The 57,671-nt window shown below is 69.9% G+C and carries 42 protein-coding genes and 1 pseudogene (1 of these 43 running past the window's edge); 17 read left to right on the plus strand and 26 right to left on the minus strand.

Features of this window, described 5'->3' with window-relative positions:
• Window positions 1-12 precede the first annotated feature (12 nt).
• Together E1211_RS00880 and E1211_RS00885 are read right to left on the minus strand one after the other, a co-directional pair.
• Window positions 13-1,575, minus strand: a complete 1,563-nt coding sequence (locus E1211_RS00880; protein ID WP_132344334.1) for an MFS transporter — start codon at window positions 1,573-1,575, stop codon at window positions 13-15.
• A 70-nt stretch (window positions 1,576-1,645) separates the two neighbouring features.
• On the minus strand, window positions 1,646-2,830 hold the full coding sequence (locus E1211_RS00885; RefSeq protein ID WP_132344520.1) for an epoxide hydrolase family protein: 1,185 nt from the start codon (window positions 2,828-2,830) through the stop codon (window positions 1,646-1,648).
• Between the two features lie 371 nt (window positions 2,831-3,201).
• Here E1211_RS00885 and E1211_RS00890 point away from each other — a divergent pair, with 371 nt between their 5' ends.
• The 8 genes from E1211_RS00890 to E1211_RS00925 all read left to right on the plus strand — a co-directional run bounded on the left by E1211_RS00890 (window position 3,202) and on the right by E1211_RS00925 (window position 13,070).
• Window positions 3,202-4,407, plus strand: coding sequence for a pyridoxal phosphate-dependent aminotransferase (locus E1211_RS00890; protein WP_132344336.1), 1,206 nt, complete (start codon window positions 3,202-3,204; stop codon window positions 4,405-4,407).
• Window positions 4,408-4,411: 4 nt separating this feature from the next.
• Window positions 4,412-6,004 carry a class I adenylate-forming enzyme family protein gene (locus tag E1211_RS00895; RefSeq protein ID WP_132344338.1) on the plus strand — a complete coding sequence of 531 codons (1,593 nt, stop codon included), beginning with the start codon at window positions 4,412-4,414 and terminating at the stop codon, window positions 6,002-6,004.
• Window positions 6,001-6,804 (plus strand): SDR family NAD(P)-dependent oxidoreductase, encoded by an 804-nt coding sequence (locus tag E1211_RS00900; RefSeq protein ID WP_132344340.1) that lies wholly within the window; start codon window positions 6,001-6,003, stop codon window positions 6,802-6,804. Before E1211_RS00895 ends, E1211_RS00900 begins: the two co-directional genes overlap by 4 nt.
• Window positions 6,801-8,225 (plus strand): aldehyde dehydrogenase, encoded by a 1,425-nt coding sequence (locus E1211_RS00905; RefSeq protein ID WP_165947123.1) that lies wholly within the window; start codon window positions 6,801-6,803, stop codon window positions 8,223-8,225. The genes E1211_RS00900 and E1211_RS00905 overlap by 4 nt, the downstream gene beginning before the upstream one ends.
• Complete coding sequence (locus E1211_RS00910; RefSeq protein ID WP_305792188.1) at window positions 8,222-9,625, plus strand: UbiD family decarboxylase; 1,404 nt, start codon at window positions 8,222-8,224, stop codon at window positions 9,623-9,625. Before E1211_RS00905 ends, E1211_RS00910 begins: the two co-directional genes overlap by 4 nt.
• 52 nt (window positions 9,626-9,677) lie before the next feature.
• Window positions 9,678-10,094 carry an ArsR/SmtB family transcription factor gene (locus E1211_RS00915; RefSeq protein WP_371686103.1) on the plus strand — a complete coding sequence of 139 codons (417 nt, stop codon included), beginning with the start codon at window positions 9,678-9,680 and terminating at the stop codon, window positions 10,092-10,094.
• Window positions 10,095-10,356: 262 nt separating this feature from the next.
• Window positions 10,357-11,688, plus strand: a complete 1,332-nt coding sequence (locus tag E1211_RS00920; RefSeq protein WP_132344348.1) for an NAD(P)/FAD-dependent oxidoreductase — start codon at window positions 10,357-10,359, stop codon at window positions 11,686-11,688.
• 218 nt (window positions 11,689-11,906) lie between these two features.
• Window positions 11,907-13,070 (plus strand): acyltransferase, encoded by a 1,164-nt coding sequence (locus E1211_RS00925; RefSeq protein ID WP_165947125.1) that lies wholly within the window; start codon window positions 11,907-11,909, stop codon window positions 13,068-13,070.
• Window positions 13,071-13,390: 320 nt separating this feature from the next.
• Here the strand turns inward: E1211_RS00925 and E1211_RS00930 are convergent, their stop codons facing one another.
• The 11 genes from E1211_RS00930 to E1211_RS00980 all read right to left on the minus strand — a co-directional run bounded on the left by E1211_RS00930 (window position 13,391) and on the right by E1211_RS00980 (window position 26,327).
• Window positions 13,391-14,455 carry a glucose-1-phosphate thymidylyltransferase gene (locus E1211_RS00930; RefSeq protein ID WP_132344352.1) on the minus strand — a complete coding sequence of 355 codons (1,065 nt, stop codon included), beginning with the start codon at window positions 14,453-14,455 and terminating at the stop codon, window positions 13,391-13,393.
• A 68-nt stretch (window positions 14,456-14,523) separates the two neighbouring features.
• Window positions 14,524-15,531: a quinone oxidoreductase gene (locus E1211_RS00935; protein WP_243709258.1), complete on the minus strand. Its 1,008-nt coding sequence runs from the start codon at window positions 15,529-15,531 to the stop codon at window positions 14,524-14,526.
• A complete protein-coding gene (locus tag E1211_RS00940; RefSeq protein WP_132344354.1) occupies window positions 15,531-15,797 on the minus strand; it encodes a MoaD/ThiS family protein in 267 nt (88 codons plus the stop codon). Before E1211_RS00940 ends, E1211_RS00935 begins: the two co-directional genes overlap by 1 nt.
• Window positions 15,798-15,810: 13 nt before the next feature.
• Window positions 15,811-16,677, minus strand: coding sequence for a formylglycine-generating enzyme family protein (locus tag E1211_RS00945; RefSeq protein ID WP_132344356.1), 867 nt, complete (start codon window positions 16,675-16,677; stop codon window positions 15,811-15,813).
• A gap of 117 nt (window positions 16,678-16,794) precedes the next feature.
• Window positions 16,795-18,057: an aminotransferase class V-fold PLP-dependent enzyme gene (locus E1211_RS00950; protein ID WP_256371293.1), complete on the minus strand. Its 1,263-nt coding sequence runs from the start codon at window positions 18,055-18,057 to the stop codon at window positions 16,795-16,797.
• Between the two features lie 544 nt (window positions 18,058-18,601).
• Window positions 18,602-19,024: an SgcJ/EcaC family oxidoreductase gene (locus E1211_RS00955; RefSeq protein ID WP_132344360.1), complete on the minus strand. Its 423-nt coding sequence runs from the start codon at window positions 19,022-19,024 to the stop codon at window positions 18,602-18,604.
• A 35-nt stretch (window positions 19,025-19,059) separates the two neighbouring features.
• A complete protein-coding gene (locus tag E1211_RS00960; protein WP_132344362.1) occupies window positions 19,060-20,241 on the minus strand; it encodes an acyl-CoA dehydrogenase family protein in 1,182 nt (393 codons plus the stop codon).
• 235 nt (window positions 20,242-20,476) lie between these two features.
• Window positions 20,477-21,262 (minus strand): helix-turn-helix domain-containing protein, encoded by a 786-nt coding sequence (locus E1211_RS00965; RefSeq protein WP_132344524.1) that lies wholly within the window; start codon window positions 21,260-21,262, stop codon window positions 20,477-20,479.
• Window positions 21,263-22,336: 1,074 nt separating this feature from the next.
• Window positions 22,337-23,350, minus strand: coding sequence for an enediyne biosynthesis protein (locus E1211_RS00970; protein ID WP_243709261.1), 1,014 nt, complete (start codon window positions 23,348-23,350; stop codon window positions 22,337-22,339).
• Window positions 23,347-25,266 (minus strand): CRTAC1 family protein, encoded by a 1,920-nt coding sequence (locus E1211_RS00975; protein ID WP_132344364.1) that lies wholly within the window; start codon window positions 25,264-25,266, stop codon window positions 23,347-23,349. The genes E1211_RS00970 and E1211_RS00975 overlap by 4 nt, the downstream gene beginning before the upstream one ends.
• 422 nt (window positions 25,267-25,688) lie before the next feature.
• Window positions 25,689-26,327, minus strand: coding sequence for a MerR family transcriptional regulator (locus E1211_RS00980; protein WP_256371296.1), 639 nt, complete (start codon window positions 26,325-26,327; stop codon window positions 25,689-25,691).
• Window positions 26,328-26,859: 532 nt separating this feature from the next.
• Here E1211_RS00980 and E1211_RS33665 point away from each other — a divergent pair.
• Window positions 26,860-27,126 (plus strand): annotated as a pseudogene (locus E1211_RS33665) (helix-turn-helix domain-containing protein); the annotation flags it as partial.
• A gap of 461 nt (window positions 27,127-27,587) precedes the next feature.
• On the opposite strand, the gene E1211_RS00990 reads toward E1211_RS33665, so the two are convergent.
• From E1211_RS00990 to E1211_RS01015, 6 genes are all read right to left on the minus strand, one after another.
• Window positions 27,588-28,892 carry a cytochrome P450 gene (locus E1211_RS00990; protein ID WP_132344526.1) on the minus strand — a complete coding sequence of 435 codons (1,305 nt, stop codon included), beginning with the start codon at window positions 28,890-28,892 and terminating at the stop codon, window positions 27,588-27,590.
• Window positions 28,893-28,951: 59 nt separating this feature from the next.
• On the minus strand, window positions 28,952-29,503 hold the full coding sequence (locus tag E1211_RS00995) for a flavin reductase family protein (protein WP_132344368.1): 552 nt from the start codon (window positions 29,501-29,503) through the stop codon (window positions 28,952-28,954).
• Window positions 29,500-29,940 carry a thioesterase family protein gene (locus tag E1211_RS01000; RefSeq protein ID WP_132344370.1) on the minus strand — a complete coding sequence of 147 codons (441 nt, stop codon included), beginning with the start codon at window positions 29,938-29,940 and terminating at the stop codon, window positions 29,500-29,502. The genes E1211_RS00995 and E1211_RS01000 overlap by 4 nt, the downstream gene beginning before the upstream one ends.
• Window positions 29,940-35,714 (minus strand): type I polyketide synthase, encoded by a 5,775-nt coding sequence (locus E1211_RS01005; RefSeq protein ID WP_132344373.1) that lies wholly within the window; start codon window positions 35,712-35,714, stop codon window positions 29,940-29,942. Before E1211_RS01005 ends, E1211_RS01000 begins: the two co-directional genes overlap by 1 nt.
• A 42-nt stretch (window positions 35,715-35,756) precedes the next feature.
• Entirely contained in the window at window positions 35,757-36,743 is a 987-nt protein-coding gene (locus tag E1211_RS01010; protein WP_371686104.1) for a DUF1702 family protein, read from the minus strand.
• Window positions 36,744-36,843: 100 nt separating this feature from the next.
• Complete coding sequence (locus E1211_RS01015) at window positions 36,844-37,845, minus strand: DUF1702 family protein (protein ID WP_132344375.1); 1,002 nt, start codon at window positions 37,843-37,845, stop codon at window positions 36,844-36,846.
• A 321-nt stretch (window positions 37,846-38,166) separates the two neighbouring features.
• Between E1211_RS01015 and E1211_RS01020 the strand changes: the two genes are divergently transcribed.
• The 5 genes from E1211_RS01020 to E1211_RS01040 are packed head-to-tail and all read left to right on the plus strand — an operon-like array spanning window position 38,167 to window position 43,650.
• Entirely contained in the window at window positions 38,167-38,997 is an 831-nt protein-coding gene (locus E1211_RS01020; protein ID WP_243709263.1) for a TIGR03084 family metal-binding protein, read from the plus strand.
• Entirely contained in the window at window positions 38,994-39,563 is a 570-nt protein-coding gene (locus tag E1211_RS01025; protein WP_132344530.1) for a DUF5987 family protein, read from the plus strand. Before E1211_RS01020 ends, E1211_RS01025 begins: the two co-directional genes overlap by 4 nt.
• Window positions 39,560-41,194 carry a GMC family oxidoreductase N-terminal domain-containing protein gene (locus tag E1211_RS01030; protein ID WP_132344379.1) on the plus strand — a complete coding sequence of 545 codons (1,635 nt, stop codon included), beginning with the start codon at window positions 39,560-39,562 and terminating at the stop codon, window positions 41,192-41,194. Before E1211_RS01025 ends, E1211_RS01030 begins: the two co-directional genes overlap by 4 nt.
• A 33-nt stretch (window positions 41,195-41,227) precedes the next feature.
• Window positions 41,228-42,331, plus strand: a complete 1,104-nt coding sequence (locus tag E1211_RS01035; protein WP_132344381.1) for a carboxymuconolactone decarboxylase family protein — start codon at window positions 41,228-41,230, stop codon at window positions 42,329-42,331.
• Window positions 42,328-43,650, plus strand: coding sequence for a cation:proton antiporter (locus E1211_RS01040; RefSeq protein WP_132344383.1), 1,323 nt, complete (start codon window positions 42,328-42,330; stop codon window positions 43,648-43,650). Before E1211_RS01035 ends, E1211_RS01040 begins: the two co-directional genes overlap by 4 nt.
• 66 nt (window positions 43,651-43,716) lie before the next feature.
• Here the strand turns inward: E1211_RS01040 and E1211_RS01045 are convergent, their stop codons facing one another.
• Window positions 43,717-44,961, minus strand: coding sequence for a class I SAM-dependent methyltransferase (locus E1211_RS01045; RefSeq protein ID WP_243709264.1), 1,245 nt, complete (start codon window positions 44,959-44,961; stop codon window positions 43,717-43,719).
• 577 nt (window positions 44,962-45,538) lie between these two features.
• Between E1211_RS01045 and E1211_RS01050 the strand changes: the two genes are divergently transcribed.
• The 3 genes from E1211_RS01050 to E1211_RS01060 are packed head-to-tail and all read left to right on the plus strand — an operon-like array spanning window position 45,539 to window position 49,397.
• Window positions 45,539-46,870, plus strand: a complete 1,332-nt coding sequence (locus E1211_RS01050; protein WP_132344387.1) for a nucleotide sugar dehydrogenase — start codon at window positions 45,539-45,541, stop codon at window positions 46,868-46,870.
• Window positions 46,867-47,862, plus strand: a complete 996-nt coding sequence (locus E1211_RS01055; protein WP_132344389.1) for an NAD-dependent epimerase/dehydratase family protein — start codon at window positions 46,867-46,869, stop codon at window positions 47,860-47,862. Before E1211_RS01050 ends, E1211_RS01055 begins: the two co-directional genes overlap by 4 nt.
• Window positions 47,859-49,397: a 4-hydroxyphenylacetate 3-hydroxylase family protein gene (locus tag E1211_RS01060; RefSeq protein ID WP_243709265.1), complete on the plus strand. Its 1,539-nt coding sequence runs from the start codon at window positions 47,859-47,861 to the stop codon at window positions 49,395-49,397. Before E1211_RS01055 ends, E1211_RS01060 begins: the two co-directional genes overlap by 4 nt.
• Window positions 49,398-49,458: 61 nt before the next feature.
• On the opposite strand, the gene ligA is transcribed toward E1211_RS01060, so the two are convergent.
• From ligA to cmdF, 6 genes are all read right to left on the minus strand, one after another.
• The gene (gene ligA, locus E1211_RS01065; protein WP_132344393.1) at window positions 49,459-51,624 is read right to left on the minus strand and encodes an NAD-dependent DNA ligase LigA; all 2,166 of its coding nucleotides are present in this window, start codon (window positions 51,622-51,624) and stop codon (window positions 49,459-49,461) included.
• Between the two features lie 77 nt (window positions 51,625-51,701).
• Window positions 51,702-53,120: a nucleotide disphospho-sugar-binding domain-containing protein gene (locus tag E1211_RS01070; protein ID WP_132344395.1), complete on the minus strand. Its 1,419-nt coding sequence runs from the start codon at window positions 53,118-53,120 to the stop codon at window positions 51,702-51,704.
• A gap of 66 nt (window positions 53,121-53,186) precedes the next feature.
• Window positions 53,187-53,897, minus strand: coding sequence for a bifunctional 2-polyprenyl-6-hydroxyphenol methylase/3-demethylubiquinol 3-O-methyltransferase UbiG (locus tag E1211_RS01075; RefSeq protein ID WP_132344397.1), 711 nt, complete (start codon window positions 53,895-53,897; stop codon window positions 53,187-53,189).
• Between the two features lie 106 nt (window positions 53,898-54,003).
• Window positions 54,004-55,275 carry a condensation domain-containing protein gene (locus E1211_RS01080; protein WP_165947127.1) on the minus strand — a complete coding sequence of 424 codons (1,272 nt, stop codon included), beginning with the start codon at window positions 55,273-55,275 and terminating at the stop codon, window positions 54,004-54,006.
• 134 nt (window positions 55,276-55,409) lie between these two features.
• Window positions 55,410-56,945 (minus strand): tryptophan 7-halogenase, encoded by a 1,536-nt coding sequence (locus E1211_RS01085; protein ID WP_132344401.1) that lies wholly within the window; start codon window positions 56,943-56,945, stop codon window positions 55,410-55,412.
• A gap of 27 nt (window positions 56,946-56,972) precedes the next feature.
• Window positions 56,973-57,671, minus strand: partial view of a tyrosine 2,3-aminomutase gene (cmdF, locus tag E1211_RS01090; protein WP_132344403.1) — the end only. It continues 912 nt past the right edge of the window; the window shows 699 of its 1,611 coding nt (coding positions 913-1,611); its start codon lies off the right edge, out of view — the gene reads right to left on this strand; it ends in the stop codon at window positions 56,973-56,975.

Raw genomic sequence — 57,671 nt, forward strand, 5'->3', positions numbered from 1 at the left:
GCGGAAATGGAGTCAGGGGGCGGGCGGCGCGGCCTCAGGCGGCATGCCGGGGTGGCCCGTACCGGTGGGCGGCACGCCCTTGAGCCGGGTGGCCAGGAGGACCGCGACGGCGAGGAACAACAAGAGGTTGATCACGCTGGCACCGTGCAGGGCCTGGGTGAACGCCTCCCGGGCCGAGTCGAGCAGCGCCGCGGCCGCGGGCTCGGGCAGGGTTTCCGCCACCGCCGCAGCCCCCACGATGCTCTCGCCCGCCGGGATCGCTGCCTCCGGAGGCAGCGCGGCCGGCACATCGACCGCGGCGCCGTAGACCGCCCCGGCGACACTACCGAGGACGGCGACACCGAGCGCGACGCCGAGTTCCCCGCCGGTGGACGACAGCGAGCCGGCGGCGCCCGCCTTCTCCGGCGGCGTCGACGACATCAGCACGGCGTTGGCCAGGGTGGCGCTGGGGCTGCCGCCGACGTACATGACGACCAGGCCGATGATCAGGGTGGCGAGGCCCCCGGAAGCGCTGACCTGGGTGATGACCAGTGCGCCGAACGCCGCGAGGACCATGCCGGCGGCCAGGACGTAGGCGGGGCGCACCGTACGGGCGACGGCCGGTCCGATGTTGCCACCGATGATCATCGCGCCTGCGGGAATGAGCATCCACAGCGCGACTTTCAGCGGGGTCAGACCCTCCACGAGCTGCATGTAGAGGGTGGAGACGAGACCGGCGCCCGCGGTGATGAATCCGAACGCAAGGCCCAGCAGGACGATGGTACTCACCACCGGGTTGCGGAACAGCGCGAGGTCAAGCATCGGGTGGGTGAGGTGCCGCTGGCGGTGGACGAACATCAGGCCGAAACCCAGCCCGACCACCACGGCGCCGACGGCCGTGGGCGCCCAGCCGGCACGCGCGATCTCCTTGAGGCCGTAGACCACGGGCAGGAGCGCAGCGAGCGTGAGCAGCGCGCTGAGCGGGTCGAGCCGGCCCGGGTGGGGGTGGCGTGCCGCGGGCAGCAGCCCCGGCCCGACCAGCAGCAGCAACGCCATGACGGGGACACCCATCAGGAAGATCGAGCCCCACCAGAAGGAGCCGAGCAGCAGGCCGCCGACCACGGGGCCGAGGATCACGCCGAGCATGATGGAGGTGCCCCAGACGCCCATGGCGGCGCCCATCTGCGCCGGATTGGGGAAGAGTTGGCTGATCAGGGCGAGCACGCACGGCATCACCGTCGCCGCCGCGATCCCGAGGAGGGCCCGGGAGACCAGGAGCATCTCGATCGAGTTCGAGTAGGCCGCCAGCAGCGACGCGGCCATGAAACCGGCGGCACCGCCGAGCAGCACGTTGCGGTGACCGATCCGGTCGCCGAGGGTGCCCATGAGAACGAGGGAACCGGCGATCATGAACCCGTAGATGTCGGTCACCCACAGCTGCTGGGTGCTGCTGGCCTCGAGGTCGGTGGCGAGCCTGGGAAGCGCGAGGATCAGGACGCTGATGTCCACCGTGGTGAGCAGGGTCGGCAGACACAGGACGGCGAGTGCCGTCCACTCCCTGCGGCCCGCTCGGGCGCCCATGTCAACTGTCGTCACGTTGGGTCCTTCCATCGATGAATGTCACCTGCACGAAGCGGCCCTTGGCGCGGTTGGACCGCAGCCGGTCTCAGGAAACGCTGCGCAGCGACCGGAAGAAGGTCCGGACGTCGCCCACGAACAGTTCCGGCACCTCCATGGCGGGGAAGTGCCCGCCCCGGTCGAACTCCGTCCAGTGGGTGATCGTCGGGAAGTCCCGGTCGGCGAGCCTGCGGATCGGGACGATGCAGTCCTGCGGAAACACGGCCACGCCGAGCGGAACAGTCAGAGGCTGCTCGCGGTATCCGCTCAGCATCTCCCCGTTGGGATCCTCGGTCGCCGCGCGCTGCTCCTCGGTGACCTCGCGGTACATCTGCGCCGATGAGCTCGCGGTGTTGGTCAGCCAGTAGACCATCACATTGGTCAAAAGCAGATCGCGGTCGATGACCTCGTCGGGCAGCTCCGCGTCCGTCCACTCCTTGAACCGTTCGACGATCCAGGCCAGTTGGCCGGCCGGCGAGTCGTTGAGCGCGTAGGAGACTGTCTGGGGACGGGTCGACAGGAGTTTGCGGTAGCCGGAGCCGTCGGCGTCGAAGCTGGCGAGCCGGCCCAACCGGGCCATGTCCTGCTCGCTGAGGCCCGCCAGCTCGGCGGGATCGCCAGACGGGAAGACGGTCAGCATGTTGCTGTGCACGCCGACGACGCGCTCGGGGTCGAGCCGGCCCACCGCGAGGGAGATCGGCGAGCCGAAGTCCCCGCCCTGGGCGCCGTAACGCTCGTAGCCGAGGCGCCGCATAAGCTCCACCCAGGCAGCCGCGACACGGTTGATGGTCCAGCCGGCGGCCGGCAGTGGACCGGAGAAGCCGAAGCCCGGAATCGACGGAATGACCAGGTGGAATGCCTCCGAGGCGGAGCCGCCGTACGCGACCGGGTTGGTCAGCGGACCTACCACGTTCAGGAACTCCGCCACTGACCCCGGCCAGCCGTGCGTCATGATCAGCGGCAGTGCGTCCGGCTCGGGCGAGCGGACATGGGCGAAGTGCACGTTGGCGCCGTCGATCGTCGTGGTGAACTGCGGCAACCGATTGAGCTGCGACTCCGCCTGTCGCCAGTCGTAGCTGGTCAGCCAGTGGGTTACCAGTTCCTTCAGGTACGCCAGGGGCACGCCGCGCGCCCAGCCGGTCTCGGGCAGGTCCGGCGACCACCGGGTCTGCGCCAGCCGGCGGCGCAGGTCGTCGAGCTCGGTCTGCCGAATATTGATCGCGAATGGCTGCACGGCTTCTCCTCGTGGTTGCCGTTCATCAGGGATTTCGAACGCCCGGTCACGCCTCGAATCACTGCGGGTGACGCTCGAGTCACGCAGAAGGCTTGACGTCGCCCATGACCGTGGCACCGGGCATGCGGCCGCTGCATCTTCCGGATTGCGGCGCGGGTCGGCCACACCTGCGCCTTCGGCCGAGGCGGGGGCCTGCCGCAGAGAAGAGGTACGGCAGGTGCAGGCCCAACCTCCGGCAGCACAATCCGCGACGATGTGCGCACGTACAGAGATGCCTAGCTGCGGCGGTAGTTGGAATCGTGAGCCGCACGCCGCCACCCGTGGACCGAGCGGCGTCCCATCCCTGCCCCACACGAGGAGTGTGATCTCGGGTGACCACGCCCAACACCCCACCGCCGACCGCGCCAAGCCCCCTGTCCAGCAGGACCAGTCACTTCGTCCTGCCGAAGCAGTGGGCGTCCATGCGCCGCGCCGAGCAACTCGAACGGGAGACCGGTACCCGGGTCATCCATCTGGAGAAGGGCGATTTCCAGGGCGAGGAGTTCCGCCCCGCGCCGCACATCGTCGAAGCCTGCGCGAAGGCGGTGCGCGACGGGCATGTGCGTTACGTACCCGGGCCCGGCCTGCCCGAGCTGCGCGACGCCATCGCAGAGGAGGCGACGCGGCGGGGCCGGCCGACCGCACGCGAGGAGGTGCTGGTGACCATGGGCGCCAAGCACGCGCTCACCCAGAGCCTGCTCACGCTCATCGACAACGGCGACGAAGTGATCTTCCCCAACCCGGGCTACCCACCGGACGAGTTCTGGATCACCTACGCCGGGGGTCGGGTCGTCTACGCCCCGCTGATCGAGCCGGACTTCCACTTCGACATCGACCACCTCGCGCAGCTGATGAACGAACGCACCAAGGTCCTGATCATCAACACCCCGCAGCGACCCAACGGCATGACCGTCGACCGGCTGGGGGAGATCAGCGAGCTGTGCCGACGGCACGACGTGATGGTGATCTCGGACGAGATCTTCAGCCACATGGTGTACCCGCCCGCCAAGCACCAGACCATCGCCGCCGTCGAGGGAATGGCCGACCGGACCCTCCTGGTGGACACGTTCAGCAAGAGCTACATCATGACCGGCTTCCGGATCGGCTGGTGCGTCGCGAACCGGGACCTGATCACCGCCATGGACATCTTCCAGCAGAACTCGGTGACCAACGTGCCGGCGTTCGTGCAACTGGCCGCCCTCGCGGCGCTCACCGGCCCGCAGGACCACGTCATCGCCACCCGCGAGCGCCTGCGGGCCAAACGCGACCGGGCGGTCGCGGAACTCAACGCCATCCCCGGCGTCAGCTGCCCGACCCCGGACGGCTCATTCTACGTCTTCCCGAACATCCGTGGCACCGGGTTGACCGCGCAGCAGTTCACCGACCATCTGATCGACCGCTACTCAGTAGGGGTCGTCGCCGGGACGGCGTTCGGCGACCGAGGCGAGGGGCACGTACGGATCACCTACGCCGTCCCGAACGACGTCCTCGACGAGGGTCTGAGCCGCATCCGTCAGGCCGTCGAAATCCTCGGATGACCTGATGGACATCGGACGGATGCTGACGTGGAGCGCCGAACGCCACCCGCATCAGCGGGCCGTCGGTGGGCCGCGACCGATGACCTTCCGCCAGTGGGACGCCTACACCAACCAGCTGGCCCGGGCGCTGGCGGACCTCGGGGTCCGCCCCGCCCAGCGGGTCATGCTGCACATGGCCAACGGGACGGAACTGGCCAGCTGCTACCTGGCGGTGCAGAAGTTGGGCGCGGTCGCGGTGCCGCTGTCCACCCGGTTCGGCCTCACCGAGGTCGAACACTGCCTGCGGGACTGCTCACCCACGCTGGTCGTCACCGACGCCACCACATCCGATCTGTCCGCCCAGGCGCGGGCCGCGCTGCCCGACCCTCCAGTGTCGACGCACGCCGGAGACCCGGACGACGCGGCGCCGGGCAGCGTCGCCCTGGCGCCGCTCGTCCAGGGCCAGACCGACGGGCCCCTGTCCGTCGGCATCGCCGACCACCAGCTGAGCGTGCTGCTCTACACCTCGGGCACGACGGGACGCCCGAAGGGAGTCCCCCGGACCCACGCCGCCGAGCACGCCGCCACCGTGGCGCACATCCTGCAGTCCGGGCAGGGCGGCAACGACGTCACGCTCGGCGTGATGCCGCTGTTCCACACGATGGGCGTACGCACGTTGCTGGCCAGTGTCCTCACCGGCGGCACCTGGGTGCCCCAGCGCCGGTTCGACGCCGACGAGTCGTTGGACCTCATCACCCGCGAGGGCATCACCGCGCTGTACCTAGTGCCCACCCTCTACTGGTCGCTGCTGCAGACAGGCCGGCTGCAGCAGCTCACCTCTCTGCACCGGATCGGATACGCCGGGGCGCCGATGACTCCTGACCTCGCCGGCCGCCTCATCGACGCCGTTCATCCCCGCTCGTTCCTCAACCACTACGGCAGCACCGAGATCTTCACTTTCACCGTGGAACCGGACGTGGCGGCACGACCCGGCAGCGCCGGACGCGCCGGACCCTTCTCCCGGGTCCGCGTCATCGCCACCGACGCCGACGCCGGGCCCACGGACGTCGTCGCGCCGGGCGAACCAGGACAGGTGATCGCTTCGATGGGCTCCCCCGAGGCGTTCACGGGCTACTGGAGACGCCCGGACGCCGACCGGACCGCGATCCGCAACGGCTGGTACCACACCGGCGACCTCGCGACCCGCGACGATGACGGGAACCTGTGGTACCAGGGCCGGGTCGACGACATGATCATCTCCGGGGGCGAGAACATCTACCCGGCCGACATCGAGGCGGCGATCGCGGCGTGCCCCGCCGTCGCCGACAACGTCGTGGTCGGGCTTCCCGACGAGCGGTGGGGACAGAGCGTCACGGCCTTCGTCGTCCCCCACGCCGGGGTCGACCCCGCCCAGACCGTCCGGGACGCCCAGCACTTCATCCGCACCTCCACCGGGCTGCCGTCGCTGAAACGCCCCAAGCGGGTAATCGCCGTGGACCGAATACCCCGCTCTCCCGTCGGCAAGATCCTGCGTCGGCGGCTCGCCGACGGCGCCTACGACGCGCTCGCCGACACCGCCGCCGCGGGCGGCGCGAACCGAACGGAGACGACCCGATGAGCAGCCTCCCGGCGCGCGTCGCCCCATCCCCGACCGGTCTGGCCGGCCGTACGGTCGTCGTGACGGGGGCCGGCGCCGAAATCGGCGGGGCGTACGTGCGCGCCTTTGCGGCCAACGGCGCCAACGTGGTCGCCGTAGACCTGCTCCGCACGGCCCGGCAGGCGATGGAGACGACCCGCACGGCGAGCCGGACCGGGCCCGGCCGGGCGGTCTTCGCACCGGCCGACGTCACCTCCCCGTCCGACTGGCAGCTCGTGGTGGAGCGGACGATCGCGGAGTTCGGCAGCCTGGACGTCCTGGTCAACAACGCGGCCGTCTACCGGGCCATCAGCCGCAAGCGCCCGCTGACCGAGCTGGTCGTCGAGGAGTGGGATCAGGTGTTCGCCGTCAATGTTCGGGGCACCTGGCTGGGGATCAAGGCGGTTGCCCCGACGATGGCGAACACCGGCGGCGGCAGCATCATCAACGTGTCTTCCGTGGTGGGACGCACCGGCGCCGTCGGCTTCGCCCATTACGTGGCCTCCAAGGCGGCGGTCGAGGGACTGACCCGCGCGGCGGCCCGGGAACTCGGCGAACACAAAGTACGGGTCAACGCGCTCGCCCCGGGCCTGGTGGACAACGACGCCAGCCGGACGCTGAACACGGACGCCTATCTCACGGCGGCGGCCCGAGCCCGGTCCCTGCCCCGACCGATGACGATCGACGACCTGACCGGCTCCCTGCTCTGGCTCGCCTCTCCGGCGTCGTCTTTCGTCACCGGTCAGACGGTCGTCGTCGACGGCGGGCAGGTGTTCACGTGAGGCCCGAAGCAGAGGCGCAGCCGGCGGAAACCCACGTCCGACCAGTCAACCCCGCGACCCTCGTCCCGCTGTCCCCGATCGCGGTCACGGCCGCCACGGAGCTCGACGAGGCCGCGGCACGCGCCGACGCGGCCCTTCGCAGCCCATGGGCGGTCGACGGCCGTCGCCGCGCCGCCGCCCTGCACGGGTGGGGGGAGGCGCTCACGGCCCACACGGACGAACTGGCCGAAGCGCTCGTTACCGAGACCGGCAAAACCATCACCGAGGCCCACCAGGAGATCCGGGCCTGCGCGGACGCGCTGACCTACAACGCCGGCCTCGCCCGACACCTCGGCGGCGTCGCCGGCACCCTACCCGACGGCACCATGGCACACGTCACGCGGCAGCCGGTCGGCGTCACCGCGTTCGTCGTCCCATGGAACTGGCCGATGTTGCTGCTCCTGCGGGATCTCGCGCCGGCCCTGGCCGCCGGGGTGACCGCGCTGGTCAAGCCGGCGCCGCAGACCAGCCTCGTCACCAGCCGGGTGCTGGCCCTCGGCCGCGCGGCGGGGCTGCCCGACGACGTCGCCCACCTCGTCGTCGGGGGAACCGAGGTCGGGCGCGCCGCCGTCTCGCACCCGCTGGTACGGGCCGTCGCGTTCACCGGTTCGACCGCGGTCGGCACGGAGATCCTGCAGGCCACGGGTGCCGGTATGAAACGCACCCTGCTCGAACTCGGCGGGAAGGGAGCGCTGGTAATCTGCGCCGACGCAGACGTGCCAGCCGCGGTCGCGGCGGCGGTCAGGGCGGCCGTGGTGACCGCCGGCCAGATGTGCATGGCCTGCACCCGCGTCCTGGTGGCCCGCCCGGCGTACAGGAATGTACTCGAACGTCTCACCGACGGGCTGGACAGCATCCGGGTCGGCCACCCCGGTGACCCCACCACCGACATGGGGCCCCTGGTGTCACCGGCGGCCGGCGAACGGTTGGGGCAGACGCTGGCCGACGCGCGCCTACGACACGACGTGCACGGCGGCCAGCAAGTCCACCTCGACGGTCTGCCGGGATATTTCGTCCGGCCGGCCGTCGTCACGGTGGTTACACCGGAATCGCCGATCGTTCAGCGGGAGTTGTTCGCACCGGTCGTGACGGTGGAGCCGTTCGACGACGACTCCGAGGCGGTGCGGCTTGTCAACGCGACGGATTACGGCCTGGCGGCGAGCGTGTGGACTCGCGACGTGCACCGCGCCTGGCGGATCGCCCGGGGCATCGAGGCGGGCACCGTATGGGTCAACGGCTACAACCACTCGTATCCGGAAACACCCAGCGGTGGCTTCAAGTCCTCCGGCATCGGTCGTACCCGCGGGCTGGTTGGTGTCGAACAGTTCACCGAGCTCAAGCACATCCATTTCGCCGTACCGGCAGCGGGCAAGCCGGCATGAACCCCCCCAGCGGCCCCGCGAACCCATCGTCCCAGTGGCCGGCCGAGCAAAACCTACGGTCCTGGCTGTCGCACGTGGACGCCCTAGGCCGGCTAGGCCGGGTACGGTCGCGGGTGGACCCCGACCAGGAGGTCTCGGCCGTGCTGGAACGCCTCGACGGGCAACGGTCGGTGCTGTTCCACGACGTGGCGAGCGCCCACTTCCCCCTCGCCGGGAATCTCGTCCTCAGCCGAGCCGACATCGCAGAAGCGATGGGCTGCCGACCACACGAGACGGCGACCCGCTACTTGGCCGCGCTCACCCGACCACGTCCCTGGGCGCAGGTGCCCGCCACCGAGGCGCCGGTGTTCACCCAGCGGCTCGACGAGGAAACTCTGCTATCCCGTCTGCCGCTCACGGTGCAGCACGAGCACGACGCCGGCCGGTACCTGACCTCGGGACTGCTCGTCGTCCGGGATCCGACGACCTTCGCGACAAACCTGTCGATCAACCGGATGCTGGCCATCGGTGAGCGGACCCTACGCACCCTCGTACTACCCGGGCGGCTACGGCGGATCCTGGCCGCGGCCGAGCGGCGCGGAGTCGATCTCGACGTGGCGATCGTGGTGGGCGTCGACCCGTTGCTCGGCCTGGCCAGCCAGGCACCAGGCACGGACCGGGCCCTGGATCACCTTGAAGTCGCCAGCGCGCTGCGCACCACGCCGCTGCCGGTCACCATCTGCCCCGCCAACGGCCTTCCGGTGCCGGCCGACGCGGAGTTCGTCCTCGCGGGGCGGTTCCGGGCCGCCGCCAGGGAATCGGAGGGGCCGTTCGGAGAGTTCCCCCGCACGTACGGTCCCAGCGCGCCGGCACCGGTGATCGAGCTGACCGCGGGTTGGCACCGCAGCGCACCGGTGTTCCATACGATCCTGTCGGGCGGCCGCGAGCACTTCCTGCTCGGCGGGATACCGCGCGAGGCCGCCCTGCTGAGGACGCTGCGCCAGACGCATCCCGACGTGGTCGCCATACGACTGACGGAGGCCGGGTCGTGCCGGCTGCACGCCGTCGTGGCCGTCCGCGAGGGCGCCGACGGGTCAGCAATGAACGTCCTGCTGGCAACACTCGGCGGCGCCAGCGCTGTCAAGTACGCGGTGGTCGTCGACGACGACGTGGACATCCACGACGACGAGCAGGTCGGCTGGGCCCTGGCCACCCGGGTCCAGGCGGACCGGGATGTCCTCGTCGTGCCCCGGACCGCCGGCAGCGGCCTCGACCCGTCTGCGTCCAACGGAGTGACCGCGAAACTCGGCATCGACGCCACCGTTCCAGCCGCCAGCCGGCACCGGCATGCCCGGATGCGGGTCCGCCCCCACCGACCAGAATGGATCGAACGGTTCCTAGCCGAGGCCGCGATGTCGTGATCGCAGCACCGCCGGCCATACCGGCCGGCAACGCCGCGCCGAGATGGCCGGCGTGCCCTCCGTCAGCGACCAGACGTTCGACAGCCGTCCGGTCGCCCGGCCTCTCCAAGACGGAAGGTCAGCACCTGTGGCAGACGATGATCTCAGCCGAATCCTGGCGGCTCTGGCCGACCCGACCCGACGGGCCATCCTCTCCCGGCTCGCCCACGGCGAGGCCAGCGTCACCGAACTGGCCGCCCCGTTCGAGATCACGATGCCCGCTGTAAGCCGACACTTACGGGTACTGGAACAGGCGGGTCTCGTACGGCGACGACACGACGCCCAACGGCGCCCCCGCCGGCTCGATATCGACGCGCTGTGGACCGCCGCCGCGTGGCTACGAGAGCTCATCGAAGCGGCCGATGGGGCCGAGAGTCCAACCGAACGCACTCCTCGCCCGCTCGACCCGGCACCCGACGTCGCGCCCTGACGGCTGCTCCGCTGACCTTTCGATCGCATTCTCAGAAACTATGCGGCTGCATTCCGTGCCCCACGCCGAATAGCTTTCCCCACCCCTGACCAGCAGGTCAGGAGGACAGCAAGGGCAGCCAGGGAGATGCCCGGCGACCACCGCGGCTGAAACGATCCCACACAGAACCTGGCCTGGATGTCGGTCCGACGCCGCCCAGGCGCCGAAATGGCTCTCCGCAGCGTCGCCGAACTCGTCCATAACGTAAGGGAGACGACCGTTCATGAGCAGATTCGTCGGAGAACGCGCCGTGGTGCTGGGTGGCAGCATCACGGCGCTGTTCGCCACCAGCGCGCTGTCCGAAAGCTACCGCGAGGTCATCATCGTCGACCGCGACGAACTCCTCGGGGTACGCGAGGCGCGCCGCGGCGCACCCCAGGCGCGCCACATCAACGGGCTGCTGGCCCGCGGCGCCCGCGCCATGGAGGAGCTCTTCCCCGAGATCACCGCCCAGATGATCAGCGCCGGCTGCCCGCAGACCGACCTGTCCGGCACAGTGCGGTGGTACTTCAACGGCAGGCCGCTCAAGCAGATCCGGGCCGGTCTCACCAACGTCGGGGCCCGCCGCCCGATTATGGAGGCGCACGTGCGGGAGCGGGTACAGGCGCTCGGCAACGTCACGTTCATGGAGCGGTACGACATTACCGGCCTGACCAGCACACCGGACCGGTCCACGGTGACCGGGGCGCGAGTGCAACGACGCGACGGCGGCGCGGAGGAGTCCCTGGAAGCGGATCTGGTCGTCGACGCGACCGGCCGTGGCTCTCGTACTCCCCTGTGGTTGGAGGCCATGGGTTACCCGCGCGTCGAGGAGGAAGGCACGAAAATCGGTCTGGGCTACGTGACGCGGCACTACCGGCTGCGTACCGACCCGTTCGGCACCGACCACTCCATCATCGCGGTGGCGAACCCCGCGCTGCCCCGCGGAGCCATCTTCACCAAGACCGACAGCGGTCTGGTCGAGCTGACCACGTACGGCCTCCTCGGTGACCATCCGCCCACCGACCCGGACGGCTTCAACGCCTTCGTGAAGACGCTCGCCGCCAAGGAAATCCACGAGTCGATCATCGAGGCCGAGCCGCTGGACGACCCGGTGCTGTTCCGCTTCCCGACCACGCTGCGCCGCCGCTACGACCGGCTGTCCCGGTTCCCGGAGCGGCTCGTCGTGCTCGGCGACGCCGTGTCCACCCCCAACCCGGTGTTCGCGCAGGCGCAGAGCCTCGCCGCGTTGCAGGCCCTGGCGCTGCGTGACAACCTGCGACGCGGGATCCCGCCGAACTCGCTGGAGTTCATGCGGCAGGTAGGCCGCATCATCGACCCGGCCTGGGACATGACCGAAGGCATCAACCTGAGCTTCCCCGGCGTCGAAGGGCATCGGAGCCCCATGCTCAAGCTGATTCAGGCCTACATGTACCGCGTTCAGATCGCGGCCACCCGCGACGCCGCCGTCACCGAGCAGTTCATGCGGTCCGCCGGCCTCGTCGACCCGTTGGAGGCGCTGATGCGTCCCAGCATGATGCTGCGCGTGCTGCGCAACTCCCGCGCCGCTGCCTGAACGCCGGCTGCGTCGTCTCACGCCACACCAGAACCCCGAGGCCATCGGTGTGAGCGCCGACCCACGCCGGTCGGCGCCTGTCCCGTCGCACACCGCCTCAGTTCCCCGACCGTCGGCCGGACCGACGGACGTTGCCCACCCGGAGGTGCATCCACATGACGATCACCCAACCCGGAGCGCGGCCGGAAAGCCCCCCAGGGCTCGGCGAACGCTCCCGCTTGCCATCCCTGACCGGCCTGCGAGCGCTCGCCGGCCTGTCCGTGTTCATCACGCACGGCATCGCGTTGGGTCTGTTCACCGACCCGGAAGTCACCCTCAACTACATCCACTACGGCGCTAACGCCGGAATGTTCGGTCTCGGCTTCTTCTTCGTGCTCACCGGTTTCGTGGTGACCTGGACTGCATCGTCGAAGGACAGTGCTCGGCAGTTCTGGCGTCGCCGCTTCTTCAAGCTCTTCCCGAACCACGTGGTGGTGTACGCCATCATCCTCGCCCTATGGATCCCGACAGGCGTACCGATCAAGGCGCTGGAGGCCCTGGCCGGGCTGCTCCTGATCAGTTCCTGGTTCCCCTCCGAGTCGTTCCTATTCAACAACCTCAACGGCCCCATGTGGTCGGCAAATATCGACGTACTCGCGTACGCGGCGTTCCCGCTCCTCTACTTCCTGGTCAAGAAGATCTCGCCGAGCCGGCTGTGGGCCTGGGCGATCGGCGTGACCGCGCTGTCGGCGCTCGTCCCGGTGATCGCCAACGCGTTCCTGCCGGACCACCCGCCCTCGATGGTCGCGCAGGAGGTCTCCTGGCCGCAGCACTGGTTCGGCTTCTACTTCCCGCTAACCCGGGCGCTGGAGTTCGTGGTCGGGATCATCATGGCGCGGATCGTCCTCACCGGCCGATGGATCGGCCTGCGCGCCCTTCCGGCCTCCCTGCTGGCCATCGGGACCTACCTGGTCACCCTCGACGTGCCGATCTTCTACGGGTACACGTTCGTGCCGCTCATCCCGATGGCGCTGCTGATCCCCGCCTTCGCCGCCGCGGACGTCCGTGGGCAGCGGACGCTGATGAACAGCAGGCCGATGGTATGGCTGGGCGACCGGATGTACGCGTTCTTCGTCATCCACGTCACGGTGCTGTTCATGGTGCACGCGGCGTTCAGCGGCGACAACGGCGTCGTCGGTATCTACGACCGCGTGACGTTCGACCTGGGCACCGGCATCCTCGTGCTGATCGCGACGTACCTGGTCTGCCTGGTGCTGGCATCGATCCTGTACGCACTGGTCGAACAGCCGATAATGCGCCGGTGGGCCCGTCCCCGACGGCGAGGCGAACAGGGCGGAGGCGTGGTGGATCCGACCGGTGCCGCCGGCGGTCGAACGACCTGAGGGTGCCAGGCGGCCGGCTGCGGCGCCTGAGTTACCACACGACCGATGGCGGCCGGTGCCGCCGACAGGACAGGGGGTCGGGCCCGGTGCACGGGCGCGGCCCCTGCTGTCGTGCCCATGCACCGGCCAGCCGCCGACCGGTCGCGCCCAGTACCGAAAAATGCCCGACCACCTGCGGGCGGTCGGGCAGCCGAACTGTGCGGATACGGCAGGTCAGCCGTCGATCAGGATCGCCAGCGCCACCGGCGGCAACTCCAAGCGCCGGCGCGCGACGAGAATGACAAGAGCGGTTGCGGGGGCCCGCGCCATCAACGGCGCGCTCACCTCGGCACCTGAATGCGACAGTGGTCCCCGGAGACAATCCGGTAACCGGCCTGGCGGTCGCCGCGCCCAAGCTCGGCCCCACGGCCGATGATCGAGTCGGTCAGCCGCATCACACCCGAGATCCGTGCCCCCTCCATGACCACGGACCCGGACAGCTCGCTGCCTCGGATCACGCAGTCACGGCCGATCGAGGTGTACGCGCCCACGTGACTGTCCTCGATGACCGATCCGGCGCCAACGATCGCCGGCCCTTCAAGATGACTGCGGACGACGCGCGCACCGGGCTCAACGTGCACCCGAGAGCCGACGACGCTGAACGGGTCGACGTCTCCGCCCCGGGCCGCCTCAATCGCCGCCAGCAGGCGGCGATTGCCAGCCAGGACGTCCTCACTGCCGGCGATATCCCGCCAATAGCCCGCGTACTCACTGGCCCGGACGATCACCCCCTGGTCGACGAGCCACTGGACCGCGTCGGTCAGCTCCAGCTCGCCGCGCAGGCCGGGCCGGATCGCGTCAACGGCGGAGTGGATCACCGGGGTGAGGAAGCACGCTCCGATGAGGGCGAGGTCGCTGCGCGGCTGACGGGGCTTCTCCACCAAGCGGACGACCCGGCCGTCCCGGTCGAGCTCGACCACACCGTATGGGCGCGGGTCGGCGACCTTCTGAACGAGCAGGTGGCCACCGTCTCCCCGGCCACGGAACTCCGCGGCCCCGTCGCCGAGACCGTCTGGCAACAGGTTGTCCCCGAGGTGGAGCAGGAAGTTGTCGTCGCCGAGATACGGCCGTGCGACCTGCACGGCGTGGGCGAGTCCGCGCGGCGCGTCCTGCGGCAGATAGGTGATGGCGACGCCGTGCTCCGAGCCGTCTCCGAGCGCTTGCCTGATCTGCTCGGCGTGGTCGCCGACCACCATGCCCACCTCGGTGATGCCGAGCTCGCGGACACCACGCAGGACGTGTGCGAGCAGCGGCCGGTTGGCCAGCGGAACCAGTTGTTTGGGCAGCGAGTGGCTGACCGGCCGCAGGCGGGTGCCTGATCCTCCGGACAACACCAGTGCCTTCAAGGGGTTCTCCCATCGGTTCGGGCGCGGACCACGGTCGGGCCGACCGCGTCGATCGGCCCGACCGTGGTTCAGGGCACGAGCAGGATCTTGCCGAGCGTCCGGCGGGAGGCCAGCTCCTCGTGGGCCGCCGCGGCGGCCGCGAGCGGGAACACGGCGTGCACGCGGACCCGCAGCCGGCCGGCCAGCACGTCATTGAAGACGGCCGAGGCGCGACTGCGCGTACGCTCCGGCGTGCGGTCGTAGTGGCTCAGCGACGCCTTGGTCAGGAACAGGGACCCGTACGAGTTCAGCAACTGCGGGTCGACCGGGTCGACCGGCCCGCCGGCCTGACCGTAGAGCACCATGGCGCCGGCCGGACGCAGACAGGTGAGACCGTCGGCGAAGGTGTCGCGGCCGACCGCGTCGTACACCACGTCCGCGCCCCGGCCTCCGGTGATTTCCCGCACCCGTGCGGGGAAGGCCGTGGTGCGGTAGTTGACGACGTGATGCGCCCCGGCGGCGAGCGCCGCAGGGATCTTGTCGTCCCGGGACACCGTGCCGATGACGGTCGCGCCGCGCCGCGCGGCGAGTTGGCAGAGCAGTCCGCCGACGCCGCCGGCGGCCGAGTGCACCAGGCAGACGGCGCCGTCGGTCAGCGGATACACGTCCGTGATGAGCACGTGGGCAGTCATGCCGTGGATGAGAATCGACGCCGCGTCCACCAAGCTCATGTCGTCGGGAACCGGCACCAGTCGCGCCGCCGGCACCACACAATGCGTGGCGTACCCTCCGGGCTGTCCCATCCAGGCGACCCGGTCCCCGACCGCCACCCCGGCGACGTCGGCACCGATCCGCAGCACGGTGCCACCGCCTTCGATGCCAGGCGTGAAAGGCAGGGGCACCGAGTAGAGACCGCTCCGCTGGTACAGGTCCACGACGTTGACGCCGGCGGCCGCGACGCGGACGAGGACTTCGCCGGCCGACACCTGCGGCAGCTCACTGTCGCGCAGCGTCAGGACCTCGGGCGGTCCGTACGTGTCCAGGGCCACCCGCCGCATCTCAACGCCGGCCTCCGACGACGGATCAACCGTCGACATCAGCCGCCCGCCATCGGAGAGATGATGGTGATGACGGTGTCGGGACCGACAGTGGCGTCCGCTCGCTGGTGCCGCGGGATCATGTCGTCGTCGAGGCAGATGTTGAGGTACCGCAACGGCTTGCCGTCCGCGTCTAGCAGCCGTCGGGCGAACTGCGGATGACGCGTGGCGAAGTCGCCGATGACCTCGTCCAGCGGACCGGAAGTGCCCTCGAAGTGGGTCCGACCCTGCGGGGTCCAAACGGCGGGCACCACGATTCTGACCATGTCTCTCCTCGGTCTAGGCGTCCGCCGCGCAGCGGAATCCGTGAGCGAAGCTGGACCACCCCTGGGGATCGCCGTGCATCCGCTCACTGCAGCGGACCTGGTAACGAAAGTTCATCCACGAGCCGCCCCGGATGACGCGGTAGCGACCCATCGCCATCCGTACTGTCGGATCGCATCGGACGGTGTCGTCGTAGAGCCGGGACAACGTGGCGGTCCACTCGTAGACGTTTCCGGCCATGTCGGCGCAGCCGAATGGGCTGTCCCCCCGCCCGGAAAAGGAGCCGACCGGCGATGTACGCGGCACCGGCCCATGCCGTGCGCACTCGGTCCGCCACCACTGCTGCCACGCCGACAACGAGGTCAGCGGACCTGCGTGCAGCTCCGCGGTGTTGGCCGCCCCGACGTCCCACGCGTCACCCCACGGCCAGATACGAAAGTCGGGTCCGCGAGCGGCGAACTCCCACTCCGCCTCGGTGGGCAACCGCTTGCCGCGCCACGCGGCGAACTCCGTGGCGTCGTTCCACGAGACGTGGACGACGGGATGGTCGTCGAAGTCACGGCTCTCGGTGCCCGGGCCGCCGGGAGCGCGCCAGGTGACGCCGGCGCGCTCCTCCCAGCCTTGTTCGGTGTAGACGAGGCCGAAGCCGCGCCGCTCCGCGTCGGTGCGGTAACCGGTGTCCCGCACGAACCGGGCGTACTCTCCGACGGTGACCGGGAACCGGTCGATCCGAAACGGCGCGACGACGGCGGTCACCTGGGGTGTCTCGTCGGCGAACCACAGGAGGGGCAGCGGCTGGTCGGCGGCCTCGAGCCAATCGAGCACCCATGGCGCAGTCCCCTGTTGAAACACCCCACCGGGTATCCGGCGCATCTCATCCATCACATTCAGCTTTCTGCCGCCGGGTACCGTGGCCCCGGTCCGCGTCGTGATCAATCATTCAGTCGGGCCCTGGCCAGCGCACCTCCCGCTGTGCCGACAAGCCGGTGGCGGCGACGGTCAGCGACCCCGCCGTCCGATGCTCCGCACGGCGCTTGCCAGCGCGTCGATGTCGTCGCGGTCGGTGTACAGATGCAGCGACGCCCGGACGGTGCCAGGCACCCCGTACCGACGGCAGACGAGCGCGGCGCAGTGACGGCCAACCCGCACCTGGACACCGAGGGCGTCGAGATGCCGCCCCACCTCGTCGGGCCGAAAACCGTCGAGCACGAAGGAGATGACGCCACCGCGGTCGACCGCACCGGTCGGTCCGAGAATCCGTACACCCGTCACGTCGCCAAGAACGTCCAGCGCGTAGGCGGTCAGCTCCGACTCGTGGCGTCGCACCTCGGTCATGCCGAGGGCACCGAGGTAATCGACCGCCGCGCCGAGGCCCACCGCCTGCACGATCGGGGGCGTGCCGGCCTCGAACCTGGCCGGCGGCGGCAAGAAAGTCGCCTCCGTCAGCTCCACGGCCGCCACCGTGCCACCCCCGACGAACATCGGCGGCAGGGCGTCGAGGATCTCCGCCCGGCCCCACAGCGCCCCGATCCCCGTCGGCCCGCACATCTTGTGGCCGGTGAAGGCGAGGAAGTCCACGCCGAGCGCCCGCACGTCAACGGGCCGGTGCGGAACGGACTGGGAGCCGTCGAGCAGCGTCAACGCGCCCACCGCGCGAGCCCGCTCGACGACCACGTCGACCGGGTTCGCGGTGCCGAGGATGTTCGACACGTGCACCCACGCGACCAGCCTCGTCCGTTCATTGACGATGGCGTCGAGGTCGGTAAGGTCCAGTTGCCCGTCCGCGGTCAACGGGACGGACCGCAGCGTGGCACCGGTGCGTCGGCACAGCAACTGCCACGGCACGAGATTCGAATGGTGCTCCATCTCAGTGACGACGATCTCGTCTCCAGGGCCCAACTGCAGCCGGGGATCCCCGACGTGGCGGGAGTCGCGCCCGGTGAAGGAGTGCGCCACGAGGTTGACGGCCTCGGTGGCGTTCTTGGTGAAGACGATCTCCCCGGGCTGAGCGCCGACGAACGCGGCCACTGCCGCTCGAGCGGCCTCGTAGGCGACGCCCGCCTCGACGGCGAGGGTGTGCGAGCCGCGCCCGACGTTGGCGTGGTGTTTGCCTTGGTGGCGCCGCATCGCGTCCAGTACCTGTGCGGGAACCTGTGCACTGCTCGCCGAATCGAGGTAGGCGAGGCGGCGTCCGGCGAGGCGGCGGCTCAGCATGGCGAAGTCCGACCGTACGCGCTCGACGTCGTATCGCCGCCCGGTCACCGTCGGACCTCCCGACCGCAGGCCAGCCGGGTCGGGCGCGTGGGGACGCCCCGCGCATGGGGCCCAGGGACGGTGGCCGGGGTCGCACACGTACCGCCCCAGGCCGGTGTGCCGCCTCTGCGGGACGTGGTGGGCATCGCTTCCTCCGATGTTCATCAAAGGCACAGACGGGGCCAGGGTGCCTGCGGTTAAGCCGCCAGCGCGCCTGATGAGGCGACCCTGCCAGCGCGCGGTGATACCGGCACCTCTCCTCGTGCGCGGCGTCAACGGTGCCGGTCCTCACCGACCGGACGCGGAAAGCATCGCGGAAGATGAACCGACGAAATCGATACGTTGCAATGGAGTCACGCCCTGTCGGCAGTAGATGACTGGTGTCGGCAGGTGCACGAGGGGGCGGACGGCAACCGCCCCCTTCATTTCGTGAGCAGGCAGTCGCTGGAGCACGGCCGACGGGCAACCGGTGAAAGTCCGCCGAACAGCCGACGGCCACCGCGCGTGCCTCCGGGCTGGCCGGGGGGCGCGCGGTGGCCACGATGGGAACCGGTCAGGCCTTCCCGGCGGGGCTGTTCTGGTACGCGGCGAGGTGCCAGGCACCGTCGCGCTTGACCATCAACCACGAGGCGCGGATCGCCCGCTCATTGGCGACTGCGGTCTCGCCGGGCAGGAGAACGCCGCCATCGGTGAGCACCAAGGCGACGTCCCCGCTGAGGAATCGGACGTCGATGGGCTGGCCGGTAACGGTGGTGCCCTGGTAGGGGCCGGCGAAGGCGTCCCGCATGAAGGCGACGATGGCACCACGACCCTTGAGAAACAGATCCGGCAGGATCATGCTGCCGTCTTCGACGAAGACCTCACCGAAGGCGTCGGCGTCGTGCTGAGCCCAGGCCGCGACGATCCGGCCGGGAAGGGCAGCCACACCGGCATGGTCGACCGGGCTGGGACGGAAGTTTGCGCTGGTTGCGGACACGTTGGTACTCCTCCTGGGTGGTGCCGGGGATCCGGTCAGACGTAGAGGGTGTTCGGCTCGAGCCCGCTAAGCAGACGGCCGTACAACTCGCTGTTCGTGTTCGGGTGCATGAGCGCGTGCAGGCTCAGCGCCTGAATGTCCCGCAGGATGCGCTGGATGGGGACGTCGAGGTAGATGGACGACCCACCGCTCGCGTTGGCGAGGGTCTCAACGGCCTCCCGGGCCCGCTGGACCGTCGCACCCATGTCGGCGCGCGCGAGCACACGCTCGTCGATCGTCCACGGAGCCTGCTCGGCCGCCTTTCGGTCGACGAGCGCGGCCAGCCGGTGGGCGTGGAACTGAGCCTCATCAACCCGAATGGCGGCGTCGCCCAACTGAAGGTGCGTGATCGGCGCCTCGCGCTGGCTGGTGTAATTCGTGTACGTAATCTTGCGGTCGCCGAGCCGCTGGGTGAAGGCGTCCAGCGCCGCCTTCGCGAGACCGAGCGCGACGCCGACGGACGAGGCGGAGGCCACCGGCAGCAGCGGCGCCTGGTAGATCCCGCTGGATTTGTTGGCGTGCGAAACGCCCTCCCCCTCGAGGACCGCACCCAGCGGCAGGAACCGGTCCTGTGGCACGAAGAGGTCCTGGGCGACGGTGCTGACGCTACCGGTTCCCCTCAGCCCGGCCGTGTGCCAGTCGTCCACGATCTGCAGGTCGCTGGTGGGCACCAGCGCGATGACCGGCATGGGCTCGGCCTCCGGCGCGACCAGGACGGCGATGATGGCCTGCCACCGGCTGTGCAGCGCGCCGGTGATGAAGCCCCACTTCCCGTTCACGGCGATGCCCCCTTCGATGGGCGTCGCCATCGCGCTGGGGCTCAGCGTCCCGCAGACGAGCGAGTCGGGGCCGGCGAACACCGTGTCCTGGACGTAGTCCGGGAAGTGGGACGCCATCCAGGTGGGGATCCAGTACACCGACGCCGCCCACGCGGTCGACCCGTCGCCGCGGGCCAGTTCCGCGGCGACATCGACGAGGGTACGGGTGTCGCACTCGTATCCGCCGTAGCGCAGCGGCGTCCGCATACGGAAGATGCCCGCCTCCGCCAGCGCGGCGACGGCGTCGTCGTGGACCCGCCGGTTCTCCTCGTTCCACGTCGAGAACTTCCGCAGCGTCGGGACGAGTTCGGACGCTCGGCGTATCAGCTCGGCGCGTCCGGGTAGGTCATTGCTCAACACATACCTCCTTGAGAGATACGGCTCGAATGAGCCGTGACAGCGATGCTCTCTGTCGCGGACCGCCGCGATGACGTCCACAGCACGCGAAATTCGCGAATGTCTTCAATGAACATCGAGCGCAGGCCCGCCATCGCCGGTTAGACGGCCATATCTTCTGGCTTGCCGCAGGCGGTCACCGGCGGTCGGAACGCGGTCGGGCAGGTCGCACTCACACAACGCGGCGGCGCCACGACGCTCACGCCGCTCGGCCGACCCCGACACCACCCCACCTGGATCGGCGCCCGGTGGCGATGGCGCGTACGTCCGGCATCGCCAGCAGCATCGGCGGGTCGTAGAGACGGGCGGGCTCGAGCCGCACGACAACATCCAGGGCCTGCTCGGGGCCGATCCGGAACGGGCCGTGGCAGCCGAACAGCGCGTCCGCCTCCGATTTAGGCCCGCCGTCATCGCCGAAACCGAGGCCGTGGCAGAGCAGGTACCACGTGCCCTCCGGCACCTTGTCGAGTCCGAAGCGGCCAGGACCCGCGAGAGTGGCGCAGCTGACCGGACGGCCTTCCGGTATCCGACTCTTGAACAAACCCATGAACACCACCTCGATCGCCGCCGACGAGCGGGCCGCGACGACACCCGAGACGACGCCGCGGCCGGCGGCCACGTCGTCCGGCGGCAGCGGGGCGATCGACCGCAGGACCCCACCGCCTCGGCGGTACTCGGTGGGCGACAAACCCACGCTGCGGGTGAAGCGGGAACTGAATGTGCCGACGCTGTTGTACCCGACGTGCACGCTGATATCGGCTACGTTCATCGATGTCGACAGCAACAGCGACTTCGCGCGCTGCAGGCGCAGGGCCGACAGGAATCGACCCGGCGAAACGCCGGTCACCCGCTGGAAGACCCGCGTGTAGTGGAACTTGCTGAACATGGCGGCACGTGCCATGTCGTCCACGGTCAACTGCTCGCCGAGGTTGCCCTGCATCAACATTATGGAACGTTCGACAGCATCAACGAAATGGCTGCTCATCATGCCCTCCCCGCCGAGGACGCGCCGCATCGCCGACATTTCGCCACGGCGAGGAATGCAAAGCACTCCAGCCCATGGAATTGTCGGCAATTCACCAACCGCGCGCTCGAACAGACTCCACGCCGGTAACAGTTCCTGACTGATCTGCGGTGGACGCAGGACCTGAACCGGTTCGCCCCAGGTCACTGCCTACCGCGAAGGAATCCAGTCAGGAGCTGCCGCTGTCGACCAGGCCACTGACCCGCGGACGGCGGTTCGGCGCCGGATGACTAACGTCAGGTGAAGGACCCAAGTATTGGTGGCCCATCTTCCGCTCCCCTTCGGTTCCGCAGTTCTTGGCACTTGCGGGTGCGGTAATCCTCTCGTTACACAGAGGAGTCGAGCATCTTGAAAAGTGCGGTCAATCCCGCACGCTCGAAGAAGTGCACCGTGTCGAATATCACGTCCGGCGGCCACGACGGGAGGAAAGGCCTTACTCGACGCCGTGACAATGAGTCATGCATCGCGATGGGGTCCCCCAATTCGGCACCGGGGCGTCGCCGCCGCACATGAACGCTGCGTAAAGTCATTCATGCGGCGGAGCGGCTGGGCACCTGTGCGACGTAACAGAACGTGCTGTTGCCGCAGGTGGGATTGAGGGGGCTAACGCCTGCGCGCCATCGACGGTCGGTCACCATGCCCCGCTGAGCCGCGACATGGGGTCACGCAGTGAGAGTCATTTTCATCGTGACCGTACTGCCGGCCGGTCGACGCCAAACCCCGAAGATCGACGAGGATCAGGATCCGGGTAAGACGACGGTCGATGACGACGGATGCCTCGACCGGGGGACCGCCGCGCCGCCTCACCTTCCGCGATCCCGACGTCCAGTCGCCCCTCTGAACTACCGCGCCGGCCGGCTTCACACTCGCTATCGACAGCGTCGATCACGGTGGCGGTTTCGGCCCCAGTCGGTATGCCCTGCTCGTCCCTGCTCATCTGCGCAACGGCGAACCGGCACATCGACGTCGATCGGATAGACAGGTGCTGCTCCGGCCGCGCCGGCCGGGGCGGTCTCCGACCCGGCCGGCGGCGGGTCATGCCCTTGCCGTGTCGGTCACCGGTACCGGGCCGGCGCGCCGACTATCCGCCTGCGCGGGCCGGCGGATCCAAATGATCCACCACATGAGGCCACGGACGAGACACACGATGGTGACCGCGAAGAAGGTCGTGTAGACCACGTTGAGCGCGAGTAGGACGCCGTAGACCGCAGCGACGCTGGCACCAAAGGTGAACTGGTTCCATCCCTTGGTCGGCGTGGTCCCCGGATCGGTGATCATGTAGTTGGTGAACAGGACGAAGGCCACCCCGGTCATCGGTACCAGGGCACCCCACAGCGCCACGTCGAGTGTCCAGTGCCGGATCAACGCCTGGATTACGAAACCGCCGACCCAGCCGAGGATCAGCGGCACCTTCTTGGTCAGCATCGCATTGAGGACAGTGCCGGAGGTGATGATGACCAACGGAACGACGATGCTGATCGCGTCAGGCACGTGCTCCGTGAATTGGTACGGTGGCGCGACGTTCACCCATGGGAAGACCAGCAGCGCCGCGGAGATGCCCAGGTTGGACGGGTTCATGAAGTGCCGCATCCGGCCGTTGATGGGCGCCCGGAGCACAGCCTTCTGACCGATGGCGACCAGCACCGCGAACGCGATCGGCCAGAACCGGTCATTGGCGTAGAGCAACATGTTCGCCGCGAGAGCCGTGATGTGCGTCGGCAGCAGGAACTCATACATCCCCCGCCACCCTCGGCCGGAGAACTCCGGGGAGCGCCGATACGCCGCGGCGGTGACCAGCTCGATCAGAACCTCCGCCGCGTAGCCAATCAACAGTGCGAAGATCGGCCAGGCCCACGGCTGCTCGAATCCGAGCACGGTGTAGCCGAGGATGTTGAAGATCGTCATCGAAAGCGCAAAGTTGCGCAGGGCGATGTACCGTGGGTCCTTCGGTGCCGCGGGCGCTGCCGGCTTCCGTACGGGTGGATCACCGCCGGCCCGCTCAAGGCCTGCGCTGCGTGCCAACGTGTCGATGGGCTGAGTGCTGGTCATCGCACCTCCACCTCCCGTGCCTGATCGGTGAGCATCAGGCTGTGCCAGCCGCGGGTCACTTCTCGGGTCTCGGTGTGGCGCACGCCATCGAGATCACGCCAGGTCACCTCGACGGAGACCGGTTGGTCGCCGATCTCGCCGAGGCCGAAGAACACGTCAAAGCTGCGCTTACCCGAGTGGCCGCCTCCGCCGTCGAGCTGGGCCAGTCGGGTGCGACCGTCCGGGGTCCGGACGCGGACCTGGGCGCCGTAGGCCGGCGTCCCGATCGTCTCCGGCGAGGTGGCCGGCCGGTAGAGGCGAAGACCGACGAAGTTGCCGGGGTCGGCGATGGTGTTGCGGTAGAAGCTCGGCCGGCCCCACTGCCGCGCGACGGCGAAGTCCTGGGTGCCGTTGCCGTCGACGTCCGCGACCGCGATGCCCCGGCTCGGCGTGTCGTCGCCCATGCCTAGGTCCGCGGCGAGGTTGACGTAGCGACCGTTGCCCTCGCGCGTCCAGAACGAGATCGGTTGGGACCCGGCGATGTCGTCACCCGGTTTCGCGTTCGGCCACATCCCGGGGTTGCGCAGCATGAGGTCGTTGGCCATGGCCAGTTCCTGGAGCCAGGCCCACCGGTTGAGGCTGCCCTTGATGAAGCCGTTGGCCTGAACTACCTCGACATCGCCGTTGTTGTCGAAGTCCGCCATCTTCGCGTCCCAACCCCAGCCCGACCAGGCCAGGTTGCGCTCCGCCGCCTCGTTCACGTACGGCGCACGGCCCTCGCTCAGCAGCCGTCTCGCCGCCTGCGGGCTCGACGCGGTGTTACGCCAGACGAACGTGCTCTCCTCGAGTCCCCACGAGGTGGTGATGTTGCTGACGAACGCGTCGAAGCGCCCGCTGCCGTGCAGGTCACCGAACTCGATGGACATGCCCTTGAACGAGTCGTGGCCGAGAACCATCGACTTCGGCGTGAGCGGGTCACGCTCGCCCTCGACCAGCTCGAACCGGATCTGGCCGGGAACGGACCGGTTGTAAAGGAGCCGGTCGTTGCCGAAGTCGTTGGCGAGGTACAGCTCCGGCAGCAGGTCGCCGTCGAGGTCGGCCGACCCCGCACCCAGGGTCCAGCCGGTCGCCACGGCCGGGTCCAGCGCCTTCTGCTCCGTGTAGGTGACCGATGGCGCCTTGCCACTCTGGGCGGTGGTCCATCGCAGGATGTGGGCCCCGCCGGCGTTGCGGGCGTGCGACATGGAATTGTTCATCTGCACCCCGGCCAGCCCCTCCGGATCGAGCACGGCAGAGTCAGGGAAGTAGTTGAAGACACCGACGTCCACGTGCCCATCACCGTCGAAGTCCGCCACCGCAACGGCGTTGGTGTTCCACAACGGCCCGTGGTAGACACCGTCGCCTCCGTTGAGGTTTCGGACGAGCTCGGTCGGCAGGAACCCTTCCGCCCCCAGGGGCTCGCCCGAGCCCCGATTCATAAACAGCACCGGCGTGCGGCCCCAGTAGTAGACGAGCAGGTCCATCCAGCCGTCCTCGTTGAAGTCTCCGGGAACACAGCCCATCGGGGCCATCGCCTGGTGCACCGGCAACGGCGCAGGTTCGAGGATGAACGGCTGGTACACGTTCCCGCTGCCCGGTGCGGGCGTGACGATCACGCTGTCGCTGCGCGTGTCGACCAGACAGATGTCGTTGGCGACACCGCTGGCGTCGAGGTCGTTGACGGCGACAGCCGCGCCGACGGAGGACACCCAGGAGCGGATGTGGTCGTACTCGGGGTTGACCGCGCGGACGGTGCGCTCGGGCAGGCCCGGCGGCAGGATGATCGGCCGTTCCGTGAACGAGAACTGACCGGCCAGCCTGGCCCGGTCGGCTGGGGACGCCGACGGCAGCCGTGCGAGCAGATAGGCGGAGACCAATAGGATGGTTACCACGACCATGGGTATCAGGCGGCGTAAAATGCCGACCGGTTGCGAGACCAACATCTCCCCCTCGGAATAGGCAGCGCCCTCACGCTGCATCGAAATGCGACTGCTCGGGACAGCCGGTCGGCTCGCCGCATTTCGGGGACGCCCGGTTCCAGCGCCGGCGGGGCAGAGTCGGGTCGTCGCCGTCTCTGCGGCGGCCGGGGATTACCGGTAGGACATGCGGTTGTTTCATCGGTTCCGGGAAGCACGTGGCGTCCCGGGAAAAGCAACCGCACCGTTGGAGCGGTCCCGAACCACCATCATCATGGCTGACGACCCGAATCAGGTCTTCTCGCATCTTGCGGGTCAGCAAGATATCGACATGCAAGGCGCGGAGGGCGCTGTCGGACGCAACCCATTCCGCGCCTTCGCTTTGCGTCCGACAGCGCCGAATATCACGTCCGTTCGGCGCCTACCGGTCCGGTGGCCTCGATGAGGTGCTCGCGGGCCAGCCGTCGCAACGCGGCCATCCCGGCTTCCAGCAGAACGACCCGAGCGATCACAGTCGCCCGGTCGTTGTCCGGCTCCACGCTGGACGACAGCGACGCGACCTCCAGGGCGGTCAGACACATGGCCGCCTCGGCGTACGGCGCGAAGACGCCCACGTCGGCGTCACCGGTCAGCCGTTCCAGAGCGGTGAGCACCCGTGCCAGCGTATGCCGACCGGGTGAGTCGTCTGCGACCCGCCAACCCAACATGTCGATGAAGGAGTCGATCCGGGCGGCCGCCCCCTGCCGCTCCGGCATCGCCAGCAGACTCGGGTCCTCGGCGAAGAGAGCGTCGTTGATCACCGCGCAGAGACCGGCAATCGGCAGGCCCCGGCTGTCGATCGCATGGAGAACCTCCCGCACCGAGGCGAGACTCATCCTGCCCACCGCGGTCATCGTGCGTATCAGCATCAGCCGGGACACATGCCGCTCGTCGTAGTCCAAATGGCGCCTCCCGGGCGCTGATCGACCGGGCGGAAGAAGACCCTCCCTCAGGTAGAATTTGATGGTCGGCACCGGCAGCTCGGCACGGCGACTCAACTCCACGATCTTCAATCGGATCCCACCGTACGTCTGATCACGAGTTCGGCCGGCCTTCGGCGATAGGACACGATTGCCCGGTATGTCGCACGGTGGGGCTCACCCCCTCGATCGGGCAGTCTCCCCCCACCACTGACGGGCACCCCTTACGGACAGTGCCGGGTTGCCACGGCGCATCGAGCGCGCTTGACCTGTCGTCGCAGCACAGGCCGTTGGGGCCGGCCGCTTGCGACGGTTATGGGGACGCCTCTCCGAATCGGACTGATAGCGCAACTATCCATTACGGCCCGTAACGCATTCGCTGACCCTCGGCAGTCACGGGACGACGCGGAGTTGCCCAGGACAATTGCGGGCGCTAGCATCTAGCCACTGCAAGATGATGATCAATAAGGAAACCTTTGAGGCAGCACATTTTGTTTTTGCATATAGGCACACCAGATGCGCCTTGCCGCCACGCCCGCTGGGCCCACTCTAGGCATCAAGGAGTGGCGCGATGTTAATGGTGAAAGAAATCGCCGTGCGGCGAGCACTGTGGGCAATGCAGGAAAGATTCGGCGAACCACTGACCATCGACGAGCTCGCAAGCGTAGCAATGTTCAGCAGATACCATTTCACGCGCCTCTTCAGCAATATCACGGGAATATCGCCTGGCCGCTTCCTTGCCGCGATCCGCATCCAGGAGGCGAAACGCCTTCTCACCACCACCTCCCTGACCGTGGCCGCCATCAGCACATCCGTCGGCTACACCAGCCTCGGCACCTTCAGCTCCCGGTTTCACCGCAGCGTCGGCGTCTCACCCGCGGCGTACCGGCAGCGGCGCCTGGAACCGCCGCCGACGCGACAGATCCGGTTGAGGCAGGGAAGTGCCATCGTCAGCGGCGAAGTACACCCCTTCTGCCCACGTTTCGCGGCACCCATCTTCATCGGATTGTTCCCCGACGCCATCGCGGAAGGACTGCCCGCGAGCTGGGTTGTCATAGATCGCCCTGGCCCCTACCGACTTTCCGATGTCAGCCCCGGATCCTGGTACCTCGTCGCGCACTCCCTCGGAGACTGGCGATATCCAACCGACGATCCGGACCAGATCGACCAGGTCACCGCCGTGGCTCGACACGGGCCGCTCCAGATCACCGACGGCGGAAACCTTCAGGGGACGGACGTCGTCATCCGCCCGCGCCGGGACGTCGACCCGCCCGCCCTCCTGTCGCTTCTCGACCTGCCGGAGGCCGCGTTGAAGGCCCGGCGCTCACCGGAACAGGAGCGCCATCAAGCCTCCGAGTCCACCATCCTCACCCGCATCGGCAACCCACCGCGGATCCTCAACGACAGCATCGGTTCCGGCACGACCTGGTGCCCGGGCGGGATCGACAGCCGGAACTCCCGCGCGATCATGGCCAGCACGAACACGGCCTCCATCAGGCCGAGGTTGCTGCCGACACAGACGCGCGGACCTGCACCGAAGGGAATGTAGGCGTACCTGGGACGGTCGCGTGCCCGAGCCGGATCGAACCGGTCCGGGTCGAACCGCTCCGGCCGCACCCAGAACTCCCGGTGTCGGTGCAGGGTGTACGGCAGGATGACGACATCGGCGCCGACCGGCACGTCGTAGCCGCCGACCAGATCCACCCCGCGGGCGATCCGTGGCAGCAACCACACCGGCGGGTAGAGCCGCATCGCCTCCTCCACCACCATCGTCGCGTAACGCAGGTGGTGCAGGTCCTCGTAGGTGGGCAGCCGCCCGCCGAGGACCTGGTCCGCCTCCTCCCGTAGCCGCTGCCGGATCCCGGGCTCGCGGTCGATGAGGTACAGGGTCCAGCCAAGAGTGCTGGCGGTGGTCTCGTGGCCGGCCAGGAGCAGCGTGACCAGTTCGTCACGGAGCCTGTCCCGCGCGACCCGCGGATCCGACTCGCCACGAGTGGACGCGATGAGCCTGGAGAGCACGTCCTCCTTGCCGGCGACGCGGCTCTCGCGTTCGACCACCAACTGGTCGACCACCCGCTGCAGTTCGCGCCGGGCGCGGCGGAACCGCAACTGGCGACGCAGTGGCAGCCAGGTGGGCACCATCCCGAGTGTGGCGAGTTCGAACATCGCCTGGTCCTGGACGGCCGCAAACTCCTCACCGATGGACCCGAAGGCGCTCAGATCCGCATCGAGCAGGGTCCGGCCCAGCACCCCCAACGTGAGGCCGGTGAACTCGGCGACCACGTCGACTGGGCCGTCCCCCCGCCGCTGACGGAGGCGCTCCATCAACCGCTCGGCTTCGACGGCGATGAGACCAGCGTGATGAGCCAGCCGCCGCGGATGGAACGCCGGCTGGATCACCTTGCGCTGCTTGCGCCACAGCTCGCCCTCGCTGGTGAGCAGGCCGTCCCCCAAGGCCCGGCGGGCGTGTACCAGGCCGATGCCCTTGCGGTAGTTGCCGGCGTTGTCGGCCAGCACATGCTTCGCGTGGTCCGGATGGTTGAACACATGGAGGCTCTTGTGCCCCACCGGCAGCCGGACGGCGTCGCCGTAACGATCGACCGCGTCGGTGATCATGCCCAGGCGGTCCCGTGCCATGACCGCCAACATCCGCAGCGCGGCGTGCCGGGGCGGTCCGGGTGGCGTCGCGCGTCGCTCGTCCAGCGGGCTCACGGCAGCACCTCTCGGTCAGGGCCGGTCGCGCTGAACCGCCCGTTGTGGAACAGCAACGCACGGTCCGCAGCGGGCTGCGCGAACGAGAGCAGTCGGCCGACGACGATCGTGTGGTCGCCGCCGTCGTACTTCTGCCACAGCTCACACTCGAACCACGCGAGCGCGTCCTCGATCATCGGCACGCCGGTGCGCTCCCCAGACACTGCCGCGATTCCCGCGAACTCTCCGAGCCCCACCGGGCGGCGGGAGTCCGCGAAGTAGAGCGCCAGCTCGGAATGGCCGGCGGCGAGCACCGAGACGCCGAAGACCGGGGTGTTATCGAGGCAGGTATGCATGACGGTGCTCTTGTCGACGCAGACGAGTACCAGCGGAGGATCGAGCGAGACCGGGGTGAAGGAGTTCGCCGTCATCCCGTGCGGCTGCTCCCCACCCACGGTCACTACCGTGACGCCCGTGGCGAAGGTGCCGAACGCCCGTCGTAGGCTGCGGCGCGCGGCCGGTGGCCGTCCCGTCGGCGGATCGACCCGCCCACCGTTTGCCGCGGTCATGACCCGCCTGCCTGCGTGAACGGCACCAACGCCTCGGCTAACGCGCCCGGCACACGGGTAGGCGCGGTCCGGGTATTCGGCCCGCGCATACAGGCCACCCGCTGCATGCCCCGTGCGACGAGCGTCTCGGTGCCCGACCCGTCGAGGCGTACATAGTCGAAGCCGAACTCCACCTGGGTCTGCGCGAGGTCGACAAGCCGCATCCGAACGGACAACTCATCGAAGGCAGTCAGCTCGGCGAAGAACTCACAGTCGACCCGTAGCGTGAACAGTTTGAGATCCGCTCGCAGCTCCTCGATCACCTGCGGAGCCCGCTCCTTCAGAAACAGCTCGCGGCACCGGCCCTGCCAGCGCAGATAGTTGACGTAATAGACGTTCCCGACGAGGTTGGTCTCCTCAAACCCGACTACGTGTCGGTACTCGAAGTAACGGGACATCACCCGTCCTCCCTGATCAGCAGGCCGAAAACGACCGGCTCCGGCCGACCGCGCAGGGCCGTGACGAAGGTCGCGACGGCGTTCGGTCCAGCGGTGAAGACGACCCAGCCAGGGCGTTCGACGGGCCGCACGGCAAGGCCGCCGACCAATGGCTCCCCCGCCTTCTGCAGGCACTCCATCGCCACCCAGACCCGGGTGCCCGCCGTGTCGCGATCCTCGCCCCCGTCGGCGTCGGCGAGCAGGAGCAGCAATTCAGCGTGCGCGCCGAGCAGACCGCGCCACTCGACCGGCGACCGCGGCGCTACCGCCTCGACGTCGCAGGCGGTCACCCCGGACGCCACGGCACACACTGTCACGCCCGCCCCGTGGGCGAACGAGACCTTCTGCCCACCATCAATCTCCGGCCGACCGTCGACGCGGTACCGCACCGGCTGGATCCGGCCGGTGGCACGCGCCAGAGCCCGCGCCGATCGGGCCCGGCGCGCCGTGCGGAAGTCGCCGTCGCCGGCGCCGTCGGGCTCGACCCCGACCGCAATTTCGGCGCCGGTCAACTCCTCCACGCTGCGCTGCAGGAACGGCCCCAGCAACGGCGCGACCCACGGTCCTTGCCCGTCGTTGCGGCGCACGGCACGCAGGCTCAGCCCCTCCCAACGCTCGACCACGTTCCCGTCGTCGGAGCGCAGCACTACGTCGTAGACGTACGTGTCGCCATCACGCGACCGCTCCGTGGCGCAGTACCGGAACCGTCCTGGCTCGGTCGCGCCGCCCGCCGTGCGGATCCGCTCGACACTCACCGGCAGCAGGGTGGCGTTCGGGACGCACACCTGGTTGCCGTGCATGAGCGCGTCCCGCAACCCCGGGTCGCCGAGCACCAGCCGGCCCGGGTGGAAGGGCGCGAACCAGTCGTGCTCCTCCAGCACCAGGTCGGCGTCGACCGCCCGGGCCGAAGCGTGGTGATAGCCCAGCAGCCGCTGGAACCGTCGGCCCTGGAACAGCAGATCGCCATAGAGGTCCACCGCCGGCCGCAGCGACACGTCCGCCACGTCCGCCGGTACGGGCAGCGGCGGGCCGTCCGGTGGGCGCTGCCCGTCGTAGCACAGCTGGGCACGGAAGTGTTCAGCGGCGAACCGGGTCTCGCTGCTGTGGATGGCCACCTGCACCGTGTGTTCGTCCGTGGCCACCGCGGCGATCCGGATGCGGGTGGTGCCGTCGGGCGGCACGACGATCGGCCGCAAGAACTGCGCGTCCTCGATGGTCGGGACGGCTGACCGGCCAGTCAACGCGGCCCCCACCTGCGCCATCGCTTCCATCCCAAACACGGCGGGGAACAGCAGGTTGCCGTCGAGGAGATGGTCGGGCAGATACCGGTCGGTGCCTGCGCTCAGCTCGACCTCCGTCACGAGCTCGACCCGGGGGTAGTGGACCAACGGTCGATCCACAAACCGCAGGAGCGGCAGCGTCACCTGCTCGTAGCGCACCGTGTCGATACCAGAGGTACGCCCGCTGATCACGACCACGGGTGGCACGGCCGGGTCCGTGAGCAGTCGCCTCAGCAGTTCGACCCCCTGCGTGGGAGTGATCGGCGTGACGCCTTCCCGCGCCAGGCTTTCCACGACGGACAGCCGCTCGCCCATACCCACGCCCGACCACACGGACCACTCGAGGCAGACCGCGTGACAGCTCGGATACTCGTCGCCGACCGTCCGGGTCAGGTCGGCCAGCCACTCGTTGGCGGTTGCGTAGTGCGCCTCGCCCTGGAGACCGGCACGGCCGATGATGCTGCCGAGGCTGACCAGCAACTTCAGGTTGCCCGGCCCGACCGCGTCCAGCACCGCCCGCAGACCGCCGACTTTGCTGGCGAAGGCGCGCCGCATCGCCTCGGCGTCGAGGTTCGACAGCGCGGCCGGCTCGTTGGTACCCGCCCCGTGCAACACGGCGGTAACCGGACCGAGCACCCCCGCGACCTCCTCGACGGCCGTGCGGACCTGTACGGAGTCGGTGACGTCGGCGCGGACGTAGTGCGCGACAACACCGTGGTGGGCCATGCGTTCCAGGTTCGCCGCGAGCTCGCTGTCCGCCGCCGGGTCCGACCTGCCGAGCAGGGCGAGCCGGGCACCGGTGTCCATGGCCAGGGCGAAAGCGCACTCCGCCGTGATTCCCTTGCCACCGCCGGTGACCAGCAACACGTCCGACCCGTCGAGGAATTGCCGGGAGTGTTCGGGGTGCGTGGGCATGGCACGCAGCGTCGGCAGCCGCCGCACACCGTCGTCGCCGTAGTGCGCCTCGGCGTACTGCTCGGTGCTGCGCACCTCCTCGACGACCTGTTCGATCGCGTCGGGCGTCGGCGGAACGTGGACGATCGTGACCCGCAGGCGCGGCGCCTCCAGCCGTAGCGTCTTCGCGAGGCCGGCTGCCCCGCGGTCGTGCTGCACGAGCACGAACCGGTGGACCGCGTCACCGGCCAGCGCCGCCTGGGCGCCCCGGAGCGCGAGTTCCAGATCGGACTCCGCGCACCCGTGCGGCAGGCAGACCAGCACGCCGGAACCGACGTCGGCATCCTCGAGCTGGCGCGCCAGAGTCGCCGCGAACGGATGGTCCGCCGGGGCGTACAGCTGCCAGCTGCCTGGACCGAGCGGCTCGACCGGGGCCGGCAGCGGGGCCGAGTCCAGATCGACCGTCCAGGCACGGGCCCAGGTCTCCGCGCCGGCGACTGGCGGTGCGGACTCCGCCGTGCGCTCTCCGACGGTCGCTTGCAGTTCCTCGAGCGCGCCAGCGAGTTCCCGTACCGAGGCGGTCGCGAAGTTCACGGGCATGCGCACCGCCGACACGCCCAGTCGATCGGCAGCCTCGTTGACGATCTGACCCACGGTGATGGAGCTCAGGTGCAGCTCGTCCAGGAGATGGCTGTCCGGGCGCACCATCTCCAACGGCAGCTCCGCCCGACCGGCGGCCATGCGCCGCAGCAGGTCGACGGCGCCCTCCACCGATTCGTCGCCGGGCTGCGCCGGTGCGGGGTCCGCTGATGCGGGTTCCGCCGGCCATGCCGGACCGTCTGCGACGGGCGCGGCCTCGCAGGGGTTGGTCAGCACCGCAGGTGGTGCGCCGAGGTCAATCGGCCGGACCAGACGGTCCTCGAACAACGCCTCAGGGATCTCGGTCGCCCCGTGGGTGTACGCCATCGCGACCACGCGGAGCAGGCTCGCGATCGACTCGTCGTCGGTGTCGAGTGAGACGGCCGGTACGTCGGTCGCATCGCCGGCAAGTCGGGAGAGCACCCGGCCAGGCCCAACCTCAACGAACAGGTCGATGTCCTCGGCCGCGACGGCGACCGCCTGATGGAACATCACCGGTGCGGTGATCTGACGGTGCAGCAGCGAGATCACATCGGTCGCTGCGGGCAGCGAGTCGCCGGTCACGGTGGAGACGATGTGTCGGCCGACGGGGGCAAGGTCGACCCCCACCAACGCCGCGGCGAACGCGTCGGCTGCAGGCGCGACCAGCGGTGAGTGAAACGCGTGCGAGACGGTCAGCGGGATGGCGGCGACGCCGTCGGCGACGGCCCGCCGGCACACCTCCCGCACCGCAGCGACCTCGCCCGACACCACCGTCTGCCCTGGGCCGTTGTATCCGCTGACGACTACCGGGAGCCCTTCGACGAGCCGACCCACGATCGACGGCGGGGCACCGATTCCCGCCATGGTTCCCGAGGCGCTGTGCTGCGCCATGACCTCGCCCCGCGACGCCGCCAGCCGCAGCAGGGTTGCCTCGTCCATCACGCCGGCCCAGTGCAGGGCGGTCAACTCCCCGAGGCTGTGACCGACCGCCACGGTGGCGTCGACGCCGAGCAGCGCCAGCACGGACAACCCGGCGACGGACCCGGTGACGATCCGGGGCTGTGCGACCTCGGTGGCGACCGGGTCACCGGTGGCCGGCAGCGCAGCGAGCCGGTACACCGAGTCGACGACCGGGAACCTACGCCGCAGCGCTCCACCGCCAGCGCCTCGGCCGGATCCCTGGCCCGGGAAGAGGTAGCCGATGCGGGCCCGGCCGGCGACGCGCCGTAGAAACACTTGGTCCTCGCCCGAGGCCAGGCTCTCCTGACCCGCGTCGATGGCGTCGACGACCCTACGCAGCTGGCGCTCAGCGTCGTCCGGACTCCGCACCACGGCGGCAGCCCGGTACGGCAAATCGCGCAGCTCGCCACGCAGTGCCACGGCCAGGTCGGTTAGCTGCGCGTAGGAGGCGGCACCGGCGAAGGTGGCGAGCTGCTCAGCCCGCTCGCGCAGCGCCGCCCAGGACATGCCGTCCAGCACGAGCAGTTCCGCGTCCTGCATGGCGGCGGCTAGCGTCGTGGTCCGCGCGTCGAGCCGACCCGGGCGTCGGCCGCGCTGGTTCTCCACCACCACGTGCGTGTTGATCCCACCGAAACCCATGGCGGTAACCCCCGCCCGCAGCGGGGCGTGGGCCGGCCACGGCTCGGCTGCGGAGAGCACCCGCAGGGTGCGCTCGGCGCCGGTGAGCAGCTCGTGCGGCTCGGGGCAGCCGAGCGCCGGTGGCAGCACCTCGTGGTGCACTGCCATGACGGCCTTGATCAGCCCGGCGACCCCCGCAGCTGCCTTGGTGTGCCCGATCATGGCCTTGATCGAGCTGATCACCGCAGGTGCCGCCTCGGGGTCAGCCGTCCGCCGAGCCTGCGACAGGGCGGACAGCTCCGTCGTGTCGCCCACCTTCGTCCCGGTGCCGTGCCCCTCGAACAGCGCGACTGTCTCCAGCCCGAACCCGGCACGCTCGTAGGCCCGCTCCAGCGCCAGCCGGTAGCCACCGACCTCCGGCCGAGTGATGCCACCCCGGCCGTCCGAGGAGACGCCCCAACCGGCCACGGTGGCGTAGACCCGGTGGCCGGCTCGCCGCGCGTCCGGCTCGCGCATCAGCACGACCATGCCGCAGCCCTCGCCCGGCCAGAAACCGTTCGAGCCGCGGTCGTACACCCGCATCTCGCCGGTTGCCAGCGCCCCCGTTTTCGCGAAGCCGATGATCTCGAAGGGATCGATCGAGAGGTCGACCCCGCCGGCGACGACCACGTCGAGGTCGCCGTCGACGAGCGGCCGGCAGGCGGTGGTCACCGACAGCAACGACGATGAACAGGCCCCGTCGACGGTGTATCCACCGCCCTTAAGGTCGAAGTGGTTGCAGATGCGGCCGGCGATGGTGTTGGACAGAGCTCCGGCAAGGGTGTCCTCGTCGATTGGCGGGAAGGGCCGCTTGTAGTCGACCTCGACGCGGTCGAGAATCTCCTGCACCTGCCGCTCGTCCCAGTCCAGCTGGGACAGGGCGGAGCCCAGCACCCGACGAACATATGGCCACCGCAGCCGCATCTGGTTAGCCCGAGAAAACTCACCGGTGAGACTGTTGCCGACGATCACGCCCGTCCGTTCGGCGGGCAGGCCCGCACCCATCGGAAACCCGGCGTCGGCCAGGGCCGCGGCGGCGACGTCCAGGGCCAGCCAGTGCGTCAGGTCGGTGGAGCGGAACGTGCTGCCGGCCACCTTGAAGGCGACCCGATCGAACTCCCAGTCCTGCAGCACGGCGGCATTGCGCGCGTAGAAGCGGTCCGGCGCGGCGGGGTCGGCCGACCAGTAGTCGGCGAGCCGCATCCGGGTGTCTGGCAGGCGGCGGAAGGCACGTCGGCCGGCAACGGCGTTCTCCCACAACTCCTTGGGAGAAGCCGCATCCGGATACCTGCATGCCATGCCGACAATGGCGATCCTCGTCATGTTGGGCGAATCTCCGATCTGGTCGCGGTTGCGACCGCGGCGCTAGAGGCTGTCCGAGGCGAGGTCGTGGCCGCCGACGGCGACGCTGCCCCGGATCCTGTTCCGCCAGATCTCGTACGTCGGCGGCTCGCCGGGAAGGGACAGGCCCGGCCGGACCTGGTCGGTGACCGCCGCCGCGTCGACCGGTGACCGGCCGCAGAACAGGCGGGTGGCCGCCGCCACGTGCGGCAACACGAGCCCGGCGCGTACCCGGGCCGCAGCGGCGAACGCGGCACCCTGCGCCAGATGAGAGCGGTAGGCGCCCGCACGGCGCCACAGTTCACGCAACTCGGTCTCGTCGGCGCCGCCGGCGTAGGTGGCGGCGAGCCCGACGCCGCTGTACAGGTCGGCCCGGCGGGACTCGGCGAACGCCTCGACGAGCCGGCTGACCTGCAGCACGTCGGTGCCGCCGACGAACCACAAGCCGCGGCCGATCCCCTGGTCGATGACCCGGCTGGCGTAACCCGTGTCGTCATCGACAGGCCAGGGGAACCGCTCGTGCCGGAACTGCTCGATCACGTACTTGTGGGTGTGGAAGTACGCCTGGTGGAAGCCGTACCCGTCGAGCACGAGCCATCGCAGCAGCGGGTCCGGGGCATGCAGCCGGGACCAGCGGAACCGGGGCAGGCGAGCCATCGCCCAACCGATCCCGACGTACACCATGTAGAGGTGCGGGTTGCCGGGGCCGGCGAGGAACTGCGCCACCCTGCCGCCGCCGAACGGCATGGCGTCGCGGATGGCCAGCCCCATCGCGGCGCCCTCGTACGCGAAGCCGCGGAATCGCGTCGAAGCCCGATCGAGAGCCGGTTCGATGTCGGCGACCCGGCTCGCCTCGGCGGCCTCACCGTATCCCTGCAGGAAGGTCTGGCCGATCGTCTCGAGGAGGTGCCGTGCCTCCGGGGACTTGGTGTGGAAGCCGCGCACGCTCACCTGCGTCTCGCGTATATCCGGCGTCAGAACGGTACGACGCAACGAACCGATGAAACCCACTGTTACCCCTCAGGTGGTCAGCGTCGACCAGACGGACCGGGTCCGTCCGGTCCGCTTCCGCGACGTGGGTGGCGGCGGGGCGATCGCCCGCCGGGGATGTTCAAGACCCGGGCGCACCTGCCGGCTCGGTGTCGAAGTGCGCGCGTACCCGTTGCCGCCACACCTCGTACGCCGGCTCGCCCCGCGATGCCGGGAGGCCACCGACCGCGACCTCGTCAGCCAGCGCCGACGCGGCGGCGACCGGAAGACCGGTCAGCGCCACGACGGTCTCGTCGGTGTGCGGCGGCACGGCGCCCGAGAACGTCCGCGCCCGAGCGGCGAATACCGCCCCCTGCGCCAGGTGCGACCGGCACGCGCCGGCGTTGTGGCGCAACGACGCCAGCCCCGTAGCGTCGCAGCCGCCAGCGAAGGTGGCCGCCAGGCCGACACCGGCCCACAGGTCGGCCTGCCGTTCGCGGGCGAAGCGACTGACCGCCGTCGCCACATCATCGGGACGGCCGGCGTGGACGAACCACAGGGCTCGACCTATCCCCTGGTCCACGGCTCGCATGAAGTAGTCCGGCGCACCCTCCCACGGGTACGGCCGGGGCCGCTCCTGGGCACCCACCCAACGATCGACGTCAAAGTAGGCGAGATCGAAGCCGTACCCGTCAACGGCAAGCCAGTTCATCGTCGGGTAATAGGGCACCCCGGACAGGTCTGGCATGATGCGACGCCACAACAGCCGGGGCAGCCGGGCCATGGCGAACCCGATGCCAATGTAATTCAGGAAGATGTGCGGCCGCCCCGGCCCGGCGAGCAGGTCCCGAGCGCGCCTGGTGCGGTACATCGACATCGCGTCGCGGATGGTGAACGCCATCGTGACGCCCTCGTATGCGAAACCGCGCAGGTCCGGGTCGAGCAGTGCCAGGCGGCGCTCCGCCTCCCACAGGTCACACGGCCCGATGCCCCACTCGAAGCCACACACAACGGCCTGCGGAATCGCCTCGAGGTGAAGCGTCTCGCCCGATGAACGAAAAGGAAACCGCCGCTCGGTGAAACCGACCTGCCGCAGCGGCGGGGTCAATACGTGACGACGTAGCGAACCGACGATGGTGGGCATCGCTCCCGCTCTCCTACCGAGGTCGACCGGTCACCGTCAGCTATCGACGGCCGCTCCATCGTCGGTCAACCAGGCTGGGGGAGTCTTCTTCCGCTGTGCCCATTGACCGTGACCGAGCAGGCGCGCCCCGGCGAGGGCCGCTCGATCGCCGTACCTGACCGGTCGCCCGCGCCGATCAGGACCGCACAGCGGGAGAGGACGACGTCCAGGCCCGTCGGCAGGCTGAATTCGCGACCTCCCCCGCGCGTGCCCGTCCTCTTGCGCCGTCCCGTCGACGGCGCGACGGCCGAATTGGGGGCCACATCAATCCCGTGAAGGAAAGTGATGGACAAGTCGAACGTGTTCACCGATCTGGCGGACGACTGCACGGAACTCGACCGGCTGCTCGCCACACTGGCACCCGACGACTGGGCCCGGCCGACCCCGGCGCCCGGCTGGGAGATCCGCCATCAGGTCGCGCACCTCAGCGCAGTCTTTCGGATGGCGGCCGTCGCGGCCTCCGACGCCCCGGGGTTCCGGGCGCTCGTCGAGCAGCTCGGCAACGACTTCGACGCCAACGTGACCGCAACGCTGTCCCGGTACCTCGACGCGGGCACGGCCGCGCTGCGCGGACGCTGGCTCGAGGAGTGGACCACGGCGTTGGAGGCCCTCGCCGCCGTACCGGCCGGACAGGCCGTGCCATGGCTCGTCCGTCCGCTGCCAGCTCCGACCCTCGCCGCCGCCGGGATGATGGAGCTGTTCGCCCACGGCCAGGACATCGCCGACGCCCTTGGCGTACGGCGCAAGCACACCGACCGAATCCGGCACATCGTCGATTTCGCTGTCCGGACGTGGGACTTCGGCTACCACAGCCGCAACCAGGCACCGCCGGAGCAAGGATTCCGCTACGAGCTGACCGCGCCGTCCGGCGACCTGTGGGTACACGGCCCGGAGGGCGCCGAGCTGATCTGCGGTCCCGCCCTCGACTTCTGCTTCCTCGTCACCCGCCGACGACACCGGGACGATCTCGCCCTGAGCGCGGTCGGCGCGGACGCCGACCACTGGCTGGACATCGCCCAGGCGTACCGCGGGCCGGCCGGGCCGGGCCGCCGTCCGGGCCAGTTCGACCCGCCCGCGGCCGGTGCGCCCGGCGTCACCGGAGGGACGAACTGATGGCCGGGGCCGCGGCGGCCGATCCGGTCCGGACCGCGACGCTCGAGGCCTTCGCCGACACGATCATCCCCGGCGCCAAGCGCTTCCCCGAAGATCGGGCGATCGCCGGCGTCGTGGACGATCCCGGCGCGGTGGAAGCGGGCGCGCTGGAGCTGCTCGCGCACTCCGCGCTAGGACTGGCCAAGGCGCTGGACGGCATGGCGGGGCTGCTCAACATGCACGCGCAGAACAGCGCCCGGGCCAAGCAGCTCGTCCTGGACCCGACGGTGCCGCCGTTCGTCGCACTCGACTTTGACGCCCGGACCGCCCTGGTCCAGGAGCTGACCGACCCTTCACACCCAGAGCGGGAGGTGTGGTTCGGCGTCGCCCTCTTCTGCACCATGGCATTCGACAGTGCGCCGCACCTCTCCACCGTGGACGCGCTCGAACAGGGGCATCCCGGCTTGTCCATCCTCGGCTTCCACCACCCCGACGAGGACCGGTCGTGGCGCTTCCCGCACTTCTCCTACCAGCGGCAGCTCGCCACCGTCCACCCGCAGACCACGACGACCGGGAACCCGGCATGACCAGCATCGAGCAGACCGATGTCGTCATCGTGGGCAGTGGCTTCGGCGGCGCGATCCCGGCGTACCACCTCGCCGCCGGTGGAGCGCGCGTCGTCGTGCTGGAGCGGGGCCCGTGGCTCGCCAACGACGAGTTCGACCATGACTTCCTCCTCGGCTCGTCATACACCCGGATCTTCGACTTCACCGTCGGTGACGGAATGAGCGTGCTGGCCGGCAACTGCGTCGGCGGCGGCAGCGTCGTCTACTTCGCCACGATGCCCCGCGCACCCCGGTTCGTCTTCGAACGCACAGGCAGCCTCGGTCGGCGAATGTGGCCGGCCACGATCAACCGGGACACCCTGGATCCCTGGTACGACGTGGTCACCGACGCGCTTCCGGTGACCGAGCAGTCCTGGAATGACGTGCCCTTCGCCGGCGGCCTATTCGCCGCCGCCTGCACCCACGCCGGACGCACCGCGAACCCCGTGCCGTCGGCGATCGACAAACCCCGCTGCACCAACTGCAACTGGATGATGGCCGGCTGCCGGTTCGACGCCAAGCGGTCCCTGTTGCTGAACTACCTGCCCGCCGCGCTGGCCCACGGCGCGCAGATCCGGCCGCTGCACGAGGTACAGCGGCTGTCGCGGACCGCGGAGGGCGGCTACCGGATCCACTACGACGTGGTCGACGACGAGGACTACCGACTCACCCGGGGCGGCGGCGTGATCGAGGCGAAGATCGTGGTGCTCGCGGCCGGCGCCGGAGCCACCCCGGTCATCCTCCAACGCTCTGAGGCCGAGCTGGGCACCATGCCGGCGGCGGTCGGCCGCTACTTCTCTGGCAACGGCGAGCGGCTGAACACCGCCGTTGTGAACGACGACCGGGCTCGCGAACTCCTCGGACTCGACCGGGGTCACGGCACGGCGTACGAGGCGCACCAGATCGGCAAGGGGCCGTGCGTAGCCACCTGGGACAAGCTCGACGCCTCGCTGCCCGAGTACAGCCGCTATTCACTGGAGCAGCTGTACTTCCCACCCGGCTTGGGCACCGTTCTCGCCCAGGCGCCCGGCGCCACCGGTCCGACGTGGTTCGGCCGCGAGAAGAAGGAGATGCTCCGTCAGTGGCGCTCCTGGCTGACCGTCTTCGCGATGACCGAGGACGACAACGAGGGCGTCTTCGGCGCCCCGCCGACGCGCGGAAACGCCGAGCGGATCGCCCAGCAGATGCTCGGACGCGGCTCGCTGCGCTACGACCCGACGGAGAACACGCTGCGGGGCTGGGCTGAGTCCGACGCCGACGTCCGGGACATCCTCGAGCGTGACGGGCTCGCCCGGGTACGGCCGTGGACGAACGATCAGGTGGGCGCGTACACCGTCCACCCGCTGTCGTCCTGCCGCATCGGGGACGACCCGGCGACCTCCGCCCTCGACGACCGGCATGAGCTGCGCAACCACCCGGGCATTTTCGTAACCGACGGTTCCGCGGTCCCGGGAGCGCTGACCGTAAACCCGGCCCTGACCATCGCGGCGCTGGCCGAACGCGCGATTCCCGGCCTCGTCCGCGCCACGCAGCAGCGGGGAGTCTCCGTCACGTACGGGGCACCCTCCCCCGACGGCACCACGACGGCCGTGCCTCCGCCGCGGAGCGTGTGAACGGTGGTCCGGAACAGCAAAGGGAGCCCTCCCATGGGCACACTGCTCGCCCGGCTGACCCGCCGGGTGACCCAGAGCCACATCCAACACCTGAATCCTGTTCCCGCACGGGCCGCACCCGCTCTGGTCCGGCACGTCTACCGGCGGATCGAGCGGGAGTTCGGCCTGCTCGCACCGCCGGTCACGCTGCACGCCGCCGCGCCTCCCCTACTCGCGGCCTGCTGGTTAATGCTGCGCGAGGCGCTACTGGCCGACGGCCCGGTCGGACGGGACACCCGGGAGGCGGTGGCGGCGGCGGTCTCCCTCGCCAACCGCTGCCCGTACTGCGTCGAGGTCCACGGCAGCGCGCTGCGGGGGCTGCTGCGCGGACCCGACGCCAGCGCGGTCATCGACGACCGGCCCACCGAGATAACCGATCCGCAGCTGCGCGAGGTCATCGAGTGGTTCCGACGCGACGCAAAAGCCACGAACGTCCCCTCGCCCCGGCTGGACACCACCGAGTTCACCCAGCTAGTCGGCGTTGCGGTGCTCTTCCAGTACCTCAACCGGATGGTGAACGTCTTCCTGACGCCCACGCCCCTGCCGGTCGGGCTGCCACCAGCGGCAGCTCGGGGAGCACGCTGGCTCGCCGCGCTCACGATGGGGCGTCTAGCCCGCCGAGTCGGCGACGCGGGCGTCGACCTGGACCTGCTCCCACCGGCCCCGCTGCCGCCGGACCTTTCCTGGGCGCGGGCGAACGCCACCCTCGGCACCGCCTTCGCCCGAGCCTGCGCCGTCATCGACGAGGCCGCGGAACGAGCCGTGCCCTCGTCCGTACGGGGACTCCTGCTCGGCCTGCTGGCCGGCCCGACCGGGCTGCGCGCGGTGGCCGACCGGACCGCGCTGGAGGCGGTCCTCGACGACCTGCCTGCGCAGGACCGGGCGGCGGGCCGACTCGCCTTGACCGTCGCGTTCTTCTCGTACCGGGTCACCGACACGATGGTCGCCGACTACCGACTCGACGAGCCCGCCGACCGTCGGCTGGTGGAGCTGGCCTCCTGGGCGAGCCTCACCGCAGCACGGGCGGCCGGGATGCACCTGTACGCGGCGTGGCACGCTGATCGGGGCATCCTGCCCGCGGAAGGGCGGGCCGGGTGACAGTAATCCCGCCGCTGGATCCGGATGACCTGCTCGTCCTCCTGGTCGGCCTCGCCACGCTCCTGCTGGTGGCCCGGATCCTCGGTCGCCTGGCCACGCTGGTCGGCCTGCCCAGCATCGTCGGCGAACTGCTCACCGGCGTGCTGCTGGGGCCTTCCCTGCTCGGACACCTGTTTCCGCAGGCGGCCCGGCTGCTCATACCCTCGGATGCCGGGGGCATGCACCTGATCGACGCGGTCGGGCAGCTCGGCGTTCTGCTGCTCGTCGGCATCACCGGCACGCACCTCGACCCGAGCCTGCTGGGCGACCGGCGGCGTCGGCGCGCCGCGGTGACGGTCAGCCTGTCCGGGCTGGTGCTGCCGCTGCTGTGCGGGGTCGGTCTCGGTCTGGCCCTGTCCGCGCCCGCCGGTGACGGGCGGACGGAACGGATATTGTTCGCCCTGTTCCTCGGGGTGGCCATGGGTGTGACCGCGCTGCCGGTGATCGCTAAGACGCTGGCCGACATGGGCCTGCTGCACCGTACTGTGGGTCAGCTCATCCTGATGGCGGGCACGGTGGACGACGCCGCCTGCTGGTTCCTGCTGTCGCTCCTGGCCGCCGCCGCCACGACCGGTCTCACCGTCGGCTCGATGGCCGTCTCCGTGGCCGCCCTGGCGGGCTTCGCCGTCTTCGCGGCGACCGTCGGCAGGATCGCCGTAGGGGCGGTGATGCGCCGCGCCGCCCGGTCGACCGACGCTGGCCCGACGGTCGCCGCGACCGTGGTCATCGTGCTGATCGGCGCGGCGCTCAGCCACGGCCTGGGCCTGGAGGCGGTGGTCGGCGCGTTCGTCGCGGGCCTGCTCATCGGCGCCCCGGACCCGGCGAAGCTGGCGCCGCTGCGGACGGTCGTGCTCACCGTCCTGGCGCCGATCTTCCTCGCCACCGCCGGCCTACGGATAGACCTGACCGCGCTCGCCGACCCCGGCCTCGCCTGGACGGCGCTGGCCGTCGTCCTCGTCGCCGTCGGGGGCAAGTTCTGCGGCGCATACGTCGGCGCCCGGCTGAGCGGAATGACGACCTGGGAAGGGCTGGCGGTCGGCGCGGGCATGAACTCCCGCGGCGTGGTCGAGGTCATCGTGGCGCTGGCGGGCCTACGGCTGGGGATCTTCGACGTCGGCATGTACACCGTCATCGTGCTCGTCGCCATCTTGACCTCGGTCATGGCGCCGCCGATGCTGCGGCTGACGCTCGGCCGCGTGCGGGTCGACGGCGAGGAACGGCGGCGGCGACTACGCATCGAGGGAGCGGACCCGCGGCAGGCAGCCCGGGCGTCGCCCTAGTCACCACCGCCCGGCTGGAAAGTGGCGGCCCGCGAACGCGGGCCGCCACGGCGGCAGGGCTGTCGATCACACGATGCGTACGTGCGGGACGTAGAGGATCCAGCGACCACCCTGCTCGACGAACCGACGCTCCTTGGCCATGACCTCCTCCGCGTGGTTCCACGCGAACAGCAGCGCGTAGTCGGGATACGGGTCCGCGAACACCTCGTGCGGGCGTATCGGAATGTGCGCGCCGGGAGAGAGGCGGCCCTGCTTCTCGGGCGTGGTGTCGCAGATGTACGGCACGAGGTCGGGCCCGATTCCACAGTAATTGGTGACGGTCGCGCTCTTGGAGGTGGCGCCGTAGCCGACCACGCGCCGCCCTGCATCGCGCAGGTCGGTCAGCAGCGCAACCAAGTCCGCTCCGATGCGGTCGATCTGCTGGCCGAAGCGGACGTACGTATCGTGCTCGCCGATACCGTATCTGGCCTCGTCCTCGATCAGCCTGGCCACGCACTCCCGAACCGGACGCACGCCGGGCCGGGCGACGGTGTAGCGCAGCGACCCGCCGTGGATCGGGATGTGTTCCACGTCGACCAACTCGAAGCCGAACCGGGCCACCATCGCGTCCACCGCGCGCACCGAGAACAGATAGAAGTGCTCGTCGTAGATCTGGTCAAAGTACGCGTGCTCAATAATGTCCGCGACGTACCGGTCCTCGAACACGAAGATCCCGTCCGACCGGAGCAGGCGGTCGACCCCGCGGAAGATCTCGTCGATGTCGGCGATGTGGCTGATGGTGTTGGCCGAGAAGATGACCTTCGCGGGGCCCCGCTCGGCGCGGATCTCGGCGGCGGAGCGCTCGTCGAAGAAGTCCACGCGGACCTCTGCTCCCCGAGCGGCCGCCGCCTGCGCTGCCCCCGCCGACGGGTCCACGCCGATGTGCCGTACGCCGGCCGCGCCGAGCGTACGGAGCATCAGTCCGTCGTTGCAGCCGATCTCGACGACCAGGTCAGCGGGATCGGTGAGTTCGGTGTCCCGCAGCCAACCCGCCACCTGCTCGAAGTGGCGGCGCAGACCGTCTGAACTGGACGAACGGTACGGATAGTCGGCCCGAAACATGTGGCTGGTAGGCATGGCCTCCAACTGTTGGACCATCGCGCAGTCGGCGCAGATGCCGACGGCCAGCCGGAAAAAACTCTCAGAGCCCACGTCCTGCGGTCTGAGGAAGGCATTGGAGACCGGCTGCCGACCGAGATCCACGCATTCGCGTACCGGCCCCGCACAGAGTCGGCACACTGGGGCGGTTGACGCCCGCTCGCGGCTGTTCACGTCGTCATGCTCCTTCGCGGTGTCGCACCCGTCGGCCCGCCCGCGTCCCGCGCGGCGTCGTGCCCCGTGCAAGTCGCCCGAGGCCGCACGGTCGGTGCCAGCCCGTCGCGCCGGAGGTCGCCGGCGGCTGGTTCCCGCCGCTGCCGATGGTGCTTGAGGCGGCCCTTCCGCCAACCGCCATCGTCGCGACCGGTGCGGGGCTGGGGCACATCTCAGCTTGCTCGACAGCACGCACCCGGACGCCGGTCCACCTCGATGCCCTTGCGGCCGGGCAGCCGTCACCCGGGTGGGCATGGAGAGAGATGCCAGTGCCGCTTGATCAGCGACAGGATCGGTGGCATCGGGCGGGACGCAGCGCATCCCAGATCACCGACCACGGGCTGCGGCCGATGGCTGCCGATCCCACCGAGTTCCCTCCCGGTCCGACGCTGCGGCAACAGCGTCGGACCGGGAGTTGATCTTTGCAACGAGGGTGAGGAGACGAGCATGCCCACTGCCACCACACCGGTCGACGCGACGAATCCGCCGGGCCACCCGGCGACCGGGGCCGCCGCGCGCCGGACCGAGGAGAGCGGGCGTGGCTGAGCTGCACACCGTCGCGGTCGTCGGCATGGGCTACGTCGGCTCGTGTGTCGCGGCCACGCTCGCCGAACGGGGTTTGTCAGTCGTCGGCGTCGATACCGATGCCGACCTGGTGAGCCGCCTGAACCGCGGCGCCACCCCGATCACGGAGCCGGGACTGGCCGACCTCATCGCGAACGGTGTCGGTAGCGGCCGGCTGCGGGCGACGACGGACCAGGACGCCGTCGCCGACGCCGACGCCGTTCTGCTCACCGTCGCCACTCCTGTACTTCCCGACGGGTCGCTGGACGACGACCACCTACGGTCGGCCTGCGCGGCGCTCGGCAGGAACCTGCGCGCCGGGCAACTCGTGATCCTCAAGAGCACCGTCCCACCCGGGACGACGAGAGATCTCGTCCGGCCGCTGCTGGAGTCGAGCGGCCTGCGGGCCGGTACCCACTTCGCCCTGGCCTTCGCGCCCGAACGGCTCGCCGAGGGAACGGCGCTACACGACCTGCGGACCCTCCCAATCGTCGTCGGCGGCATCGACCCGCACAGCACGCGGGTCGCCGCAGACTTCCTGCACAGCGCACTCGGCGCTACCTCGCTCCCGCAAGAGTCGCTGGAGGCCGCCGAGATCGTCAAGCTCGCCGACAACTGGTGGATCGACCTCAACATCGCCCTGGCCAACGAACTGGCCATGTTCTGCGACCTGTACGGGGTTGACGTGCTGGACGTCATCAGCGCCGCGAACTCCATCCCGAAGGGGAACGGGCACGTCAACATACTGCGGCCGAGCGTCGGCGTCGGCGGCTCCTGCCTGACCAAGGATCCGTGGATGGTGTGGCAGTCCGCGCGCCGGCACGGGCTGGAGATCACCACCGCGCCGGTGGGCCGCGAGGTCAACCAGCGCATGCCTGGTTACACCGCGCAGCTGATCCTCGACGACCTCGACACCCGCCGGGTGCCCCCGTCCGAGGCAACGGTGGCGGTGCTCGGCCTCGCCTTCAAGAACGACACTGGCGACCTGCGTGCGACCCCGACCCGCGCGGTGGTGGAGGCCCTGTTGACCGCAGGAGTACGGGTGCGGATCCACGATCCCCTGGTCGACCCGGTACGTGCCCGCGAGCTCTTCGGCCTACCAGTCACCGCCACGGCCGAGGAGGCCGTACGGGATGCCCACTGCGTCGCCCTGCTGGCGATGCACCAGGACTTCGCGACCCTCGACTTCGCCCGACTGCCCGTCGCCGAATCCTGCCTCGTCCTCGACGGCCGCGCCTATCTGCCCAAGGAGGGAATCGCCATGCTGGAGCGCCTCGGCTACACGTACCGCGGAGTGGGCCGATGAGCGCCCATCGGGTCGTCGTCACGGGCGGCCACGGGTTCGTCGGCAGCCATCTGGCGGAGCGGCTGCTCAGTGCGGGGGCCGACGTCACCGTGCTCGACAGCGGCGACCCCCCGCCGCACCTTGACCTGCTGCGCCGCAATGCCCGGTACGTCCGGGGCGACGTGCGGGACCCAGCCCCACTGGCAGCAGCGATCACCCCCGACGTGGACGTGGTCTATCACCTCGCCGCGGCCGTCGGCGTGGACACGTACCTGGACAACCCCCTGGACGTCATCGACATCAACTTCCTCGGGACGAAGCGGGTGCTGGAGCGCGCCACGAAGGTCGACGCGCGTGTGGTGGTCGCCAGCACCAGCGAGATCTTCGGCAAGAACCCGATGGTGCCCTGGCGTGAGGACGCCGACCGGGTACTCGGGCCGACCATTGCCCAACGGTGGTGCTACTCCACCAGCAAGGCCCTCGCCGAGCACCTCACCTTCGGGTTCGTGCAGCAGCACGGGCTCGCCGCCGGCGTGGTCCGATACTTCAACGTCTACGGACCCCGACAACGCCCGGCGTACGTCATCAGTCGAAGCGTGCACCGCGCGTTGAACGGCCGCCCGCCGATCGTCTACGACGACGGCCACCAGACACGCAGCTTCACCTACGTGGCGGACGCCGTCGAGGGCACAATCCTCGCCGGGGCCAGCGAACAGACCGTCGGTGAGGCGATCAACCTCGGCAGCATGCGCGAGACCAGCGTCGCCGAGGCGGTCACCCTCGTCAACGCTGTCGCCGGAGCCGACGGCGGTGCCACGAAAGTCGACACCGCCGAGCAGCTCGGCGCGGGATACCAGGACCTGCGGCGCCGCGTACCCGACGCCAGCCGCGCCCGGCTGCTGCTGGGGTGGAGCGCGGAGACCGAGCTCCGGGAGGGCCTGACCCGTACCGTGGCATGGGCGCGGGCCAATCCGTGGTGGTTGGCCCTGTCCGACAGCGGAGCCAGCCGGTGAGCCCCGCGACACGTCCGTTGACCGGGGATGAGTACGTCGAGACGCTCCGCGACGGCCGCGCGGTCTACCTGCACGGCGAGCGAGTCCGGGACGTCACGCGCCATCCCGCGTTCCGCAACCCGGTGCGGATGACGGCCCGGCTGTACGACGCGCTACACGCCGAGGAGCACCGGTCAGTGCTTACCACGGCCTGCGACGCTCCGGGCAGTGACGGCTACACGCACCGCTTCTTCACCACTCCACGCAGCGCCGACGACCTGGTCGCCGACGAACGGGCCATCGCCGCTTGGGCCCGAATGAGCTACGGATGGCTGGGACGCAGCCCGGACTACAAGGCGTCGTTCCTCGGCACCCTGGGCGCCAACGCCGACTTCTACGAACCCTTCGGCGACAACGCGCGCCGCTGGTACCGGGAGTCGCAGGAGAAGGTCCTCTACTGGAGCCACGCCATCGTCCACCCGCCGGTGGACCGCTCGCGCCGTCCCGACGAGGTGGCCGACGTCTTCGTACACGTGGAGCGAGAGACCGACTCCGGTGTGGTGGTCAGCGGCGCGAAGGTCGTGGCGACCGGGGCCGCCCTGTCCCATCACACGTTCATCGCCCACTACGGCCTCCCGCTGGCCGGGCGGGAATTCGCGCTGGTCGCCGCAGTGCCGACGGACGCGCCCGGAGTCCGGCTGATCTGCCGTCCCTCCTACACGGCCACCGCAAACGTCATGAGCAGCCCGTTCGACCACCCGTTGTCGTCCCGGCTGGACGAGAACGACACGATCCTCGTGCTCGACAAGGTCCTGATTCCGTGGGAGAACGTCTTCATCTACGGAGACCTGGCCAAGGTGCAGACGTTCGCCGGCAGATCCGGGTTCACCGAACGGTTCACCTTCCACGGCTGCGTACGGCTCGCCGTGAAACTGGAGTTCCTGGCCGGTCTGCTGGCCAAGGCGCTGGAGACGACCGGCGCCGCCGACTTCCGGGGTGTACAGAGCCGGCTGGGCGAGGTGCTGGCCTGGCGCAACCTGTTCCAGGGGCTGGCCGGCGCGGCGGCCCGCGACCCGGTGCCGTGGCACGACGGATCCGTTCTGCCCAACCCCCGCTACGGGCTGGCGTACCGCTGGTTCATGCAGGTGGGATACCCCCGGGTGCGGGAAATCGTGCTGCAAGACGTGGCCAGCGGCCTCATCTATGTCAACTCCGGGACGGAGGACTTCGCCAACCCCGAGATACGCCCGTACCTGGACCGGTACCTGCGCGGCTCGCAGGGAGTCGAGGCGGTCGACCGGGTGAAGGTGATGAAGCTGCTGTGGGACGCTGTCGGCTCGGAGTTCGGCGGCCGGCACGAGCTGTACGAACGCAACTATGCCGGTAACCACGAGAACACCCGGGTCGAACTGTTGTCGGCGGCGATCGCCGGCGGTGACCTGGACCAGTGCAAGGCCCTCGCCGATGCGTGTCTGGACGAGTACGACCTGGATGGCTGGCGGGTGCCCGACCTCGCGTCGTACCAGGGTCCTCGACCGCTGCGCGGGCACGGCTGACCACCGCGCGGTCAACGGGTGTCGCCGCCGGTGGCGACGCCCGCGCGTGCAGGCCGTCGGCTCATCCGTCCGCCAGGATCGCGGCAACAACTCCGACGTCCCCAGAGTCGAAAGCCGCTACCAGGGCGGCGAAGCGTTCGGCCGGCATGACGCGTACGCCCAGTGCGGCGGCCTTGTCGGCCTTGGAGCCCGCGCCCTCGCCGACGACCACCAGATCGGTCCGGGCGGAGACCGACGAGGATGCGATACCGCCCAGCCGCTCGACCGCCTCGTTGCCCTCGTTGCGGGTCAGCCCCGGCACTGCGCCGGTCACCGCAACCCGCATCGGCACGCCGTCGGGTCGACGCAGCGGCAAAACGCCCGACTCGGACGCGGCGGGGGCGACGCCGGCCACAGACGCCTCGCCCCCGGCGAGCCGGACGGCGTCTGGCTCGACCATGTTGACGCCGCGCGCTGTCAGCTTGCCGATCAACGGGGTCAGCTCCACGAGGTCCGCGGCGATCGTCGCGGCCCGCTCCGGCCCGATCCCCTCCACCTGCTGGAGTTCCGCCACGCCCGCGTCGAGCAACGCCCGCATCGAGCCGAAGTGCCGGGCGATCCGGCGGGACAGGGCCCGCCCGGTCATCCGGACGCCGAGCCCGATCAGCACCCGTGACAGGGGACGCTGCCTGGTCGACTGGATACTCGCGACGAGCTTGGCCGACGAGACCTCGCCCATCCGGTCCAGCGTGACCAGCCTGGCCGCGTCGAGGTCGTACAGGTCGGCCGGATCGGTGACGATCCCCGCGGCGACCACCGCGTAAATGATCTTATCGCCAAGCCCCTCGATGTCCATCGCGTCCCGGGTGGCGAAGTACGCCAAAGCCTCGTGCGCGCCGCAGGCCCGTCCGCGCGCACACCGCCAGCGCTTCTGCGTCCGGTCCAGCGGGCCGTCGCAGCGCGGGCAGGTCACGGGCGCCTCATACGGAATCGACGCCGGATCGCGTTCGTCGAGCTTGGCGCCGGTAATCTCAGGGATGACGTCGCCGGCGCGGCGAACGAAGACGACATCACCGACGCGGACGTTGCGCCGGGCCAGGTCGTCGAAGTTGTGCAGGGTAGCCGACGTGACGGTGACGCCGCTGATCTGCACGGGTTGCAGCACAGCAACCGGGGTCACCACTCCGGTCCGGCCGATCTGCACCTCGATCCCGAGCAGCCGCGTAGTGCGGGTGTCCGCGGGGAACTTGCAGGCAATGCCCCAGCGCGGCGCCCGGCTCGACGACCCGGCCAACTCCCGGTCCTGCGGCAGGTCCGCCTTGACGACCGCGCCGTCCACGCCGTACCCAAGGGTGCCGCGCGCGGTGCGCAACGCCTCGACCGCCGCGACAGCCTCGTCGACGGTGGCCCAGACCGTCATGCCGCCGGTGGTGGCGGTGGTCGTGACGCCGAGGTCGGCCAGTGCGGCCATCTCCACGGAGTGGGGCACGGGGCTGGCGATGTCGGTCACCGGCCTGCGCAGGCCGTAGGCGATGAAGGACAGCGGCGCGTCATAGGCGCGGCCCTCCGCGCGGAGGGTACCGGCTGCGGCGCTGCGCGGATGAGCGAACCTCGGCTCCCCGTGCCCCGTACGCATCTCGTTGGCCACCACGAAGTCCGCGTCGGTCATGAAGACCTCACCGCGGACCTCGAGTGTCACCGGCTGGGCGAGTTGACCCGGGAGGCCGACCGCCCGTCGCGCTTGGCCCGTCACGTCCTCACCGGCCCGGCCGTCGCCGCGGGTGGCGACGCGCGTCAACCGTCCGTCGACGTACCACGCCGCGATGGCGAGCCCGTCGATCTTCGGCTCGACCACAAGCCCTCCGGCGGGGCGGCCGAGCAGCTTCTCCAGGCGGCCGGCCCACCGGCGTAGCTGCTCCTCACCGAAGACGTTGTCCAGTCCGAGCATCGGCTCGCTGTGCAGCACATCGCCACCGGCCGCCACCCCGGCGGCGACCAGTTCGGTCGGAGAATCGGCACGCTTCCAGTCCGGCCGGAGCGTCTCGGTGGCCGCGACCCTCGCCAGCAGGGCGTCGTAAGTCGCGTCGTCCATCAGCAGATCACTGCCGTTGTAGTACGCGGCGGCAGCGGCGCGGACCGCGGCGACGGCCCCGGCGTAGGTGGCCCGCTCGGCAAACCGCGCGGCCGATGCAGAGTCCACGAGCAACGGATCGCCCGGCGATGCGGGCGTGGTCCAGGTGTCGCTCATCTGGGGTGCATGCCTCCTCCATCGGCCATCAGCCCGCCCCCGGAGCGGAGGCGGGCTGATGGGAAACGCTGGGATGTCTATCGCCGGTTCCGGGCATCCTGGGCGAGGCTTTCGAGGACCGGCACGACGTCGTTCGGGCTCGGCATGGCCCGCCAGACATCATAGATCGCCTCTGCGCCCTGTTGGTAGGACGGATCGGTGAGCACCGCCTCGATTGACTCCCGCAGGTCCGCCACCGACTGGGTCTGGTGGTTCAGCCGCAGGCCGGCGCCCCGCGAGACGACGTAGTTCGACACCGGGGTCGCCTCGAGCTTCTTTGCCGGCATCAGCCAGCGGACGGCGGGCTCGTGTTCCCGCTCGTCCGCCTCACGCACGCCGTACTCGACGCCCGAGCGGTAGATCCCAGAGTCGTCGGCCGCTTCCTCCGGCGCCTCCTGCTCCATTTTCAGCATTATCGATTCGAGGGTGTCGCAGACGAGCTGAGGCACCCGGCTGGCGACGGCCGCCTGGAAGGTGCCCAGGCCGCCGTGGTGGATGACCGCCGCGCAGGTCGGCAGGATCTGGTTTAGCGGCAGGTACTCCAGTGTCCGGACGTTCGACGGCGGGGTGTACCCGTCCAACTGCACGTCGTTGAGGGTGGCGACGACCTCGACGTCGAGGTCGGCGAGGGCGTCGAGCAGCATGGGGGTGCGGTTCCAGTCGCCGCGGAGGAAGCGCCGGTATGACTCGCCGAGGGTCAGGCAGATCCGCGGCCGCTGCGGCGGCTCGCGCAGCCAGTCGGGCACCGGCTCGGCACCGTTGTAAGGCACGTACCGGAGCGGGACCTTGCGGGTCCTCGTCGGCAGGCCGAGCCCGGGTGGCGCGGTGTCGAGGGTCCACTGCCCGACCAGCAGCTCGTTGTCCAACTCCACGCCGTAGCGCTCGGCGAGAGGGCGCACCAGCGTGGCGAGCGGGTTCTCGTCGAGGCCGGCCGCCACGAGAGCGTCCCGGTTGGCGGCGAGGCGGTCGATGCTCCAGCCGGACGGGTCGTAGGCGAAGACGAGCCGGGCGTGCGCGGCGCCGCAGACCCGGGCCGCGACCGCGCCGGCCGCCTGGGTGAGGTCCCAGATCACCAGGTCCGGCCGCCAGGTGCGGGCGTAGTCGATGAGGGCGTCGGCCTCGGGGCGGTCCGAGCGCAGGTAGTCGGCGGTCGGGGTGAGCAGGTACTGGAAGAAGAGGTACCAGTACTCGCGCTCCTCCGGGTTGAGGCCGAGGGCGTCGGCGTATCGCTGGGCTTCTTCGGCCCCCTTCGGCTCCAGGGGATTGTCGCTGATCCGAGCGGCCCAGGATGCGTCGCCGAGCGGAACCGGGGTCAGGCCGGTGGCGGCGATCCTGTCGGCGAAGCCACCGAAGGACGCAAGGCGCACCTCGTGGCCCGCGTTCTGCAGCGCCCAGGCGGTGGGCACCATGGGATACAGGTGGGCGATCGACGGGTCGATGGCGAACAGGACACGCATGTCTCTCCCTCGCAAACGGTCGGGTCAGGACGTGGGGACAGTGCCGGGCGCGATTCGGGTCGCCGCTCAGCGGCGTACGCCGATCAGCAGCGGCCGCCCGGCGAGGCCGGCGGGGAGGAAGTCGGCAGCACAACCGGCCGCCGCCAGCGCGCTCAGGTGCTCGCGCCGGCCGAACGCCCGCAGCAAACGCGTGTCGGCGACGTGCCGTACGCCGTCGCCGTCGGCTACCAGGGCATGGTGCTCGACTCGGTGGGCACCGTCGCGGGGCACGCCCCGCTCGATCCGGGTAACCGCACGACCGTCGTCACCGCGCGTCAACGCTTCGCTGGCCGTCCGGCGGATCGCCGCGTCGGGCATCCAGAACGGCGCAATCATGATCAGCCCACCGGGGGCCAGGTGCCTGGCCAGGACCCGCAGTACCGCGTGGTAGCCGGACAGCGGGAACTGGGCCAGCGCGTCGTGCAGGCAGGTGACGACGTCGTAGCGGCGACCCAGGTCCAGCTCCGGCAGGGCCGCCTCGTGGATCGTGGTGCCCGGCAGCGCACCCCGGGCGGCGCCTGCCATCGCGGCGTCGACGGCGACCCCCTCGGCGACCGCGAGGTAGGGGAGCAGGTGCCGCAGGTGGTCGCCTGCGCCGCACGCCACATCGAGCAGAGACGTGGCGTGCGGCCGGCGGGCCCGGATGATGCGCAACAGCGCATCGGCTTCGGCCGCAGGGTCGCGGCTGTCGTCGGCATGGAGCAGGTCGTAGAACGTGGACTGTGCCTCGGCGGGCATCGTCACCTCCGGTCGGGTCGGCCCGGTACGACGTCGGCTTGCCGCGCGCACCGGCTCATCGTCGTGTCGCCCGGCGGCGCGGGCATCTCCGGCGTTTCCGCGCCGGTCAGGCGGGCAGCGCGCGGTCCAGGGTGTCGCGGTAGCCGGCCACCAACGCAGCCACCGTGTCGGCCCGGAACTGGTTGCGGCAGTAGCCGACGCTGCCGACGATCCCGCCAGCCGAGTCGAACTCCACCGCCCACAGCGCACCGTCGGGGATCTGCGAGCCACGCTCCTGTGACCGCAGCCGCCGCCGCATCACCCGGTACGTGAGATCACCGACGCGCTCGCCGACGGCCATGTACGGGGACTGGACCAGCTGGAATACACACGAGGCGTGTTCCTCGCCCGCCGCCGCGGCCATCAGCTCGGGCGCCACACCGAGCAGGTCAAGGAAGGGGATCTCATGCCGGTACGCCTCGAGGCACGCGGTCCGGACCTGGTCTACCAGGTCAGCGAAACGGCCCGCTCCCCCGGCCCTCACCCGCAGCGGCAGCAAGTTGAAGAACGAGCCGACCATGTCGAGCGTCCACGCCGGGCGGCGTCCAGGTGTGAAGGTCGGCATGACCACTTCGTCGAGCCCGGTGGTGTCGGCGAGTTGCCGCACGTACGCCGCGGCCAGCACCATGAAGGGTGTGCACCGCCGGCTGGAGGCGTACGCCTGCACCCGCCGGCGCAGGTCGTCGTTGTAGCGGAACCGGTACCAGGCGGTGCCGTCGGGCTGCTGGGCGCCGCGCCGCCAGTCCAGCGGGATCGGAGTGACCGACGCCCCGCGCAGCCGCTCGGCCCAGTATGCGTGGGCGGCGGCGATGGCGGGAGTCTCCGGCATCGCACGCTGCCACCGAACGTATTCCCGGTACTGACGCACCGGGGGCAGCAACGGTGGCCGCCCGGCGCGGCGGGCGGCGTAGCAAAGTGCCAGGTCCCGCAGCACCACCTGGATCGACCAGCCGTCGACCCCGGTGTGGTGGGCGGCGAGCACGAGCACCGCGTCGTCGGCGTCGAACCGGCCGAGCCGCGCCCGCAGGGTGGGGTTGTCGTCCATCGGCAACGGCCGGGACTCCACCTCGTTGAGCAGGATCTCCGCGTGTCGCTCCCGCTCCTCTGGGGCGAGAGGCAGATCCTCGACATCCAGGCAGGGCGGCCGGGGCGCCCGTACTCGCTGGTGCGCGTTCCCGGGCTCCGGAACGATCGAGGTCCGCAGCGCCTCGTGTCGTTCGACCACGTCGGCGAGCGCGGCCCGGAGCACCTCGACGTCGAGCGGGCCGGTGACCCGCCAGGCGCCGACGATGGTGTAGTGCGGGCCGAAGGGTCCCGTGTCATTGCCTCCGTCGACCATACGGAGGAAGTCCTGTTGCCGAGAGAGCGCGAAGGGCTCGTCCGGCCCAGACGGTGGTTCGGACGGGTGGCTGTCGGCGGGCGTCACGTCGACCGGCACTGTCCACACCGACGCCGGGTGACGCTCGTCCCACGTCATGCGCTGGGCCCCTGCGGTGCCGGTCCGTTGGCCGGGGTCACCGGCTCCGACTGACGCCACCGCATCCCGTCGTCGGACGGAATGAGGCCGCCGGGCCGAATGGGTCGCTGCTCGTCGACGTTGCCGCCCAGCGCTGCCTGGGTCTGGACGTGGACCCCCTCCTTGAGGACCTCCTTGAGCATCGACGCGCCGAGCAGGTTGCGGTCCTCGCCCGCCTCGGCGACGGGACCTTGGACGACGTCGGCGAGCTCTTGGAACGCTGCCTTCCGCTCACGCAGGTAATAGTCAGCGTCGACGAACGCGCGTTCGTCGGAGCCCGCGCCACCGACCAGTTGCACGAAGGCCTGCATGTCGCTGGCCACCCGGTCGTCGCTCACCCGCTTGGCCGTCCAAAAGTACGAGTCCTCGTCTTGCTGCATGTCGTAGAACGCCACGAGGAAGTCGTGAAAGAGGCCGTACTCGCGCCGGTAGCGGGCCTCAAACTCGGCGAGAACGCTCGCCTCGTCCAGTTCCCCTGCGAGGCGACTGTTGATCGAGCGGCTGGCGAGCAGCGCGCTGAACGTCGCCAGGTGCACCCCTGAAGAGAAGACCGGGTCGATGAAGCACGCCGCATCGCCCACCAGGAACATGCCGGGCCGGGTAAAGGTGTCGCGGATGTAGGAGTAGTCCTTGCGGATCCGCACCTCGCCGTACGGCCCGCTCGTCACCCGGGTAGCCTCGGCCAGGTACTCGGCGATCATCGGGCACTCGCTGATGAGCTGGCGTAGTACGGTCTCCCGGTCACCCTCACGGACACGATCCAGCGCCTCGGGGCGTAGCACGGCCCCGACGCTGGTGAGGCTGTCACTCAACGGGATGTACCAGAACCAGCCGCCGGAGAAGGCGACCGCGAGGATGTTGCCGCTGTTGGGCTCAGGGAGCCGCTTACCGCCCTCGAAGTACCCGAAGAGGGCGAGGTTGCGGAAAAATTCGGGGTAATGCCGCTCGCCGCCGACCCGGTTCTGGATCCGGCTGCGGTGGCCGGAGGCGTCGACGACGTACCGGCTGCGCAACTCCCGGCGGACGCCGTCCTCGTCGTCGAAGCGGACACCGCACACCCGCTCCCCGTCCTCGAGCACGTCCACGACGGCGCACCGCTCGCGCACCGTAACGCCCTTGCGGCGGGCGTTGTCGAGCAGGATCTGGTCGAACTTCATACGCTCGACCTGGTAGGCCGTCGCCCCGTCGCTAGCGAACTTCGGCGAGATCCCGAAGGCGAACGTCCAAGGCTCCGGGTTGCGCCCCCAGCGGAACGTGCCGCCGCGCTTCAGCGGGAAGCCGGCGCGGGCGATCTCATCGGCGACGCCGGTCAGTCGGCAGATGCCGTGGATGGTCGCGGGCAGCAGCGATTCGCCGATCTGGTACCGGGGAAACGTCTCCTTCTCCAGCAGGAGTACCCGGTGTCCCTGCATCGCCACGAGGGTGGCGACCGTCGACCCGGCCGGTCCCCCACCGACGACCACGAGGTCGTAGTCGAATCCGTCGTCGTTCACATCTGGTCCTTTCGAGGTTACTGGCCGCTACCGCAGGACCACGTCAGCGCGCCGGACGGCGTCGAGCAGGTCGGCGCGGCCCAGCGCGGCCGTCACGGCGGCGATGTCGTCGGCCATGTAGCGGTCGTGCCGCAGGGTGGGCGCGAGGGAGCGGGTGAGGTCGTACGCTGCGCGGCCCGCCTTGCTCAGTCCCGCGTACCGGCCGGCTACGTCGACCGCCTGGGCTGCGGCCAGCAGCTCCACGGCCAGGATGGCGTCGTTGTTCGTCAGGACCCGGCGCGCGTTGCGGGCGGCGATCAGACCCATGCTGACAATGTCCTGGTTGTCCCCGTTAGAGGGGATGCTGTGAATACTGGCCGGGCCGATCGTGCGGTTCTCGGCGACGAGCGCGGTCGCCGGATACTGCGCGCCGGCGAAGCCGCTGTTGAGCCCCGGCTCGCCCATCACCAGGAACTCCGGCAGGCCGTAGCTGAGATGCCGGTTGAGCAGCCGGTTCGTCCGCCGCTCGGAGAGCACACCGAGCTGGGTCAGCGCGATGGTGACGTAATCCATCGCGAACGCGACCGGCTGGCCGTGGAAGTTGGCGCCGTGGAAGACCTCGCCGCTGCCGAAGAAGAGCGGATTGTCGTTGGCCGAATTGAGCTCGACCTCGACGGTCGCGCGGGCGTGGGCCAGGGTGTCCCGCACCGCACCCAGCACCTGCGGCACCGCCCGCAGCGAGTACGC

It is taken from the genome of Micromonospora sp. 15K316 (assembly GCF_004348525.1).
Classification (GTDB): Bacteria; Actinomycetota; Actinomycetes; order Mycobacteriales; family Micromonosporaceae; genus Micromonospora.

Bases quoted from the DNA above. Each gene is read 5' to 3' on its own strand.
- E1211_RS00895 (WP_132344338.1), top strand. From the start codon at position 4,412: ATGGACATCGGACGGATGCTGACGTGGAGCGCCGAACGCCACCCGCAT.
- E1211_RS00900 (WP_132344340.1), top strand. From the start codon at position 6,001: ATGAGCAGCCTCCCGGCGCGCGTCGCCCCATCCCCGACCGGTCTGGCC.
- E1211_RS00910 (WP_305792188.1), top strand. From the start codon at position 8,222: ATGAACCCCCCCAGCGGCCCCGCGAACCCATCGTCCCAGTGGCCGGCC.
- E1211_RS00920 (WP_132344348.1), top strand. From the start codon at position 10,357: ATGAGCAGATTCGTCGGAGAACGCGCCGTGGTGCTGGGTGGCAGCATC.
- E1211_RS00935 (WP_243709258.1), bottom strand. From the start codon at position 15,531: ATGTCGACGGTTGATCCGTCGTCGGAGGCCGGCGTTGAGATGCGGCGG.
- E1211_RS00940 (WP_132344354.1), bottom strand. From the start codon at position 15,797: ATGGTCAGAATCGTGGTGCCCGCCGTTTGGACCCCGCAGGGTCGGACC.
- E1211_RS00945 (WP_132344356.1), bottom strand. From the start codon at position 16,677: ATGGATGAGATGCGCCGGATACCCGGTGGGGTGTTTCAACAGGGGACT.
- E1211_RS00965 (WP_132344524.1), bottom strand. From the start codon at position 21,262: ATGAGCAGCCATTTCGTTGATGCTGTCGAACGTTCCATAATGTTGATG.
- E1211_RS00970 (WP_243709261.1), bottom strand. From the start codon at position 23,350: ATGACCAGCACTCAGCCCATCGACACGTTGGCACGCAGCGCAGGCCTT.
- E1211_RS00975 (WP_132344364.1), bottom strand. From the start codon at position 25,266: ATGGTCGTGGTAACCATCCTATTGGTCTCCGCCTATCTGCTCGCACGG.
- E1211_RS00990 (WP_132344526.1), bottom strand. From the start codon at position 28,892: ATGTTGGCGGTCATGGCACGGGACCGCCTGGGCATGATCACCGACGCG.
- E1211_RS00995 (WP_132344368.1), bottom strand. From the start codon at position 29,503: ATGACCGCGGCAAACGGTGGGCGGGTCGATCCGCCGACGGGACGGCCA.
- E1211_RS01000 (WP_132344370.1), bottom strand. From the start codon at position 29,940: ATGTCCCGTTACTTCGAGTACCGACACGTAGTCGGGTTTGAGGAGACC.
- E1211_RS01005 (WP_132344373.1), bottom strand. From the start codon at position 35,714: ATGACGAGGATCGCCATTGTCGGCATGGCATGCAGGTATCCGGATGCG.
- E1211_RS01015 (WP_132344375.1), bottom strand. From the start codon at position 37,845: ATGCCCACCATCGTCGGTTCGCTACGTCGTCACGTATTGACCCCGCCG.
- E1211_RS01030 (WP_132344379.1), top strand. From the start codon at position 39,560: ATGACCAGCATCGAGCAGACCGATGTCGTCATCGTGGGCAGTGGCTTC.
- E1211_RS01035 (WP_132344381.1), top strand. From the start codon at position 41,228: ATGGGCACACTGCTCGCCCGGCTGACCCGCCGGGTGACCCAGAGCCAC.
- E1211_RS01055 (WP_132344389.1), top strand. From the start codon at position 46,867: ATGAGCGCCCATCGGGTCGTCGTCACGGGCGGCCACGGGTTCGTCGGC.
- ligA (WP_132344393.1), bottom strand. From the start codon at position 51,624: ATGAGCGACACCTGGACCACGCCCGCATCGCCGGGCGATCCGTTGCTC.
- E1211_RS01070 (WP_132344395.1), bottom strand. From the start codon at position 53,120: ATGCGTGTCCTGTTCGCCATCGACCCGTCGATCGCCCACCTGTATCCC.
- E1211_RS01075 (WP_132344397.1), bottom strand. From the start codon at position 53,897: ATGCCCGCCGAGGCACAGTCCACGTTCTACGACCTGCTCCATGCCGAC.
- E1211_RS01080 (WP_165947127.1), bottom strand. From the start codon at position 55,275: ATGGTCGACGGAGGCAATGACACGGGACCCTTCGGCCCGCACTACACC.